Here is a 54697-nt window from a genome sequence, read left to right as displayed (position 1 = left end):
GATTCGAGACAGCGGTGATGGAGGCGAGTCTTTGCCGGTAGCGAGGCTGAGTGCTGTGCGACGGCCCCACTTCGTTGGACAGCAGGTTCGAATGTTCCAGATGTACCGACGCTCCGTAGATTGGATTAGGCCATCCTAAAAACCACAGATGTTTTATATTGTTAGGTAGCCCTAAAACACATGGCAGACGACGGTACTGAGTGCGGGGCACAAACGGGGGGAGACCCACGCAAGGAACGATGGCGGGACGCTTCGTATTGTCCAGACCCATCGACACCGTCTGCGTGGTGCCAACATATACTGCGAGCGATATCCCGAGGTCCCACCGACGAGCTGTTGCTCGCCCGCCCGTGCTCTGCCGGAACCATGGGGGGCGTCTGCCTAATGGGTGGCAATGGTGGTGGGGCTGGGGGGGAGCCAAACGATGAATGAACGCCCGCAACGGTCGCGCGCTCGACTGTGGGCATGGGCCTACGCGGTGGTCTTCGAGGCCGGTAAGCGGTCGACAGGGGAGCTGACGACCGATACGCCCACAGCAAACCACGGGGACGGAACGGATTCGTCGGAGCGATGAGCACGGCACCGGAGTACCTGTTGGCGATCTATATCGCACAGCACCGGAGCGAACCGCCTGTTTCGCCGGGGGAGTTGGGAGAGATGCTCGACCGGTCTCCGGCAGCGGTGACGGAGATGTGTCAGCGACTTTCGGAAGACGGTCTCGTGTCCTACAAGCCCTACGACGGGGTGACACTGACCGAACCGGGACGCGAGAAAGCTGCGGAGTTGCACGAGACGTACGTGACCGTCTCGTGGTTCTTTCGGGGTGTGCTGGACCTCGACGACCACGAGACAGAAGCGATGGAGCTGGCCGGTCTAGTCAGTCCGATAGTTGCCAAGCGGCTGGCGGCCACACTGCCCTGTGACGCCGGGGAAAGTACACGGGGGCTCGCCGATTCAAACACGACGGCCTCCGATAGAGACACTGTTTGAGGGGCTATATCGATCAAGACCTGTTTTAGGCGGTGCGAAAAAGTAATAGAAGAAGTATAGTAAAATTTCGCATAGCCAAAATTCGGGATTTGAAGGCCTAAAATTCGGTATTTTAGGCCCTCCAAAAACACTAGATTTATGATATGATGGTGCGTAGGTAGAACTGTCATGAGCGTAGAAGGACTCGAACGACAGACGCGTAACTACTTGAGCAATAACGTCCCGCAGATCCAGCAACACGGCGGCAACTTCGAGGTCCGCGAGGTCGACGAGAGCAAAGGCACGGCTACCGTCGCTATCGGCGGCGCGTGTTCGGGATGTGGCATCGCTCCGATGACGATGAAGGCAATCGAGCAGCGACTCCCCGAGAGTGTCGACGGGCTCGAAGATGTCGAAGTCGTCCGCTCCGGCGGGCCGCGCGCCGCGGTCATGCCCTCGAAGACCGACGATATGGAGGAGATGGACGAGTACGAAGATTACAGCCCGCCGTTCTGAGCGCCCGTTCGTATTTGGAGCGCAACTGCCCGCGCTTTCCCCGATACCGACCGGGACACAGTTTTATGCACGGCAAATAGCGTTCACTGGCAAGGAGATATCGGAGAACCGGTCGGAGGCCAGACACCGACACAGTCCAACCGGCGGTGAAAGTCGCCCGTGGAGTCTGCGTCGGTTCTATTGAGTGTGTCCCCAGACCGTCGCTCTCCGGTGGTGTCACCCGACTTCGGTAGCTTGAGGGCCGGTATGGTATAAGTGTGTGGGACGGCAACACAATACATAACTCTCGAGGTCAACGTGAATGCCTTATGACGCAGATACCGATACGAGTACAGTATCGCGACGGCGCGTCCTCAAGACGGCGGGCGCGTCGGCGGTGGTGGCGTTCGCCGGCTGCAACGCCGGAAGCGACGGAGCAGAGCAGGGTGAAAGCGGGGGCGAGCAGAGCCTCGACCCAGTTCGGGAACGGGCGGAGGTTGCCGTCGACGACATCCAAGAGGGCGGGACACTCAGGTTCGGCCTCGGAGCGGGTATCGACTCTTTCGACCCGTCTTACAGCACCAGTGCGCCGGCCGGGAACGTCCACGGACTCGTCTACGAGGGCCTCATCACACAGGACGCTGCGGGGACCGTGTACCCGTGGCTCGCGCGGACGTGGGAACGGGTAGAGGTCCAAGAGGTCGAAGACGGAGCCTACGAGCCGTACATGGTGTCGGCGGAGACGGACGACGAGGGGAACCTCGTCGCCGACGACCAGATCATCATCAGGAACCCTGACGCCGGCGAGGTGCTGACCGTCAACGAAGCGCCGGACGCGGTTGAAGACGGTACCTATGGGATTCAGTACCAGGCCGAACTCCACGAGGGCGTCACCTTCCACAACGGCGAGGAAATGACCGCAGAGCACGTCGCCCGCTCGTATGAGGTGCTTGAGAACTCCGCGATTTCGGCCCAGACCTTCGACTCGTTCCTCTACGCCGAGGCTGTCGATGACTACACCGTCAACATCTACGGGCAGGAGCCCGACGCCGAGGCCGACAGCCAGCTCCCGACGACGGTGTACCCGATGGAGCACATCGAGGACTACCCCGATACCGCCGCGGACCCGCGCAACGACCTGACGCCTATCGGGACCGGTCCCTTCGAGTTCGAGTCCTACGAGGCCGAACAGCGCGCCCAGTTCAGCACGTTCGACGACTACTGGCTGGACGACCTCGGCCTCGACGCGCTGGAGTGGTGGGACGGCCCAGAGGGGTTCCCGACGAGCCCAGTCGTCGACGATGTCACGGTCTCCATCGTTACCGACGACGCGACCCGTGCGGCCGCGCTCAACAACAACGAGATAGACCTCACCTATGGCCTCACGAGCGACACCTACAGCGAGTACCGGAGTTCGGAGGAGTACCGGCTCAGCGTGACCAACGCCGGGGCGTACAATTTCCTGCAGTACCCTGTCACGGTCTCGCCGTGGGACGACCCCCGCATCCGCCGGGGCGTCAATCAGTTGATTCCACGCGCCCAGATCGCCGAGAATATCTATAACGGGTACCGGAATCCGGCCTACACGCCACTGCCAGAGTTGGCCGCTGCGGAAGGGTCGGCTGACTACGACGCGCTGGTGGAGGAACTGCGCCCGGAGACCGAACAGAACACCGAGGCCGCGACCGAACTGCTAGGGGAGGCCGTCGACGACCTCGGCGTCGAGACACCAATCGAGGCGACCATCGAGACCAACACCTCCGACGACCGGGTGCGCGAGGCCGAACTCATCGCACAGGTGATGAGCAACACGGAGTTTTTCGACATCAGCGTCGAGACTTTCGAGTTCACGACGTTCGTCCAGCGCATCCTCGGCCCGGAGTACTACCAGCAGGGCAACATCGTCCTCATCGGCCTCTCGGGGACGTTCAACCCCGGGAGCTTCTACGACGCCGTCAACTCCATCGACAACTTCGGCCAGTGCTGTAACTTCCAGCGGGTCGATACGCCCGACCTCGACGAGATCGCAACGGAAGCGCGGTTCTCGGTCGAGGCCGTCGAGGACCCCGCGTTCCGCGGGGAACAGTACGACCAGGTGTGGCGCGGACTCATCGAGTAGGCCCCGAACAGCTACACCATCTTCGGAACGAACGTCTCGTCGCTGTCAACCGACTACGTCGGGCACAACACGTACACGTTCTCGGGCGGGATTCTCCCCTACGGACTGCACGACCCGACGGACCAGCAGGTCGCGTATCTGGACCGGGAGTGAGTTAGTACGATGAGCCTCAGACGATTCATCGCGGTTCGCGTGGCTGCGACGGTGCCGATACTGTTCGGCGTCTCGGTACTTACCTTCGCGCTGGTCCACCTGACGCCGGGGGACCCCATCGACCAGATGGTTGCACTGAACCCCCAGATTTCGGCGGCTGAGGAGGCAGCGATACGGGCCAGATACGGCCTCGACGGCCCTGTCTGGCAGCAGTATCTCACATGGATAGGCAACGTTCTGCAGGGCGACCTCGGCACGGTCATCAGCGTCGACCAGCCGGTCCTGCCCTACATCATGGCCCGGCTCCCCGAAACCATCGCGCTGGGGCTGTTCGGCTGGGCCATCGCGTTGCTGATCTCCATCCCGACCGGTATCTACGCTGCGGTGAACAAGGATACGCTGGGCGACGACCTCTCGCGGGTGTTCGCCCTTTCGGGCATCTCGCTGCCGAACTTCTGGCTCGGCCTGATGCTCATCCTCGTGTTCGCGCTCTGGCTCGACCTGTGGCCGGTGCTGGCTCCGGACAGGCCGCTACTCTCGCCTGAGATGCTGTGGTATCTCGTCCTCCCGGGCATCACCATCGGGACAGCGTCGTCGGCGACGCTGATGCGCGTGATGCGGTCGTCGATGGCCGAAGAAATGAACAAGCAGTACGTCACGGCAGCGCGGGCGAAGGGGCTTCCGGAGCGGACAGTCGTGTTGAAACACGTCCTGCGGAACTCGCTCATTTCCGTGACCACTATTGCCGCGTTCCTGACCGCGAGTATCTTCGCCGGTGCCGTCGTCGTCGAGCAGGTGTTCGCCTGGCCCGGCCTGGGCCGGGCCTTCGTCGGCGCTATCGTCGGCCGCGAAGTCGACCTCATTATGGCGATTACGCTGTTTACCGGTGTGACGATCATCCTGGCAAACTTGCTCGCAGACATTGCGTACGCGCTGTTAGACCCACGAATCCGCTATGACTGACCTATGAGTACTGACCGAGGACGCATCCGGATAACGGGGTTCGACGCCGACCGCGTCGAGTCCCGCGAACCACTATCCGACTGGACAGAGCAGCGAGGCACTGAAACCGAGAGCCGCTGGGGGCGCGCCTGGCGTGAGTTCCGTGACAACCGGAGCGCGATGCTCGGGCTCTATACTGTTGCCCTGATGAGCGTGTCATAGAAAGCGCCACATGCAAAGCAGCAGGGTGCGGAAAGTGTGTCCAACACAACCGCGACCCTGCAGGACGTAGGTTCGGTTAACGACTTCTTGAATGCGGCGGCTACCGAGACAGTACCGCTGTTCGAGCATCTTGAGTTCGAGTTTCTGCTGGAGTACGACGTGTTCGCCCCCTCGGGGCGGGGGCGAACACGAGTCCATGAGCCACCAGACCTCTTTCGCGGCTTTCTACACTGCTACTACAAGGATGTATACGGCACACGTCCAGTCACACGAGAACTCCAGCACAGCCTCGTCTGGTACTACTGCGGACTCGACAAACCACCATCCAGAGACACAGTTGACCGGTTTCTTACCGATCTCGAACACGTCATCGATGATGTCTTCAAGAGACTCGTCGAGCAGGCCGCCTGCCGGGGCCTGCTCGACTCGACGTACTCCATCGACTCAACCCACATCGAAGCGGTCCAGTACAACGACGCCGCCTCGTGGAACTACGACCCAACAGCTGAGGAACACTACTACGGCTTCGGCTGTACGATCGTCTCGACCGGTCCAAAGATTCCGATAGCAGCGGAGTTCACACAGAGCAAACAAGCGGATCAAGAGACGGCGATGCGCGTCACGTGTGACGCGCTCGCCGTCGATACACCCATCTGGATGCTTGGAGACAGCGCATACGATATCCTCGATTGGCACGACCACCTGCTGGCCGCAGGGGTCGTGCCAATTGCCCCGTACAACCCGCGAAATACCGACGATCCGCTCGATATCGAGTATAGGGTCGAAGATCGTATCACCGAACACAGTGAGGAAGTTCTGCTCAAACAGTCCATCTTGGACGAGACGTACAACCACCGGATAGGAGTCGAACGAACTAACGATGCCGTCAAGGACTGCGGCCTCGGGCACGTCCGCGCCCGAGGCCGCGTCCACGCTCGAACAGAAGTGTTCGTTGCGCTCTGCCTACGACTCGTCGTTGCAATCACCAACTACGAGCGAGGAAACGAGCCGGGCTGTGAGATGCTATGAGATGGATTCTATGACACGCTCCTGATGGGAATCCTGGCTCTATTCGCCCGCCCAGTCACCATTGCTGGCGTGACAGTCCAGCCCTTCTCGCTGGCCCCCTACGACCCGAGCGCGATTCTGTACGTACAGGGCCTCGATGTGAGTGCGTACGAGGCCCCGTCGCTGGCCCATCCCTTCGGAACCGACGGCTCCGCCCGGGACGTGTTCTCCCGCGTGCTGTACGGCGGTCGGTTCAGCCTCTCGATTGGCTTTATTGTGGTGTTCATCACCGCCGCCATCGGGCTGGTGTATGGTGCCATCGCGGGCTACTACGGCGGCCGGGTTGACGAGGTGATGATGCGAACGCTGGACCTGATATTCGCGTTCCCCGGCCTCCTGCTGGCGTTGATTATCGTCGCTGTGCTCGGCAAAGGGTACTGGGAGCTAGTGCTCGCGTTCACCGCATTCGGCTGGGCCGGCTACGCCCGGCTGATACGCGGGGAGATACTGAAAGTCAAGGAAAACGAGTACGTCATGGCCGCGAAGGCGCTGGGCGCGCGTGACCGGCGCGTCATCTTCAGACACGTCGTCCCCAACGCTGTCGCACCGCTTGTCGTCCAGGCCTCTCTCTCTATCGGGACGGTCGTCATCGGTGTGGCGGCACTTGGCTTCCTCGGGCTGGGCCTTCCGCCCGGGTCAGCCGAGTGGGGGACGATGCTGGATCAGACCCGCGAGACTATCGTTCAGGGCCCTGGTGGGACGATCCCCTGGTGGGTCACTGTGTTCCCCGGCGGCGCGATCTTCCTGTTCGTGATGTCGATGAACCTCATCGGCGACGGCATCAACGATGCCCTCGACGCCCAGGAGGGCGAAGACGTGGCCCGCGGGGGCGAGGTCTGATGGCGCTGCTCGAAGTCGAGAACCTCACGGTGAACTTCTACACCGAGGAGGGCGTTGTCACCGCCGTCGACGACCTCTCGTTTCGTATCAACCGCGGCGAGAAGTTCGGCGTCGTCGGCGAGAGCGGCGCGGGCAAGAGCGTCACCGCGCTGTCGGTAATGCGACTCATCGAAGAGCCCGGCCGTATCGAGAGCGGGACGATTCGTTTTGACGGCCAGGACCTCACCGAACTGTCCGACTCCGAGGTTCGAGATGTCCGGGGCAACGACGTTGCGATGATATTTCAGGACGCACAGACCGCACTCAACCCCGTCTACACCGTCGGCGAACAGATTTCAGAGGCTATCCGGCACCACCTCGACTACGACGACACAGCCGCTCGCGAACGCACGATTCGGCTGCTCGATGATGTCGGTATCCCGGAACCCGAAGCCAGATACGACGACTACCCACACGAATTCTCCGGCGGGATGCAACAGCGGGCCATCATCGCGATGGCGCTGTCCTGTGACCCCGAACTCCTCATCGCCGACGAGCCGACGACGGCGCTTGACGTGACCATCGAGGCGAAGATTCTGGACCGCCTCAACCGGCTCGCCGACGAGTACGACACGGCGATTCAGCTCATCACCCACGACCTCGGCGTCATCGCGGAGATGTGCGACCGGGTGATGGTGATGTACGCCGGCCGCGCTGTCGAGAAAGCTTCTGTCGAAGAACTGTACTACGACCCAAAACACCCCTACACCGTCGGGCTGATGAGTGCTATCCCGCGTATCGGCGACCGGCAGGACCGCCTCAAGACGATTCCGGGGACCATGCCGGACCTCGTCGAAGTGCCATCGGGCTGTAGCTTCCACCCACGCTGTCCCTTCGCCGAGGAGGTCTGTACGCGCAAACAACCACCGCTCGTCGACCCGGAGACCGGCGACGGCGTCGGCCTGTCTGACCGCGGAGCGGCCTGTTTGGCCTACACCGGCGACCTTGACGACGAACTGGATTACGAGGTCGAGGTACAGGGTCGCGACACGCCGCCCGACAACACACAGCCCGGCTCCCGCTCCGGACGGACGGACGCAGAGCCACTCCGGACAGACTCCGATCCGGTCGGCCTCGATACCGACCTGCTAGACCGGGACGGCAACGCGGACAACGATACGGGGGGCCAGCAGGATGGCTAAGACAGCCGACAGCCCCATTCTGGAGGTCGAAAACCTCACGAAGTACTACGAGTCCGGCGGGACCATCGTCGATACCCTGCTGGGTCGGAGTCAGGAAGTGAAAGCTCTAGATGGCGTCGATCTGGAGCTCTATCCCGGCGAGACACTGGGTATCGTCGGCGAGTCCGGCTGTGGCAAGACCACGCTCGCCCAGACGCTGCTTCGGCTCATCGAACCCACAGCCGGCTCAGTTCGCTACAAAGGCGAAGACCTGACAGGTGCCTCAAATGACCGTCTGCGGGCGCTTCGAAAGGATATCCAGTATATATTTCAGGACCCGTTCGCCAGCCTCAACCCGCGGCTGACGGTGGGCGACATCGTCGGCGAGCCGCTGGATATCCACGGGATCGCGGACGGCGAGGCGCGAACCGAGCGTGTCAACGACTTGCTGGAGACCGTCGGGCTAAGCCAGCGTCACACCCACCGCTATCCCCACGAGTTCTCCGGTGGCCAGCGCCAGCGAATCGGCATCGCCCGCGCACTCGCTGTCGACCCCGAGGTCATCGTCTGTGACGAACCCGTCTCGGCGCTGGACGTGAGCGTGCAGGCCCAGATTCTGAACCTGCTTACGGACCTGCAGTCGGAGTTCGGCCTCTCCTATATCGTCATCGCCCACGACCTCAGCGTCGTTGAGCATATCGCCGACCGCGTGGGTGTCCTGTATCTCGGGGAGTTCGCCGAAGTCGGGCCGACCGAGAACGTGTTTCAGCCACCGTATCACCCCTACGCCGAGGCGCTGCTGTCCGCCATTCCGGAACCAGACCCCGGCTGGGAGGGCGACCGGATTTTCCTCTCCGGCGATGTTCCATCGCCACTGAACCCCCCGTCGGGCTGTCGGTTCCACACCCGCTGTCCGAGGGGACTGACATGGCCCAGTCGGAGTGGCGGTCACTGATGGACCTGAAACAACGGCTCCGGAAGGCCGACTCACTGGAGGCCGTCACTGCCGTCAAAGACAGTGTCGAGGACGAGGACCTGCGTCAGCTCTCTCGGTCCGCTCTCGAAACACGGGTCCGAGCCGAATTTGGCCTCCCGGACACGGTCGGCGACCGGGAGGCCGAAGGAGTGCTGGCGACGGCGCTCGACCACCTGCACGACGAGGCTTTCGAAGCCGCCCGGACGGCGATGGACGACGCCTTCGAATCCCCCTGCGAGCGAACCGACCCCGCGCTGTTCGATGTCGGTGACGACCACCAAATCGCCTGCCTGCTGTACGATGACGACCATCCGGATACGTCTACACGGGCCAGTAGTCGCTGACAGGGTACCAGTACAGTGGCTCGCTGTGTGCCCACTCGACTACGCAAACTCGACGCCGGTAATCTCGAAGCGTGCGCCGCCGTCGGCGCTCTCTGCCACGTCGACTGCCCAGCCGTGGGCCTCTGCGATGCGGTCGACAATCGCCAGCCCGAACCCGGACCCGTTGTCGGCGGTCGAATATCCAGCCTCGAACAATGTCTCGCGCTCGTCTTCCGGAACGCCGGGACCGTCGTCGGCCACGTAGAAGCCCCCTTTGATGGCACCGACAGTGATGTTCACGCTTCCATCCCCGTCGGCGGCGTCCACAGACTTCGTCTGGCTGCCCGCTGTGCCGTGGTCTACGTTTGTGTGTGCCTGTGAACGCGGCTCCCCCGACTCGTGTTTCATACCGTTGTCGGCCCCCGTCGGACTGCGCGTAGCACCATGTTCCACACTGTTCCGGAGCAGGTTCTCAAGCAGTTGCAACAGGCGCGGCCGGTCGGCGGTAATCGTTACCTCCCGTTTGTCAGTGTCGGTGAAGGCGAGCGTCCCGTCTTCTGCGTCCTGAGACACCATCTCCCAGGCATCCGCGACCGCGTCATGGAGCGAGACCGGTGCTGTCTCCTGGATGTCCTGTCCCTGGCGAGCCAGGAGCAACACGTCATCGATGATGCGTTCCATCCGGTCGAGTGCAGTTTCGATGCCCTCCAGATGGCTCTCATCACCGGTTGTCCGGGCGAGTTGCAGCCGCCCCTGTGCGACGCTCAGCGGACTGCGAAGGTCGTGGCTAACGACGCTGGCGAACTCCGCAAGCCGGTCGCGCTCACGCTGTAGCTCCTGCTCTTGCTTTCGGATGTCGGTAATGTTGCTTGCGACGCCGAACACGGCAACCGGGGTATCCGGGTCAGACCGCTCACCCGTGTCGTATATTGGAACCTTCGTCGAGAGGAACTGGAGCGTCTCGCCGTCGATGATGAGTTGCTCCTCGGTCTCTATCGGTTGCCCGGTTTGCAGGACAGCACGGTCGTTTGCCCACGTCGTTTCAGCTGTCTCTTCGGGGAACAGCTCGAAGTCCGTACGGCCGACGATTTCCTCGTCAGCGAGCCCGGTAAGCTCCCGATAGCCGTGGTTGACGAAGAGGTACTGCCCTTCGTCGTCTTTCATAAACATCGGAGTCGTGGTGTTTTCCAGAATTGCCTCGAGCCGGCGCTCTATTACCCGCAGGTCGCGCTCACGTTCCTTGTGCTCGGTGATGTCGTGGTGGACGCCGACCATCAGTGTACTGTCGTCGTCTTCGATGGGTTGGCCCCGAACAGAGCCCCACTGTACGTTGTCGTCAGCGTCGATCATCCGGAACTCCCCGTCGTAGACGCTGTCTGTCTCGACTGCCCGCTCTATTTGTTCGCGGACTTCAGTGCGGTCCTCGGGGTGAATCAGTTCGAACACGGCCGACAGCGTCCCGCCGAACTCGCCGGGCTCGAAGCCCAAGAGTCGTTCGAGCGTATCGCTTAACACGACCTCGTCCGTCTCGTAGTCCCACTCCAAGACACCCGTTTCGCTGGCCTCCAGCGCCAATTGGAGTCGGCGCTCGGTTTCCTGTAAGTCGCGTTTCCGGTCTCGCTTGTCGGTGATATCCGTTAGGGTACAGACCACGCTTTCAACAGCCCCGTCGTCGTCGAACAGCGGTGCGCCGTTCACCGAGAGTACCTTCTCGGTACCGTCCGGCCAATGGATCGTGTGCCGGGCATCGGATAGGGGCTGGCCGGTTTCGAGCACCTGCCGAAACGGAAGCTCCGCGTCCGGTATCGGGTGACCGTCGAGATCACGTATTTCCCATTCCGGGTCATTGTACAGCCGGTCTTTCAATTCCGATTGTGACAGGCCGAGGACATCGATAGCGCGCTGGTTGGCGAAGACAAACTGGCCGTCGCGGTCAAGTTGCACAACACACGACGGCACAGTCTTGAGGATCTGTTCGAGACGGTGCCGCCGCCGCTCGGCCTCAGTCGCTGACTGTCTCGCTTCCACCGCGTTCTGGACCCGATTCGCCAGCAATGTGTACTGGTCTGTCCCGGCCTCCTTCTGCAGATAGTCGGTGACACCGGCCGAGATGGCGTCACTCGCGACCTCCTCGCTTCCCTTTCCGGTGAACAGGATGAGCGGGAGTTCAGGGTACTCCTCGCGGACGGCTTCGAGGAACTCGATGCCGCTGCGCCCGGGCATATCGTAATCCGACACGATACAGTCAAACGTCGACGATTCGAGCCGTTCCAGCGCGTTTTCCGCGTTTGACGCTGTTTCAACGCGGAGTCGGTCGTTCTCTTTTTCAAGGAACGCGGCGGCCGTCTCCGCGAAGTCCGGCTCGTCGTCGACGTGCAACAGCCGAATCGAGTCGCGTGTTGATGTCATCGGGAGCGGTAGCTTGCTGACATATCAGAGGGCCGGCCACTTAGCGTGTTTGGCTGTGTGTTACATGCATGGTCGGCATCCACGGGCAGGTGTGAGCGTTTTCTGCAATTTCCAGCGATGTGCCTGCGTCGGGGTATCGCTTTGGCCGAACCCGACGGGCCAGCCGAACTGGCCCGACGAACACTTTTGCGCATGCCAACCGATATGCTGACAATGCGTCGCATCTACGACTCGGGGGCGCTCCACCGTGACGACGAGGAGCCACAGGCACCCACTGAGCGCGGGGCGCAGCCACAGGCCGCACGCAGTATCGACGGCCAGACCTGGAGCGATCTGCTGATACCGACGTGGCTCCGCTATCGTGCGGTATCGGTCGATATCGAGGTCCCGCAGACGTCGTATCCGGCGGGAACCGAGGTGCCGTTCGTCGTGACGATGCAGAACGCGCTTCCGGTGCCGATAACGCTACCGACGGACTCGCCGCGGCCGTGGACGTGGTACGTTGATGGAGTGCCCGAGGCATCCCACGTCGATAGCGTGCCCAGTGAGGACGGCAGCCTCCGATTTGACCGCGGCGAACGAAAGCAGTTCAGGCGACGGTGGGACCGGATGTTCCGGGTCAGCGACGACGAATGGGAGCCTGCATCAGCCGGGGAGTATACCATCAGCGCCGGACTGAGTGTGGCCAACGCCGGCGAGCGTGGCCTGTACAGCGAGACGACGGTCAGTATCAGCGAACGGTAGCTCCGCAAACAAGGTTCGAGTGAGCGGGGTCAGGACCCGCTTGGGGTGGGGACTGGGGTCGGGGTCGGCTCCGGCGGTGTTTCGGCCGGAGTGGAAGCACTGTCACCAGTCCCGAATCCAGCACTTGGGGTCGCGCCACCGCCCGGGTCGGGTGCTTCGCCGTCGAGCAAGAACGAAAGCAGGTTCCCGATGAACACCTCGTTGTCGGCGTCGTATAGCTCGGAACTACTGATGAACGTCGAGTCAGTGACAAACACCATGTTGTCGTTGCGGACGACTGTCGCGTACGTTCCGGTACGCCGCGTCTCCAGCGTCCGGGTACCCTCGACAGCGGTGAACTTCGTCTCGGCGTCGCCGTTCACCACCGCGTAGCCGGCGGTGTCGAACGTAATCGTCTCGACACCGTCGGTCAGGTCACCATCGTCGCTCGGTGAGGCGTAGATGGCTTTGAAGTTGTTGTCGTTGGCGGCATCGTCGACATTGTACAGCTGTTCGGACCCCATCCGAACGCCGTAGCGCTCGGTGGCGTTGTTGGCCCCGAACGATACCGTCGTGGTCGACTGGGTGAAGCCGGTCGAAAGGCGGGTCTGTGTCGGTTCGGCGAGGACGACAACACGGCCGCCATCGTCGGTGTACTCCTGTAATGCTTCGCGTTCCGCTTCGGAGTAACTGCCGAGCGGCTGGACGATGAGTATGCCGTCGTACTGGCCCAGCGAATCGGCGAACGAGGCGGTGCCGGACGTGCCGTACTCGACAGTATGGCCCGCCTCGAACACTGCCTCAGTGATTGGTTCGAGTTCGGATTCGGACACCTGGTTGCCGTGGCTCGTATCGACGAGTATTCGCTTGTCACTTCCCTCAGAGTCGACCGAGATCGTCCCTTCTTCGGGGTCGACAGGGGCATTGACAGCGTCGGGCTGGTACTGTGACGGCGATTGACCGTCGATGGACTGGCCATCTGGCGGCCCCGATGAGCCCGGGTTAACGACTGCGAGAAGGAACGTGCCGCCCAGTATCACCACGAGGACGACGATAAACACGGCAAGTGGCTTAACGATACGACCCTCAGTCATTGCGGATCACCGTTGCATTGTTGTCTTCGGCGGGGATTCCCCAGACGGCGTAGTACTTCACCGGTTCCCGGAACGTCGTCTCACTGTTGTCGGGATGAACGAGATAGGTCACGTTATTCGCGCCCTGTACGGTTTCAGCGCCGGCAGGGACGATGATGACGTTGAATTCGGCACCGCCAGTGCCCTGATACACAACGTCGTACTGGTCGCCCTCGATGTCGTCTGAGAGTGCAGCGGCCCGCTCGATGGCCAGTCCGGTATCGCCGATCCGGTCGGCAAAGCCGTTCTCGGTCGCCTGTGCGCCGAGATACGTGCCTCCGTTGGCGACTTCCTCACGGGAGACCGTCAGTTGCTCGCCCCGATGGCGCATGACTGTCCCGACGAAGGACCGCTGGAGCACCTCGATATCCTCGCGGAGGCTGTCTTTGCTTATTTGGGCCTTGTCCGGCCCCGAGCGGACGAACGTCTCGCCCTGCTGTTCGACCTGCTCGATGAGACTCAGCGGGGCCTGGACGATGACGCCGATGCTGCCGACGTTCGAACTCGGCTTGACGACGATCTCGTCGGCCGGTGTGATGCCATAGTACCCACCCGAAGCGGCCGTCCCCTCGACGTAGGCGACAACGGGCATCTCACTGGCGGTCCGGTTCACGGCGAGGTAGAACTCCTCGCTTGAGTCGACCGGGCCGCCGGGGCTGTCGACCCGGAGGACGACCGCCTCGATTGATTCGTTCGTTCGCGCTTCGCGGAGGTCCTGTTTGACGGCGTTGACGTTCGCGTCGGTTGTGCCGCCCCGAAGGGTGATGACGGCGACGCTCGGGTCGTCGTCACCACCGCTTGGCACGCCGTTCCAGATGACCGGCGCGAATATCGCGGCGATGACGATGGCGAGCGTGACCGCGATCACGTACGACGCCGTCATCGCCGAGAACAGTTGATCTCTCCTAGACATCTATACATCCCGTTCGGACTGAGAGAGTAATAAACCCCGGTCGGCGTGCCCTGTCGCAGTCCGGCAGCCAGATTGGCTGTGACAGCAGCGACGAACGGTTATTGGTATCCGGAGCGTGCAACCGGGTATGGAGACCCGAGCACTGGGCGACACTGGACAGGAGAGCACGATGCTGACGTTCGGTTCGATCGCACTCAACTGGCTCGAACAGGAGGGCGCGAACCAGTTGGTCGAACTCGTGTTGGACCACGGCGTCAACCACTTCGACGTAGCACCGACCTACGGTGACGCAGAGCTGAAATTGGGGCCGAAGCTCCGGCAGTACCGCGAGGACATCTTCCTGGGCTGTAAGACCCAAGAGCGAGAGTACGAGGGGGCCGCCCGGAAAATCGACCGGTCGCTGAACCGCCTCGGCATCGACACTATCGACCTCTACCAGATCCACGGCCTGGAATACGAAGACGAACTGGACACGATCACCGCTGACGGCGGCGCACTCGATGCGATACGCGAGGCAAAGGCGGCAGGGAAGGTAGACCACATCGGGCTGACGAGCCACGGCAACCCCGGGCTCATCCTCGACGCCATCGACCGCATCGACGACCTTGAGACGGTGATGTTCCCGCTGAACCCCGTCGTCGCCGGCAAGGACGGTGACGAGTACGACTACGAGGCCGTGCTGGACCGCTGTGAGGCGGAGGGTATTGGCACGCTGGGCATCAAGGCGTTCGCGAAGGGGTCGTGGCCACCGACCGACGAACTGGCCGAGGCCGACCGCCCGTACGCGAACTGGTACGAGCCGGTCGACACACCAGAGGACATCCGCGAGCGGTTCGACTTCGCCGCCGCCCGAGGTCTCGATACCGTCGTCAGCCCCGGCGACCCGAAGCTCGTGAAGATGGTGCTCGATGCCGCCAGTCGCTCGGCGGGGATGGACGAGGCGCGCCAGCGCGCACTCATCGAGGAAGCGCGCCACGATGACAGTCCGGTGCCCGAGCAACTGCACCACTGATACTGTCGGCTATAAGCCATTGAAAACTGTCACCACCAGAGGGTGGTGAATATCTGCATAAAGTTACAGCTAACAGTATGAGCGTGAACGGGGACGTTCCGGAGACGGTGACAGCGGCACTCGCTGACCAGCGGGTCGAGGGACGGGTCTGTCTTGAGGCCGGAGCCGGCGTCGGGAACACGACGGCAGGACTGCTGGCCGCGGGCGCAAAACGCGTGTATGCGGTGACGAACGACGCAGACCACGCCGCGACGGTCCGGGACCGCATCGGCGACCGAAACGCCGACCGGCTGGCCGTGATCGAGGCTGACCTCCGGGCGACGCCGCTTGCGACCGACAGCGTCGACCTCGTCGCCGCCCACGGACTGTGTAACGTCCTGCCACCGGCCGAACTGGCCCCTATCGCGGCCGAACTGACGCGGGTCGCAAAACCCGACGGTTGCCTCGTCGTCGACGACTACGCGGTGCCGCCCGCCGACGCGGCTGTCAACCGACTGTTCGCGCTGGAAAACGCCGCCGCGCAGGTAGTCGACGGCCGGCCGGCGCTGACGTTCTACCCGCCCGCCGTGCTGGCTGCCGTCTTCGCCGCCAACGGCTGGAGTGTCGAACGACGGAAGACGCTGCTGAACCCGGTCCCCTGGACCGAGGCTCATCTAGATGCCCACGCAGAGGTGGTGCGGGAGTACGCCGCGGCGCTTCCGGATTCGCTCGGGGAGCCACTGATTGCGATGGCTGAAGATCTGGTCGCAGCTATCGGCTCCGAGCGAACCGGGACGATGTACAGTCTCGCGTTCCGGCGAGCAGATGGGTGAGCCGTGTTGGTCTCTCGTGAGGCGAGTCTGAACAGTGTATGCACCGATACAAACAGTCACGAATTTCTCAGCAGCCGAACGGCTAAGGACGCCCCGGCCCACGTGCCGGTATGTCACTCGATAGATTGGCAGCGTTCGACGCCGAACCGGAAGCAGGCGAAGTCATCGACGGAGAACTGGCAGTGACCGACGACGTGCTGGTAAAGGCGTTCGCGCTGGGGCCGGACGCGACAATCGACCCGCACGAGCACGACGGCGCGACGAACGTGTTCCACGTCGTCCGCGGCGAGGTGACGGTCCAGCAGGACGACACCCAGGAAGCAATCGCCGCGCCGGGCATCGTCCTGAACGAGCGCGGGCAGGCCCATGGCGCGCACAACCACACCGACGAGGTAGCTGTTTTGACTGCGAGCCTCTGTCCGCTGCCGGGACAGTAGAGAGTAACAGAGCGGGAGATACGACGGTTCAGGCGCTCGCGCCGGATTCAGTGCCGCTGGCCGCGTCGACGGCGCTGTCGTCGAGTTCCGACTCGGCTTCAAGCAGTTCGCGGTAGCGCTCGCGGATGGTCACGGTGCTGATGTCAGTAGCCTCACTGACGGTCTCCTGGGTCATCTCCTCGCCGAGTAGGAGGCCGGCGGCGTAGATGGCCGCAGCGGCGAGGCCGACGGGGCTCTTGCCGCTGTGGACGTTCGCTTCCTTCCCCGCTTCGATGAGGGCGCGGGCCTGGCGTTCGAGGGCGTCGTCTGCGTCGAGTTTGGAGACGAACTTGCTGAGGTAGGTTGCAGGGTCCGGCGGGCCGACCTGCAGGGAGAGTTCGCGGTTGAGATAGCGATAGGCCCGAGTGAACTCCATCTCGTCGACGCGGCTGACGACGGCCATGTCGTCAAGCGTCTGCGGAAGGTTCGCCTGCCTGACGGCAGCGTACAGCGCGGCGGTCGCCATCCCTTCGATGGAGCGACCGGGTAGCATCCCTTCATCGAGCGCGCGGCGGTAGATGACGCTGGCCGTCTCACGGGCGCTCTCGGGGACACCGAGGGCGCTCCCCATCCGGTCAATCTCGCCAAGCGCCTGCTTGAGGTTGCGCTCGGCGTGGTCGCGGGTGCGGAACCGCTCGTCCCAGGTCCGCAGGCGCTGCATCTTCTCGCGCTGGCGCGTCGACAGGGAGTTGCCGTAGGCGTCCTTGTCCTGCCAGCCGATGTTCGTCGAGAGGCCCTTGTCGTGTTTCATCTCGGTCGTCGGCGCGCCGACCCGGCGCTTGTTGTCGCGCTCCTGACTGTCGAAAGCGCGCCACTCCGGCCCGTGGTCGATCTCGTCCTCGTCGACGACGAGACCACACGACTCGCAGACGGTCTCGCCACGACTGTCGTCGGTGACGAGGCTTCCGCCACAGTCCGGGCAGGCGTGGCCAGTGCTCGCCTCGGACTCGGCCTGTTCGTCCGCACTTTCATCGCGTTCGTCGGGGGAATAGATGCTGCGTGTCGTCATAGATGTCCTCTGCGAGCGCGTGGGACGCCCGCGGTCGTACCTAATTATAGGGGTGCATCCCCCATGACGCCTCGTTTGGCATATGCCGAAGTTCGGAGAAGTAATATCTATGTGTCACGCTCGGCGCACCACGACGTACAACTCTCACTCCCGCTTTTACCCCGTTCTGAACTGCGACGCGGCAGTATACAGGTAGTGCAGTGCAGTTCGGTTCTGGTGCCAGACGCGATACTGTCGACTACACGCCCGAGCGACCGATACGGAGGCGTCCACCCTCGGCGACATCTTCGTCGGCCTGAACTGGCCCCATCGACCGCGTGACGAACGACCGGACGATCCACGCCTCCGCACGCTGGAGGCGGTACTGGAGCGTCGACCGTGACACGTCGAGCGTCTCTGCGAGGTCAGTGAGCGAGGTGTCCCGGGGCGTCCGGTAGTAGCCGTGTTCGACGGCAGCCTCGACAGCGGCCTGTTGTTCCGGCGGCAGCTCCGCCAGCGTCACGGCCTCGTCGACCCAGTACGAGGGGGAACTGAGCTGCCGGAATTCGACGGTGAGTCCCTCCCGGAGCTCGGATTTCATCTCCTCGAACAGGCCGTCGACGCCGGCGTCGCTACAGAGGAGGAGCCGCCACTCACACCGGCTGCCACGGCGCTCGGTCTCGACGAGGACGCCGCGGCCGACGTGGTCGATGGCTAACCGCGGAATCGAGTGACAGTCGCCGGCTTCCGACCGGTAGCTGTACACCGTCCGAGCGCCGGGGTCCGAGCCGATGACCTCGTACGTCCAGTCCGTCTTGCAGTTACGGGTTCCGATGCACTCGGTACACCGGACCGGGTCGTCGTACACGTCATCCAGTTGTTCAAGCGCAGTCTCCGGGCCGGCGACGCGCTCGAGCCGCCACATCCCGTCTCGTGTGACGTTGCACGCTATCGTCCGGGAATGGGTCTCCGGATAGTCGATGAACACGTCCATAACGGGGTCGACGTTCCGCTCGTAGTCGATAGTGAAGATGAACTCTCGCATGTACATCCCGTTGCGTGTCGAGTGGCTTATACGCACTGTCTCGTTCGGCGTATGCCAAACCAGCCGTCATTATCGAAGCACGCTTTCGAGGGAGTATGTCGTGTCCTGTCTCTCCATCTACTGGCGACTCGTCCAGCGGAGCGGTCACTGGCGACACACCGGACGACTCGCCGTCGCGCATTCGCGGATATGAACTACCGACGCACAACTGGCGACACACCGTCGTCTACGGGGCGGTGTTCTGGGCAATCGTGGCCGCTGCGTGGCTCGCCGTCCCGACCGGTCACCCGTTCCAGCTGGGGGTCACGCTGTCCGGACTGTTTGCGGCCCCGCTGTTGCCGGTCGCACTCTGGTGTGATTACCGCCAAGCGAGAGAGTTTGGCACCTGTGACCCCGGTGTTCAGGCGTACCTCTCGAACCTCATTCGGGATATCAAGACGGCAGGGACCGGCCAGAGCGCTCTCGGCGACCAGCGCCGGCATCCGTTCTAGGCTAAGGCTGAGTTAGCAGGAAAACCACCAGATGTTACCGGGATGAGAAACCGGTGGAAAGTGAATGAAACTACCACCGGATGAGGTAATCGAAGAGCGGTTGGTGAATACTTTTCCAAACAGCCGGCTGCGCGAGCTGGCTCGCGCAACCGGACTGGTGCAGCGCGACGGCGGGAAGTTGGAAGCTGACGCTCTGTTCTGGGCGCTTGCGCTCGGATTTCTCTCAGCCGGGCACAGAACAATCGAAGCGTTCCGCCAAACCTACATCGATACCTTTGGTGGCACGATCAGGTACTCATCCTTCTACGAGTGGTTCACGCCTGAACTGTGTACATTCCTTCGAGAGGTCCTCAAGGAGGCCCTTGAGGACCTCGATCACGAGAGCGACCGTCTCCAAGGACGGTTTGAGGAGTTCCGTGAAGTCTTCATCGTGGATATGACAGTCATTACGCTGTTCCAGGAGCTGTTTGATGAGTTCCCTGGCTTTGGTGACGACCACGCTGGAGCGAAGCTCCACGTGGTCGAATCAACCAGTACAGGCCTCCCTACCGAGTTTTCTATCACAGACGCTCGCACGCACGAGTCAACGCAGTTGTCGACTGGACCATGGCTGGAGAACGCACTGCTGCTGTACGATCAGGCGTACTTCGAGTACCGGACGATGGACTTGATCGACACTAACGGCGGCTGGTTCCTGACGCGGTTGAAGCCAAACGCACAACCGAAGATCGTCGACGAACTCAGGGAATGGCGTGGCAACGCCATTTCTCTGGAGGGAGAAAAAGTTCAGGATATTCTGGACGATCTGCATCGTGACGTGATTGATGCCAAGAGCGAGGTCGAGTTCAAGCGACGCGTCTACAACGGCACGCGCAGCCGTGCCGTTGAGACGTTTCGCGTCGTTGGTGTCTGGAACGAGGACCAACAGCAGTACCACCTCTACATCACGAATCTTCCAGCTGACGACTACGCTGCCTCAGATATCGCAAAGCTCTACCAAGCTAGATGGGAAGTAGAGCTTCTCTTCCGTGAACTCAAGACTACATACGCCCTTGACAAGATGGATACAACCAAACCAGAGGTCGTTGAAGCGCTCATTCTGATCAGCCTCATTTCACTCATTGTGAGCCGGACACTTCGAGAACTGTTCATCGAGATTCTCGAAGACAACTGCAGTGACGACGACATTGAGCCGTCGTCACTGCTGCCACGAGAGCGCTGGGCAAAGGCTGTGAGCCGCCGGAATGATCGGATACTCCGCCGAGTCGCTCGGCGACTCGGCTATGAGACGCCAAGTCTCGTCAAATCGCTGATGAACGACGGATTGAACCCGAACGCTCACCGTACCTTATTGCTTGAGGAGGTACAGTACAACTCGTTTGACGCCAAGCTCGCGTAATCCAGCGAGAACGCTGGATTCGCGTCGCTGGTTAGCTGCGCTACTCGGTCCAGATGGGCAATTCAGTGCTTCTTCCTCCTGAGAGAAGTTCAGGCTGTCACACACGAGCAGATCGAATCTTCAGCGCCAGTTATTCACCGTAGATGTATCACCAGCTCTGGCACAATCTCTGTCAGCCGAATCAAGTTAGACTAGAACGGATGCCAGCGCCGGGAATTCCTCAGGTGCTGAGGTCGGCCACGCCGCTCACGTGGTTGCGGTCGATTGCTGAGACCGGGGCTCTGCAAGCCAGTCCGGGTCTGGAACGTCAGTCGACCCGACGTCGGTGATCTCGTAGCGCCACTCGATTGAGACCGTTTCGCCGTTGTCAGTCTCGCCGGTCAGCGTCCACGCTGTCTGGCGTGCAAGTCCGTCCGAATCGACCAGAATCACGACAGTGAAATCGGTCACAGTCACGTTCCCGCCGGACCCGAACGCGCCGGCACCGAACTGCCGCCAGGTCGAGAGGTCCGAGTACTCGTAGCGGTCCACCGTGACGCCGTCGAAGGTTTCTGTCCCGACAAAGCGGGCGTCATCGACTGATTCGTAGCTGAGCGTCCCGCGGTCGACGGCGGACTGGAACGAGGTGTCGTCCTGTGGCCTGACCTGATAGAACGCTTCGCCGTCAGTCTCGTACCGCGTGTAGGCCGAGCCGTCGGCGACAAACGTCTCGAAATCAGTTCTGGCGTCCGGCCCGGACATCGTGAACGTCTCCAGCGAACGGTTCGCCTGCAGGTCCACCTGATAGGCGTTCGTTATCGTAGCCGTCTCGCCGGCCTCAGTCGTCGAGTACGACCACCTCGCGGTGAAACTGCCCGCGTCTCGCAGGAGGCGGTCCGTCGCCTCAACCGAAAGGTCGTCCCGGTCTGCCGGTGCGGCCCCGCCGTCGTCTGCATCAGTCCCGTCGCCCGCCGCCGGACCGCCGCCGAGACACCCGGCAAGGACGAGCAGTGACACCACCAGCACAGTAAGTAACCGCGTTGTCATGTCTGAGAGGAGGCTGCCACAGGAGATAAGCTAGTATGGTTGATACGACCGGCGGGGCCGGCGACGCGGCACTTGCACCTGCAAAGGCGCTACAGCCAGTCCGTGTCCGGGTCGATTCGGTTCGGCGGCGTCTCGCCGGCCAGCGCGGCTTCGACGTTCGCCGCGACGGCGGCATTGAGGTCGTCGCGAGCTTCCTCAGAGTACCAGGCCGCATGCGGCGTGACAATACAGTTGTCAAGGCCGACCAGCGGGTGGTCAGCCGTCGGCGGTTCCTCGGCGAGTACATCGAGACCCGCCGCTCCAATCATTCCGTCCTCCAGCGCCGTCCGGAGCGCCGCTTCGTCGACGAGGCCGCCACGGCCGGTGTTGACCAGAATTGCCTGCTCACGCATCGCTGCGAGCGCGTCGGCGTCTATCATCTCTGCCGTCTCCCCGGTCAGCGGCGCGTGGAGGGAAACGTAGTCAGCTCGCTCGTACAGCGTCTCCAGCGCGACCTTTTCGACATCGGCGTCGGCCATCTCCTCGGCATCGACGTAGGGGTCGTAGGCAATCACGTCGAGGTCAAAGCCACGCAGTTGGTCGCGCACCCGCCGCGCGATGGGGCCGAAAGAGACGAGGCCCAGCGTCTGGTCGCGGACGCGATGCACCGGCCGGGTTCGCTCCCAGCCCCAACCGCCGTCGCGAACGTCGCGGTCGTAGGCCGTAAGCGTCCGAACACAGTCAAGCAGTAGCGTCACCGTGTGGGTAGCGACCTCGTCGGTACAGTACTCGGGGACGTTCGTGACGGTCACGCCGTTGTCTGCCGCCGCAGACACGTCGATGTTGTCGATACCGACGCCCGCTCTCGCAACGATCTTGAGGTCGTCCAGCGCGTCAAGCACGCCGGCAGTGACCGGCGTGTTCACGTCCACGACGAGGCCCGCTGCCCCGGCAGCGGCGTCCCGGACCGCGTCCTCGTCGTCTGTCTCCGCGACGACGACATCAGCGTCGAGTTCCGCTCGCAGTCGGTCGACATCTATCATCGGGTCATCGCTTGCGACCACACGTTCCATGTTCGGAGTCAGGGCCTGAGACGGTAAAACGGGTCGAAGTCGTTCCCATCAGATAGGAATTCGAGGTCGATGATAGATTCAATACAACGAGTAAATCAGTTGATTGTTCGATCCACGTGGTTCGAGCGCTGTGATTTAAGCCACTCGACCGCCAATCCAGCGGTATGCAAATCGAGCTGCGGTTTTTTGCCAACTTCCGGGAAGCCGTCGGACAGAAAACGGTTCACCGCGAGTATGAAACGGACCTGCAGGCGGGCGATGTGCTCCGACAGCTCTCCGAGGAGTTCACAGAGATGGACCTATTTGAGGACGGCGAACTGCGAGAGTATCTGACAATCCTCCGGAACGGAAGAGACATTGCTCATCTCGATGGTCTAGAGACCCCACTGGAAGACGGAGACGAACTTAGCGTGTTCCCGCCAGTTGCCGGGGGGTAATTCCTGCGACAGTCAGTTGCCCGAGTCAGCAACAGAAGATGAACGGGTATAGCAACCCGATGCGGTCGCCGGTTTCCAGTTCCGTGTCCAGTCCGTCGAGATGTTCGTTGAACTCACCGTTGACCGCCACTCGCGCGTAGCATCTGGTCTGTTCGCCTTCGGGGTTTTTCGCCCAGTCGCCCGGCAGGTCCGCTATCTCCGGGGCCCAGCCCTCGGTGGTGGCGTCGGCTTCGGTTTCCGCGATGAGCATATCGCCCACGTCGTACTCCTGAAAGAACGCGTCGAGGAAGTCACGTAGCGTGTTCCCTTCGAACGCGTATGGCAGCGCCGGTTCGCCGACGACCCGGCGAACGTGGCCGGTGCACCTGACCTCGACAGTAGTCAGGTCCATTGCCGACGACTGTCGCTCTACTGTCTCACTGTTCATGTGTACGCTACACCCCGCCGATACAAGTCAGTAGAGACGAACATGTTCGCCCATCGCTGGGGTTTATTTGCGGCGAACTCTGTGTGGCGATATGGACAATATCGAACTGGGGATTCCGGCCGGAATTGTCGACTCGCTGCCGCCGGACAGCGAGGACACGAAACGCGACATGGAACAGGCCGTTGGTGGCTGGGAGCGGGAGCTCAACGCCGCGCTCAATACCGAAGAGCCGGCCAGCGCCGTCGTCGACCACATCGAGCAGTTCGAGAGCCGGTGGGAGGCCTACGACGAGTACGTCGTCGAACTTCGGGCCTGGGGTCAGTCACCCATCTACGCGATGGCCTGGCGCGACCTGCACGCCGCCGTCATTGCCCAGATTTACGACCACGCCGATCTGGATGAGCGCATCAACCGCGAGCGCAACGCCCGCATCGTCGACGACGGTATCCGGCCGGGGTAGACCCTCTCTGTCCGGCAGAGTGACACCTCGGGATAGCGCGGGTGTGGCAAACGAGCGCCGGACCGCCGATAAGTTTAGACGACCGCACCCGTAACGACCACACGATGGAGCGTGAACGGAGTTTTCGCGGCATCTCGGTTCGAGCCGCTATCGGGTATCTAGAGAACCTCGGCGGCGAGCAACGCGGCGAAGCAACCGTCGAAGGCGACGGCTGGGCGGCGACACTCTCAGAGGAGAAAGTCGCTATCGGCCCCAGCCTCCAACTCAACGAGGTAACAATCCAGTTCGACGGTGACCCGGAGACACTGGAGCCGCTTATCGAGAAGTTCGCACAGAAAGCAATGCGGGCGGGCGGCTGACCGGGGCGCGATGGCCGACCCGTCGTACCCAATCGAGGGGCAGATCGTCTTGCTGGCCGGCACGCAGGCCAGCGTCCCGCTCGACCGCCTCCCCGACCTGCTCGAACAGGTGCAAACGTATCTCCGGGCAAACCGGGAAACCTACGACAGAGAGTACGAACGCATCAGCGGCCCCAGAGAGGCCGATTACGTCTGCGCTGAGTCGGACCACTGGGACAGTATCGGCACAGAACTTGGACTGAGCAACCGTGAGCAGGACGCCGTTCAGCGGGCCCACGCCGCCCAGTTCGAGCGCGACGGGCGGCGGCTGGACAGAAGCGAGGAGTTCGAAACGACGCTGGAAATCAGGGCCGTACTGGCAGTCAGCTCTGAACCGTAATCGTCTCCAGCACGCGCTGGGAGAACGCCGTTTCGGAGAGGTCGCCGTTTTCGAGGTCGTCGATCCACTCGCTGTCGACTGACCATTCGCCGAGTTCGGTGTCCTCAAGATCCGTCACGGTCGCCTCGATGTCGACGCCGGACCAGTCATCAGCGTGGAGGTCCCGAAAGACGTTGATGACGCGGCCGATTTCCCGGTGGGGAATGACGGCCGCCTCGTCGGCCGAAATTGATTCATATGTGAGCCGGTACGTCTCGCCCTCGTCGGTGAAGTCGGTGACGTAAACGCCGTGGCTGGTCAGTCGGGACTCTACTTGAAATTCGAAGTCGTCGATATCTTCCTTGCGCATTAGAGAAGTGAAATGTGTTCGACGGCCGGCGCTATCTCAGTCGTCGCTCGGTGCCGCTGCGCCGCCGGAGCTGACGCCGGTTCCGGGGCCGATATCGATTCCCAGTTCGTCGAGTTTCTCGTCGGGAACGACGCCGTTCTCCCAGCCACGGACCTCGTAGTACTCGTCTTTCATCTTCGAGAGCTCCGCGAGTTCGCCTTCGGAGCCGCCCTGGGCTGGCATCGCGTGCTCGTCGCCCTCCACGAACCGGTTTGGCAGGTCGTCGTCGGACCCGTCGAAGCCTGCGAGGTTGTTGTAGTACCGTTCGAGGTTGTAGACGCGCTCGCCGGCCTCCATCAGTTCCTCCTCGCTCACGTCCAGCCCGGTCATGCCGTTGTACTGCAGGACGTACTCCTCGATACCTTCCGCGAAGGCGTTGAACTTGCAGATGTCGAAGGAGTCACTGATAGCGTGCAGGTCCTGGAAGGTAGCACACAGCTCGCCTTTGCCCTCCCACTCTCGCGGGTCAACCTTCTCCGGGATACCGAGAATTTCGGCTGCTGGGGTGTAGCCGCGCAGGTGACACGCCCCACGGTTTGAGGTCGCGTACCCGATTGCCATCCCCTTCATACAGCGCGGGTCGTAGGCGGCCATCGTCTGGCCTTTGACCGCGAGAGAGTTGGTGTGAGCGTCGAACTCCTCGGCGAGATGGTCCGGCCCCTCGGCGAGGTGGTCCGCGAGTTCCGTCTCGCGGTGGGCGATCATCTCGATCATGTCGATCATCGTCTCGGCGTCGCCCCAGTCCAGACCGTCGTCGAGTTCGTCGAGTTTGCCCTCCTCGGTCATCTCCATCGTCATCGCCATGGTGTTACCAACATCGATGGTGTCGACGCCGAGGTCGTTACACCGGTCGAGCATCACTGCAATCTTGTCGCGTTCGACGTGGCCGGAGTTCGGGCCGAGCGCCCACGCGGACTCGTACTCGTAGGATTCGGTGCGGACGTTCATCTCCTCGCCCTTGTGCATCGCCTGCACCTCGACTTCCTTCTTGCAGGCGACCGGACAGGAGTGACAGGTCGGCTCGTCAACAAGGATGTTCTCCCGGACGTTTTCGCCCGAGACGTTCTCTGAGTCGATGATACGCTCGCCGTCGCCCTCGGCGTCCGAGTACGCTCGCGTCGACGAGTACTTCCCGTTTTTCGTCGGGAGACCGTCCATCTCCTCGGTGGGATTCATCAGGACGTTGGTCCCGTACATCGAGAGTCCGCCTTCATTGGGCGCGGTCACGTCGGACTCCTGGATGACCTGCATCGCCTGCTTGTGGCCCTCCTGGAACGTCTCTTGGTCTTTTGGCTTCGGCATCCGAGTGCTGGACTTGACGACGACGGCTTTGAGGTTCTTGTTGCCCATCACGCAGCCGGTGCCACCGCGACCCGACGCGCGGTCGTCCTCGTTGACGATACAGGCGTATTTGACCTCGTTCTCACCGCCCTGGCCGATGGCCATTACGGAAAGGTTCTTGCCCAGCGAGCCGCCCTCGATTTCGTCTTCGAGGTCGTCGATAGTGTCGTGGACGCCTTGGCCCCAGAGGTGTGAGGCGTCGCGCAGTTCCACTTCGCCGTCTTCGACGAGCGCATACACTGGCTCGTCGGCCTGCCCTTCGAACAGCAGTCCGTCGAAGCCCGACCATTTCAGTCGCGCCCCGGACCAGCCGCCGTGGTGGGAATCAGTGACGGTCCCCGTCAGCGGCGACTTCGTACAGATGGCGATACGACCGCTCATCGTCACCTGTGTCCCCGTCAGCGGCCCGTTCATGAACGCCAGCAGGTTCTCCGGCCCAAGCGGGTCAACGTCCGGCCCCTGGTCGAAGACATACTTCACGCCGAGTCCGCGTGCACCGATATACTTTTTCGCGTCTTCCTCGTCAATACCTTCGTAGGCTACGTCCCCGTCTCCGAGGTCGATCCGTGCCACGTGGTCCTGAAAGCCACCAAGGTCTGTCATGGTAATACGTGACTCTCTGGCCGCGAGCAAGTTAACGGTTTGTGTTGCTAAAATACAGATATCTGACGGTTTCAGCGGTCACTTGCCCTGCGTGACCGGGTCTCATCCACAAGTCTGGTCCGAACCGTTTAAGAGTCCGAGCGGCAAACTCCGGGGTAACTCGCTGGACAACGGGCACCAGCGGGCACCTGCGTGTGCAGGTCGGGATGTGAGTCGCGCGCGCCGCGACTTGAACCACGCAACGCCCGTGGTGAATACATATGGCACGAAGCGCATATTCGTACATTCGAGATGCCTGGAAGAACCCAGGCGACGGACAGCTCGCAGAACTACAGTGGCAGCGCCAGCAGGAATGGCGCAACGAAGGGGCCGTCGAGCGCATCGAGCGCCCGACCCGCCTCGACAAGGCCCGCTCGCAGGGTTACAAGGCCAAGCAGGGCGTTATTGTCGCCCGCGTCTCCGTCCGCAAGGGCAGCGCACGCAAGCGCCGCCACAAGGCCGGCCGCCGCTCCAAGCGCCAGGGCGTCACGCGTATCACCCGCCGGAAGGACATCCAGCGCGTCGCCGAGGAACGCGCCTCCCGCACCTTCCCGAACCTGCGCGTACTCAACAGCTACTCCGTCGGTCAGGACGGCCGCCAGAAGTGGCATGAGGTCATCCTCATCGACCCGAACCACCCGGCCATCCAGAACGACGACGACCTGTCGTGGATCTGTGCTGACGACCAAGCCGACCGCGTCTTCCGCGGTCTGACCGGTGCCGGTCGCCGCAACCGCGGCCTCAGCGGCAAGGGCAAAGGGAGCGAGAAGACCCGCCCGTCGCTGCGCAGCAACGGCGGCAAGGGCAAGTAACCCACCTTTTTCCGCCTCGGGTACGCGAAGCGCACCACTCGGCGCAAAAACGTGGTCCTCGTGAGCGAAGCGAGCGAGGTGGTTCGAGACGGCATTGCCGTCTCGTCATGCCAGAAATCTTCGATTTCCGAGCAGCTCGAAAGACGAGCGAGCAACGCGAGTCTTTCGGTGGCGAAAAAGGCGAACGCTCGCTCCGCTCGCGTTCGGTGAACCGCGCTTGCTTCGCTCGCGCGGATGCCCACTGTGATTTTTGATTTCAGCTCGTATAGACATCCGGTCCTAGTGCCGTCTAGAGAGGGAGCCGACTACGCCCAGACGCCCTGTTCGCGGTCCATAATGCTGACCACAACGACGTGAGGCAGTGTGACGACAGCGATGAACACCAGATACAGCGCGACCCACTCCGGGACGGACCCCGGCGGATTTGGGACAAGGAAATATAGCCCGCCGAGGAGAGCGAGCGAGGCAGCGGTCAGCGGTGCGGCATCGCGAGCGAACCGCGCCAGTGCCGCCGATGGGTCGCGGTTCTGGAGTGCGGCAGTGGCGTCGTCGTCGACCAGCAGCAGGCGGGCGACGTGGCGCAGCGAGTGCCACAGACAGAAGTACACGCCAATAGCGAGTACCGGCGGGACGAGGGCGAAGTAGGCAAGCAGGCCCAGCGTCTCACCGGCGTCGAGCAGCCACAGCCGGCGGGCATCGGCGCGAGCGAACCCGACGGCCAGCGTCGCCACGACGAGCGCGCCGTAGGCGAGGGCGAGCGCGGTCCGCACGTCGGCCCGGAACGCCCAGCCGATAGCGGCCACGGCGTCGGGCGCGAACAGCGAGACGAGGTCCGTCGCGACGCGGCGGTACCACTCCGGGAACGCGAGCAGCGGGACTAGCATCGGCAGGCCGCCGCGGACGAGGACGGTTCCGATTCGCTGCGGGAGTGACCGGAGGTGGTCGGCGTCGGCCAGCGCGCGTAGCGCGTAGAGGTCGCCCTGCCCCCAGTGGAACCACGTCACCGCGATGAACAGGACGAAGGCCGCCGCGGGTGCGAGGAACCAGGTGACGGCGTAAGCCCCGCCAACGACGCCGTAGAGCGCGAACACGCGGGCGATAGCACGCCAGTCCGGACGCTCGCCACGGGTCCGTGCGACCGCGAGGTGGTCGACTGCGCCGTGGGGCAAGCCGAGCAGGACAGCGCTGACAACCAGCGGGGCGTACTGGAGCGCAGGTGGTATCGAGACCCCCGCGAGAAACGGAGCGACGACGGCGAGGCTAGCGACCCAGCCGGGAGCCAGTGCGACCCGGTAGCGAACCGACAGTTCGACGGCGCTGCGGTAGCTCACTCCCATCTGTCCATGAGCCAAGTATAGAGCACGACCCCCTGCACGACGAACAGCGTCGTCAGGAAGAAAAACACCGCTTCCTCAATCGGCAGGTCAAGCAGGGGAACCGTGTAGCCGGTCGTGTACTGTTTTGAAATCGTCCAGACGCCGAGTCGGATGGCGATGCTGTCGATACCACAGAGATAGGCCATTGGGACCAGTGTCGCGACGCTCACGGTCCGCCACTCGCCGACGAGGAAATGCCACCCAAACAGCCACTGAATGGCGAGAATCGGACCGCTCCAGACCAGCAGCGAGCCGAGATACAGCCCCGAATCGGAGCGCAGGAGTGCAAGGCCGGACAGCACGACGACGAGCGCAACGGCAAGCCCGACGAGTCGCGTTCGTGTTGGCGTGGCCAGCGGGCGCTCCGTGTCTACCCGAAACCGGGCCACCCACAGCCCCACCATCGCCGTCTGCAGGATGAAAAAGAGGTACTCGCCGAGGGGTATCGACCAGAACCGAAGCAGTACAGCGCCGTCGCCGTACCACCAGACGCCGCGCCGGATGAGCGCGCCGTCCCACGGCGTCGTGTAGACGAGCGCCAGACCGGTGAGGATAGCTGTTCCTGTGAGTACGTCCCGGCGGCTCCCGAGGCGGTAGGTAGCCGTCAACGCCAGGCCGGCCACGACTGGGACCACGAAGAGGGCGTGAAACTGGAGATACGTGAGGGTAGACAGCATGAGTTCAGATACAGCAGGTGGTCGAAAACGATGCCCGGCGCGTGGCTGTCATCCACGCCACGTGGGCTGCCCGTGGCTGTGAGTGTCTGTTGGCGTCTCACCGGGGCCACGCTCGGAGACAGCGCTCACGGTGTAGAACGTCGCTTCGGGGTCGCCGTTACGCCGCCAGTGCCACCACGTGCGGGCGAGGAGCCACAGCCGGCGGCGACGGGTGAGGTCCGGTGTCTCCGTCAGCACGTCGTACCCGCGGTCACGGATAAGCCGGTGGTGGTCAGCGTACAGGACCGCAGCCAGCAACACGCCAAACTGGCAGTCTTCCGGCAGGTACCGGATGCCGGCGACGCCCTCGCGGTAGAGTTCGTCGGTCCGGGCCAGTTCCTCCTGCATCACGGCGCGGAAGGCGTCGTCGACCTCGGCGTCGGCCAGTTGCTCCTCGGTGACGCCGTGGCGCTCGAGCGTCTCCTGTGGGAGATACACCCGGCCGTAGTCGTGAATGTCCTCACGAACGTCCCGCAGGAAGTTCGAAAGCTGGAACGCTTCGGCCAGTGCCGTCGCGTGGGGCAGGGCCTCCTCCTTCTGTGGCGGGTCCATTACCTCCGTCATCATGTGGCCGACGGCGACGGCAGAACCGCCCATGTACTCACGGAGGTCCTCAAACGTCTCATAGCGGGCCTGTGCGATGTCCATCTCCATCGCGTCGATGAAGACGTTAATCGTCTCCTCGGAGATGTCGTGACGGTCAGCCAGGTCCTGAAACGCCGCCATGACTGCCTCGTGGTCGGTTTCTTCCGGGTCGATGTTCCCGAGTGCGGCCTCGCGAATCACCTCCAGTTGCTCGTGCTGAACGGTCGGCGGCGGCCCGTCCGTCTGGTCGACGACCTCGTCCGCAACCCGGAAAAACGCGTACATGACGTACGTCGGGTGGCGGATACGCTCCGGAAGCAGACGCGTCGCAAGGTGGAACGTCCGTCCGGTTTCCTGCTGTATCGATTTGCTGGTTTGGATGTTATCGGAATGCATTGAAAGCTATCGGGCGGTCATTCGGCGGGCGATGCGTCGCGCGCTTGTCGGCAGGCTGTCCGTAATAGTCCGGTCGGTCCGTGAGTGCGCCGCTATCACGGGGGTCTGTGTCCCGTCGGTTCGCCGGTGACAAACAGGACACTGGTTCGGTATCACTACATGTATATACGGTTGTTATCGGTATAAGCAGACTACCAAACTGCTTCGGGAATCGCGTCAGGCGTCCGACACCGGTAAGGGGGTTCGGAATCACGAGTTACCAGTTTTCAAACACTTCTTCCAGTAGCTTTCGCTCACCCGCACGGAGGTGCTGGTGGAACGTCGACGGGCAGATATCCATCGACTCGGCCAGTTGCTCACCGGAGACATCACGTGGCCAGTCGAAAAAGCCGCCGAGGAACCCTTTCCGGAGCGCCGTTAGCTGGCGGTTCGTGAGACGTTCCTCGACGTTTGCAATGAATGCCTGCCGGGAAACGGGCGGTTCGTCCCGCTCTCGCACCGAAAGCAGTTCCGTCTCCGGATACTGGTTTCGGACCTGCTCGACCACGCTTCGGGTCTCCATCGACGCCGGAAGCGTGACGGTGACCGTCGCTTGTCGCGGTTCGACGAGAATGTCGCCCGTCTGGGCTCCGCGGTCGGCGACGACCGAGACGACCGGTGGGTCCGAGACGGTGAACTCGAACAGCGCCGCCGAGTCCGACGTCGAGACGTGCGAGACGCCCGACACCTGCGGGTGGTCGGCGGCAACGGCACAGACCGCCGAGGGGTCGTCCGTCTCGACGAGGAAGAACATCACCGTTTCCTCACCGTTGGGGACGCTCCCACCGTACTCCATCGAACAACCGAGTTCGCTTGCCACGTGAATATAAAAAACGTCGGGGTCGGTGACCTGCAGTTCGAGTTCCGTGACGTTGTCGGCGGTCAGCAGCCGGCTGGTCTCGCGAGCATCGATAGCCGCCGCGGTGGCCCGGCCGATGGTTCCCAGCACGGCCTGTTCTCGGGGATCAAACACGTCGTCGCTGTCGGCATAGACGGTGAGCACGCCGTATAACGATTCGCCGGAGACGAGCGGCACGGCCGCGACCGATGCCACGTCGGAGTCAGCAAGCCGGCTGTGTTGCTCGTCGATACCACCGGTCACGACCTGCATCTCCTCGGTACGAGCCGCCTCCGCGACCGGGTCGTCGGCGTCAAGTGGGATAGATAACGAGGTCGGTCGGTCGGCTGACAGGGCCGTCGACGACAGCGTCTCGTCTCGCAAGTCGAGTTCGGACACCCAGGCGAACTGGTAGGAGTCGACCGTGGCCAGCCGGTCACAGACGGTCTGCTCGATGGCCTCCCGCGAGTCGACGGTCAGTACGTCGCCCATCACCGCCTTCAGCAGCCCGTCGACCCGGTCGACGAGTTGCTTGAGGTTCTGGCGTTCGGCCTTCAGCTCTTCGCTCCGTCGTTCAGCCGCCAGTTCGGCGAGTTTCCGCTGGGTGATATCGATGTGTGCGACGACTGCGCTCCCGGCCTCATCCTCCGGAAGTGGTGCGACCCGCATCAGAAACCACTGTTTCTCCTCCGGAGAGTGACACGGGTACTCCATCGTGAACAGGTCTTGCTCACCGTCGATGACCGACTCGATGCCGCCGACTGCCTGTCCGGCGTATTCGTCGGCGTCGACATCGGTTGTCGTGAAGTAGTTCGTCCCCTCCATCTCCCCGTCCTCGTCGCCCGCGAACTCCCGCCAGGCGCGGTTCGTGAACAGGATCGTTCCCTCGTCGTCGAGGACAGCGATGTTGATGGGTAGCGTGTCCAACGTCGAGTGAGCGAGTGTCTCTGGTGGCTTCATTCAGTGTCCCTGGCTCCGAATAGCCGATACCCTGTGTAGTGGCGGCGGGTGAATAAACGTGTGGCCCGAAAACGGGGGACTGTTGCCTGTGCGAAAAGTTCTAAACGATGTCGCCCGCAACGCGTAGGTATGTTCGGGTCCCGGAGTTCCCGGGGGGAGTCAGTCACTTGCATCGCGTGTGGCGAGTCCATCCCACGGTCCGAGGCCCGCGAGTACGACAAACACGGCGACCGGTGGGACCGTCGAAACAAGACGTTCGAGCATCTCTGTAAAACCTGTTTTGCCGAGCTATGCCAGCAACCACGAGATGGGCTCGAGACGACACTTGACGCCGCCGGAGCCGGCGAGGCCGATCAGAAGACGTTCCTGAGACGGTTCCGGGAACTCTCCGAGGGCGACGCTCGCAGGGACTGAGACGCAGGGGTCACGGCCCAGTCCCACCCCGACAGCCCTAACTACGCCCTGTTCGTACCGGGTGACATGACTACAGAGGACGCACAGGCGGCCGCCGGGACCGCCGAGGGGCAAGGCCCCGTCGAGATCGACCCGGAGATGGCACGACATCTGGAGAACAAACGCGAGGAACTGTTCGAGAAGTTCGGCATCCCCGACGAGTTCCCGCCCGAGGTACTGGAAGAGGCCAAGGAGCGCACGAAGGGCGTTCAGGCGGAGATTGAAGACGAGGTCGACGAGCGGCAGGACCTCCGGGAGATGACCACCTGGACGACTGACCCCATCGACGCGCAGGACTTCGACGATGCCATCTCCATCGAGGAGCGCGAAGACGAGATCGTTCTCTGGGTCCACATCGCCGACGTGACCCACTACGTCAACCCCGACACGAAGATGTGGGAGCAGGCCGTCGAGCGCGGGAACACCGTCTACCTCCCGGCCTACACCGTCCACATGTTACCACCCGTCCTCGCCGAGACGGTGTGTTCGCTGGTCCCCAACGAGGACCGTCTGGCCCACACCGTCGAAATGCACCTCGACAAGGAGAACCTCGGCTACGAGGAGATCAATATCTACAAGTCCGTCATCCGCTCGGATGCCCGGCTGACCTACACCGAAGCCGAGCGCCTGCTGGATGAGCCAGAGACCGCAGAAGACGTGCTGGAAGACCAGAGCGTCGACCTCGCGGAGAAGACCGAGCGCGTCTGGGAACTGGCCGACCGGATGCACGAGCAGCGCAAAGAGGAGGGGTCACTCGTCCTCAATCCTGCCCGTGACCGCGCGCACACTATCATCGAGGAGTGTATGCTGAAGGCGAACAAGGCCGTCACGCACGAGCTGATGTGGAACCGCGGCGTCGAGGCGATGTACCGCGTCCACCCACAGCCGAGCCCCGACGAGTGGGACGAAGCGCTGGTCGAAATTCAGGAACTTGACGGCGTCTCTATCCCCGGCGACGCCTGGGACGACCCACGGAAAGCCGTCAACGCCACGCTCGAACAGGCCCCCGGTCGCCAGCTCGATAAGATCCAGTGGGCCGTGATGAAGGTGATGCCGCGCGCGAAGTACATGAACGACCCCTTCGGCGGCCACCACGCCCTGAACTTCGAGATCTACGGCCACTTCACCTCGCCGATTCGCCGCCTCTCGGACCTCATCAACCACTGGATCGTCTATAGTAACGACGTGCCCGAGGACCTCATTGCGCTGTGTGACCGCGCCAGCGACCGCCAGAAGGACGCCGAGCAGTGCGAGCGCGAGTACAAGAACTTCCTGCAGGAGGTTGGGCTCGATCCGTCGGCAGTCAACAACCGCGGTATCGAGGTCGTCGAAAATCCTGATGACGAAGACGAGGATGAAGACGCTGAAGCCGATGCCGCCGACGCAGCCGTTGAAGAGTAACGGCTAGCTAAAGTATCGGGTTCTGTTGTGCATGGTTCTGCAGCTACGGCCGTCGGGAGCCAGAAAGCCCCCACGCCATCGACTCCCGCGGCTCGCTGCGCGCGCTTCGCGTGCTTACGTCGCCGGGGTTCGTCGATGGCGCGGCCCCTTTCGGTCCCACCCAGCCTGGATTGGGCAACCGGCTACGGGTGGGACTGAAAGGGGCCTGTCGCTGGGCGTTCGAGACGACGCAAGCACCGCAACGAAGTGAGGAGCGCAGCGAGTCGCAGTAGCCCAGCGACAGGGGGCTTTCTGGCTGTTCAAACTCCAGCTCCAGGGCGAAACCGTACCAAACAACCATTCTAGAGAGTCGCGCATAGCAACAGCAAGACCTTTTCACAGTCGGTGCGGCACTGCCCGTATGTGCCCTCCAGCACCCGCAATCGTCGCCGAGGGGTTGACAAAGCGTTACAGCGGCGTCTCGGCAATAGAGTCCCTCGACCTGACGGTCCCTCGCGGAAGCGTCTTCGGCTTTCTCGGCCCGAACGGCGCGGGCAAGACCTCGACGATTCGAATCCTGACGACGTTGACGAACCCAACAAGCGGCACCGCACGGGTGGCGGGCGAGTCGGTCGCGGACCGCGCCGCGGTGGTCGAACACATCGGCTTCCTGCCCGAAGAACCCCCGCTGTACGACGAACTCACCGGCCGCGAGCAGCTGGAGTACGTCGCCGGCCTGCGCGGGCACGAGGACTGGGACCGCGTGGAGTCGCTGCTCGACCGATTCGACCTCGATACGGACGCCGACCGGCGCGTCGAGACGTACTCAAAGGGGATGAAACAGAAGCTCGGTCTCGTTCAGGCGCTGTTGCACGACCCTGATGTCCTCTTCCTCGATGAACCCACCTCGGGACTTGACCCGCGGGCGGCCCGGACGGTGCGTGATACCATCAGCGAAGTCGCGGCCGCTGACACGACGGTCTTTCTCTCGACGCACATCCTGCCCGTCGTCGAGGAGTTAGCGGATACCGTCGGCGTCCTGTATGACGGCGACCTCGTCGCGGAGGGGTCTCCTGAGGAACTGACCGGCAGCGTCGAGTCCGGGAGCACACTCGAAGACGTGTTCCTCGACGTGACCAGCGAGCACCCGGGTGAGCGATGAGGCGACCGAACGGACGGCGGATGCGACTGATCGCACAGACGGAACTGCGGCGCACCTGGCGCAAGCTCATGGGCACGGCGCGCGGGACGCTCATGTTACTTGGCGGAGGACTGGGCATCGTCATATACAGTCTCGCTATCGGCGTGATGGCGTTCTTTTTCGGCGGCGCCCTCACCGGCAGCGACACCCAGACGGTTAGACTCGCGACGACGGCGGGCATCGTCGGGCTGCTCGGACTCGTCGGCTTCTTCACACTCCAGCATACGGTGAAATCGGCCGGCGAACCGGACGCTGCCGACGGTCTACTGACGACGGTGCCCTACGAGGACGCGGCGGCCGGGCTGCTCGCCGCCGAGATCGGTCGAGTGTTGCTCGCGCTCACCATCCCGATTCTGGCGCTGGTGGGCGGACTTGCAGTCGGTGATGCTGGGGTACTCGTCGCTGTCGTGGCGCTGGTCGGGTCAGTCGCGGTCACCCTGCTCGGGACGGTCCTCGGATTCAGTCTAGGGCTAGTGATAAAACTGGTCGCGAACCGCTCGGCCTTCATCGCGCGGCATCGAGCGAGCGTCGGGGCTGCCGTCTCGCTCGTCCTGCCGCTTGGCTGGGTTGCGATGACGACTGTCCCGACGGTACAGTTTCGCGTGCTCCAGCTGGCGACCCAGTCCCCGCTCTCGTGGCCTGCTGACGTGGTCCTGCTCGTTCTGGGGGCCGGTGGCGATCCGGTCGCTGCCACCGTCGCTACGGTGGGGATTCTCAGCGCGCTCCCGGTCGGCGTGGTTGCGTGTCTGTGGCTGGCTGCGCGGGCTTGGTATGTCGATCCGGTCCAGCCTGACTACGAGTTCGACGCAGACAAGCAGACACTCTCGGACCGTCTGCTGAGAGGACGGGTCTCGACGGCGACCCGCGTGGTCGCCCAGAAGTCGTGGCTCCGTGCCAAGCGAGCGCCCATTTCCGTGCAGTTCGCGATCATGCCGTTTTTCTTCCTGGTGTATCATCTCCAGATCGTCATTCTGGAGCGAGTGGTCCCGCCAACGCTCCCCCTCAGCGCTGGCCTCGCCAGCGCGGCGGCGTTCGGGGCCGCGTTCTCGCTCAATCCGCTCGGCGGCGAGGAAGGAGTGCTGCCGCTGACACTGACCGCCAACGTCTCCGGCCGGGCGTTCGTCACCGGACTCGTCCTTGCGGGCGCACTCCCCGGTGTCGTGGTGACGACGCTACTGGTCGTCGGTCTCGGTGTCGCCGCCGGAACGCCACCGGTCACGCTCGCTGCCGGACTCACAGTCGCACTGGCCGCAACCCTCGCCGCACCGGCTATCGCCGTCGGAGCCGGCGTCGTGTTCCCGAAGTTCGAGTCGTCATCGGTGCAGGGCCACGAAGTAGTGGTTCCAAGCGGCTGGGCGTTCGGGCTGTACTTCCTCGTCCTCGGCGTGGCCGTCGCGCCGGGGAGCCTGACGTACCTGCTCGCCGTTCGTGACCTGTTCGCACTCTCATTCGACAAAACCTGGCTCCTCGGCGGGGGGCTGGTGGTGAGCATTGGAATCGCCAGCGCTGGCGCTGTCGCGGGGTTCCTCTATGCCGCTAACCGCGTTGCAACATACCGGCTGGATTAGCAGACCGGCTTCGGGTCCAGCCCCATCGCCTCCAGCGTCTCTGCGTAGTCGTCGTACGCCGCTCCAACGGCCTCCGTCGCGGCCGCCGCTGCCGTCTCGCGCTCGGATTCCGAGAGGTGTCCGAGGGCAGTTTCCCCGTCGTCGAGTGCCGATGCCTCGCGTCGAATCTCGCGGAACGTATCGGCCCGCTGTTCGTCAGCCTCGTTGATGAAGAAGCTCACTACCTGCAGATAGAACCGGTCGGCGACCAACGGGGCAGCGATGAGGCCGGCCCCGACGCGCCGTGCAGTCCCGCTAACGGTTTCGAGGTGGTCGATGAACCCATCGGGGTCACCGGCGTCTACGTCGATGCGGTCTGCCCGCTCGGCCGCGGCCTCGGCGGCTCCCTCAAACTGCGTCGCCACGTCGCTGTCCGCCTCGGCGGCCCACTGGCCGAGGGCATCTGCAAGCCCTGACTCGCGTGTCGCCGCTGTTGTGAGCACCACCTCCGTCTCCAGTGTCGCATCTGTTGCTGCGATAAGCACCTTGTCCGAGCCCAGTCTGTCTCGCTCCGTCTCAGTCTGGTCACGGACGGCGTTGATAGTAGCTCCAGCGTCCATACCTCCGCTGGGCGCGGCAGGGGCTTGAAATCCCCGCCCGATTTATCCACCGGGGAGCGCTACAGTCGGTATGGCCGAGGACTACCCTGACCCGCCGACGGACCCGCCGTCACTATCGGCAGCGACGTTGCAAGCGAAGCTGGACGCCGGTGAATCGGTCCGGCTGCTCGACGTTCGCGACCGTGGCGAGTACGAGGAGTGGCGACTCCGCGGCGAGTCGGTAACAGCAACACAGCTCCCCTTTACCAAATTTCTCCAGGCGAAGGTGACCGGCGAAGTGGACAGCCTCGTCGCCGAGGTGGCCGGCACCGGCCCGATAACGGTCGTCTGTGGCCGCGGCGAAGCCAGCGCCTTCGTCGCCGGCCTACTGACTGAACACGGTGTCGAGGCGCAGAACCTCAGCGACGGCATGGAGGGGTGGGCGCGGCTCTACGAAGCCCGCAAGATTTCCTGCGACGCCGCAACCGTCCTCCAGTATCGCCGTCCGTCATCTGGCTGTCTCGGCTACATGATCATCAGCGACGGGTCGGCCGCCGTTGTCGACCCGCTCCGGGCGTTCACCGACCGGTACAGCGCCGATGCCGCCGACCGCGACGCCTCGATCACCCACGCTATCGACACGCACGTCCACGCCGACCACATCAGCGGCGTCCGCCGCCTTGCCGTAGAGACCGGTGCCGAGCCGACCCTTTCCGAACGGGCGGTCGCCCGCGGTGTCGACGACGTGACCGCACTGGCCGCCGCCGAAACGCTACGCGTCGGCTCGGCCACACTGGAGCCTCGTCCCCTACCCGGGCATACGACCGGCATGACCGGCTTCACCGTCGGCGACGTGCTCCTAGCCGGCGACAGTGTCTTCCTCGACAGCGTCGCCCGCCCAGACCTCGAAGCCGGAGCGGACGGCGCTCGTGACCTCGCCCGCGACCTCCATCGCACGCTGACTGACCGGCTCGCAGCACTCCCCGATGAGACACTCGTTGCCCCGGGCCACTACAGCGAGTCGACGGTGCCGTCTGACGACGGTACGTTCACCGCTCCTCTGGGAGCTCTCCGCGACCAACTCCCGGGATTCACGATGGACCGCGAGGCATTTGTCGAGTACGTCTGTGACGACATCCCGCCGCGCCCCGCCAACTTCAAACGGGTTATCGCCATCAACCTCGGAACGGAGACTGCCGACGACGACACCGCGTTCGAACTCGAACTCGGCCCGAACAACTGCGCCGCTGCGCCGACGGACACAGTGTGACACCGCCACGAGAGAGTCGTAGCTACAGTGGGAGCCGCTTGCGAATCTGGTCGAGAATCGATTCGTCTTCGTCCGGCAGTGACTCCCCAACCACGCCCTCTCCTGGCAGAATAACGGTCCGTTCCCCGTTGTCCTCGACCTCGATGAGGTCGTCTGCCTTGAGAGCCGCGAGTGCATCCTCAATGCGGTCAATATTCTCTTCCGTCCGCGACCGAAGCTCGAAGACAGTCATCCCCTCATCGCGGCGGTCAGCGAGCGCATCGAGCACCGCAACCTCTGTGTCGTCCCGGTCGCGATACTCCGGCTTCGCTCTCATATCTCCCTCTAAAACCGGCTAGGTCTAATCTCTGTCCCTCGTGAATCTAATCTGGGAACTTGATCTGACGCGTTATAAACTGTTGAATTGGTAAGGCTGACCCCCGAGCGAAGCAGTCGTCAGCGACAAACTCGCTGTGACTTATCATTCCGAACCGAGTGATTCGCTACCGTCCCTTTTCATGGTAAGCTGGCCCCTCTTCAGTGGTAGAGCCGTACTTTGCCATGAAGACTCTGAGCGACCACTCGTCGGTATAGTACTTGTACGCCCAAATGTATTTGATGTGAGTCGTTTCAAACACTCCGCCGTCCTCCGTAGTGAACGTCACATTAACTGTATCGGGTATGTACGTGTGGTCCCGTTCTGGAAGGTGGCCATTGTTATAGTCTTCTACGATGGCGTAGTACTTCCAGAGCGGGTTTAGCCGGTCATTTCGGGTCTTAGTGAAGTTTGTAGTATCACGCATTTCAACTGTTATATGGTACGAGTCATTGTCAGGGAAAGCCTCCATCTCAGCAGAACGGTTCTCCTCGTCTGAATCGTATAGATACTGGATGTTCTCATCGAATTCCTCAAACTTCTCTGCCTTGCTGAGATCGCCTTCAGTAGTAGATTCGGTTTCCGTTTCAGTTCCTTCGGTAGCTACTAGCGTACTCTCGGTTTCCGTTGGCTCAGGCGTTTGGGTCTCAATAATCTCTGGCGTGGGTTCTGGCGTCTGCGTCGGCGAAACTGTCTTTTCCGCTGGTCCGCTGCCTCCCGCGAACGCAGAGCAGCCGGCAGAGATCATTAAGAGTGTAATGGCAACAGAGCCAACGATAGTTCTAGTCTCACTCATGGTTTTGATTCTCAATGTTGAGGTCTGTTTCCTTGTTTTTTTCAGAAGGTGAGATATTCAGAGTTTCAGTCAGGGTTGGCGTTGGTTCTGGTAACGTGCCAGTTGCTGATCCGTCGCCGTCCACTCCCGCAGATGGTGAATCATGTACAGTCTCGCCACCGGCGCTCAAAAATGCGATTCCGCGGACAAGGACGGTGAAGACAGCCACGTAGGCGAACGCGGTCAAGATGCTAACGTACTCCTCTCCGGACTGGATGCCGGGTATCGGTGTTTCCTTATTTGCATACCAATGGGCGTCCGTCCACACGATAAGCGGAGCGGTGACTGGGGGTAAGAGAGTGCCTGCAACCGTCGCTAACAGGCAGGCGACTACCCCTTGTGTCTTGTTCTTTGCATTCATTATATTTGGATTTTATTTATTTTAACCTATATATTTTAATTCCGAAGCCATATGTGAAAGCTGTTACCAAAAACTCCACCCTCCGCCACCGTCACCGCCACTGTCATCATCATCGTCGCTATCGCCTCCGAACCAACTCCCGCTGTCACCGTCGTCATCACCACCACTGTCGTCATCATCGTCGTCACCGCCACCGATTATGCCGTCAAGGAAACCCCCCTGATCATCGTTATCGCTGCCTCCACTATCATCATCGTTACCGTTGCTATCATCATCGTCACTACTACTGCCGTCATCGTATGACCAGTCATATCCACCGTTGTCATCATCGTCATCGTCTCCGCTATCTGGGTTCATTAGGTTATTTGGCACGCTGGATGCTGGACGAGTACTACGACTCTCATCGCTGGAGCCGCCATCATTGGAACTGCCGCCATCATCAACATCAATGAAATCGTCCTGATTCTCTTCGTGTTCCTTTATTTCTTCTTTTCGTTCATCGACAGTCTCCTCACTGAACGTACCGCCGTAACCGTCCTCAGAGTACTTGTTCATATTGTCTTCCGCGATGATCTTGGTGAGTTCATTCTCCACGTACACCCACAGACCGTCCCGGCCGTCAGTATCGACGATGGTATCCTCGATGGTCATGGCAGCACTCGTACAGCCCATGTTTTCACCGTCAACGTAGTAGTTCCCGCTACCGCCCGGACAGTTGTTGCCACCGGCGCTGCCACCGTTGCCAGACGAGTCGGCGACCTGAATCGTCCGATTGGCGACGCCACGCCGTCCGTCGGCATCGTAAGCGATCACACGGACGGATACAGAGCCGGAGTCGTTGAACGTGTGCGTAATGGTCGAGGTGGCGTTCTCACCGGCGAGTCGCGTCTGGTTTTGGGCGGTGCCGTTGACGACCCAGGCGAGCGTTCGGAGGTCGGCATCGCCGGCAGTTACGTTGGCAGTCAGATTCCGCCGGAGGCCAGCGGGTACCGCAGACGGGGCCGACATCGAGACTGACGGCCCACCAGCGGCCACCACGTCGACGTGGAGCGTGTCCGAGCGCGACGCTCCGTCGTCATCAGTGACGGTGACAGTAACGTTGTACTGGCCGGTGTCGGCCGGTGAAAACGTCGTCTGGACGCAGGTCGGGCAGTCGGGTGTGCGTGTTGTGCCGTCCGGCATTTCGATGGACCACTCGGTATCTTCGATTGTGCCGTCGGGGTCGCGCGAGCCGTTAGCGTCCAACTGGACCGTCGTTGCTCGCTCGACGGACTGGTCCAGTCCGGCGTCGGCAAGCGGTGGCTGGTTGCCGGTCGCCACCGCTGTCCCGCCGAGAAGTGCCGAGAGGGCGAGGGCCGACACCACGAGTGTCGCGGTCCGGTGCATTAGCGTAGCGTAACATCTGTATCAGTTATAAAATTTCACAAACTAGGCTGAAATTAATATAACGCCGTCGCGAAACAGGTAGTATCCTGTCAGGAATGGTCGAGCCAACGGGCAGGGTTTAAGTACGCCACGGTGGGAAGTTCTGGCAATGGGTCTCAAATGTTCCGTCCTCGGGCACAAGTACGGTGAGACCACCGTCGAGCGCGAGCGCGAAGAGCAGGGTAGCGAAGTCGTCATCACCATCCAGGAACGGGAGACCTGTGAGCGGTGTGGAAATACGCGCATTGTCTCGGAGAACAAGGAGGTAACGGCTATCGAGACGCCGTCGGATATCGCTAGCGACCTCGTCGAAGACGAGTCCGAATCCGAAACGGCGGAAACCGAGTCACCGCCGGAAGACGAGCCGGCTGACAGCGCGGCCGAACCCACTGACGAGGGAACGGAGCGCTCGGACGGCTGGGATAGCGTCGACGATCCGGTCAAAGCGCCGGGAGATTCGGGAGTCGGCGACAATGGCGGAGACGACGAGCCGGTTGATCCGTCGGCCGACGACGCCGAGATTATCGATGACAGCGACAGCGAGGGAAGCGGCGACGTGGAACTGGACGAGCCGACGACGACGGTCGACATCCCGGACGCCGAGAGCGAGGAGCCGGTAACCGAAGACGAGACTGATCCGGAGAAAGACGACGGGCTCATTCTCGGCGAGGAAGCGGAATCGGAGTCGACCGGCGACGACCGCCAGCCCGGTGAGTGGCCTGATGAGCCAGGAGACGACGGGGACGGCTGGTCGCCGGAGACGATGCCGGTCGATTCCGGAACGGACGACGATTCGGGTGTTGAGTCAACCAGCGACAGTGCCGTGACGGTTCCAGAGGGCGAGTTCGCCTGTCCGGAGTGTGGATTCACCACAGAGGTCGAATCGACATCGTTGCGCGCCGGGGACTTCTGTCCGGAGTGTCACAAGGGGTCACTTATCACCCGTGGCGAGGAGTGAACGCAAAGGGTAAGACAGCCCCTCGCAAAAACTCGCCCATGCGAGAGTACAAGATGCGACGGGGCGAGCATCTCGAAGACCGCGTCCCTGACATGGAAGCGTTCGTCGAGGAGTACTTCGGCGAAGTAACGGATACAGAAGACTACGAGGGCAACGACCTGCTAGTCGTCGACGACCCCGACAACCCCGTGTTCGACCGGGTCGTCGCGGGTCGCGTCGAGTACGGCTCGAAGAAGGACAAAATCGCGCTTCATATCGATGAGCGACCGGCGGAGGACGTCATCGCAGAGGGCAACGTCGATGCGGCCGAGGACGCTGTCGCCATCAAGAACGATTTCCTGGAGGAGGCGACCGACCGCGACGCAAAGGCACGACGTGATTCGCTCAAGCGCTCGGTCGAGGACGACGCCGACGCCCCGGACAACGTCTAACGACGGCCATCGGGCGCACGCAGTCCGTGAGTGCTGGCAGGCCGATACTGCGCTATCGTGTCCAGCCCGGCCCGCGTAGCTGTTCGGAAATTCTTCGATACCGTACACTGCCAGTATCACTCAGCGTCAGACGGGCGTCACATCTAAATACGCTTGTGGCATACATTCACATACGCCCCACCCGGAGGCGCACACAAGTATCCGGGACACGAGACACCACTCGTGATGCCACGGCAGCGGATTCCGGGGCAACCTGTCATAGTTTGTCCGCCCGCCGGAGCGGACCCAATCCGGCATTCGCGGCCAGGTCAGTTACCGAGCCGGCACTTCTGTTTTATTGGTGCGAGACCGGCGGCAGGGTTAGCTGATGGATGGAAAGCGGTGACGGACAGAACGGCGCTATTCGGCGAGTCCGTAGCCGCGCCTGAACAGCATGTAGTCGATTGACAGCACGACCACGGTCGTCCCAGTCAGGACGGCCAGCGACGTGTTCGGATCGATTTCGGTGACGCCGATCATGCCGTAACGGACGCCGTTGACCATGTATACCATCGGATTGAGAAGCGAGACGTTCCGCCAGAACGCCGGGAGGACTTCGAGCGAGTAGAACACCGCGCCGAAGAACACCAGCGGCCGGAGAATGAACTGGTTCATCACTGTCAGGTAGTCGAAGTCGCTCGCCCAGAGGCCGCCGATGACGCCGAGTCCGCCGAACAGCGTGGTAATCACCAGCAGGAACGAGACGAGATACACGGGGTTAGCGACCGGAACCGGAGTGAATATCAGTCCCACGCCGACGATCAGCAGCGACGTGACGACCCCCCGGAGCGCGCTGGCTGAGACATAGGCCGCCACCATACTTCGGTTCGACATCGGCGAGGTGAGGACGGCCTGAATGTAATCGTTCCAGCGTCCGTGGAAGATAGTGAAAGAGGCGTTCTCGAAGCTGTCAGAGATGGCTCCAAGCACGACCAGTCCGGGGAGGACAAACTGGAGGTAGCTCACGCCAGCGATTTCACCGATTCGGCTCCCCAGAATCACACCGAACACGGAGAAGTACAGCGCGTTCGTGATGATCGGCGGGAGGAAGGTGTTGTACGGGCGACGGACGAACCGGAGGATTTCCCGACGGACCAGCGTCAGGAACTGCGTCGTGTTCTGGTTCATGCGGACACCTCCGCGTACTCGCGGTCGTCGCGGGTCATGTCGACGAACACCTCTTCGAGCGACGCGCGGCGGATGTCCAGTGAGGTGACGGTGTGGCCCTGCGCTTCGAGTTCGCGCATGATGGCCGGCGCAGTCTGGCTCCCGCCCATTGCGGTGACGGCCAGCCCTTCGTCAGTCAGTTCGATGTCGGTGATGCCCTCAACGTCGAGTTTCGGGGCCGTCCGCGGCATCTTGGCTAGTTCGAGGACGATAGTGTCTGTGCCGCGGGCCATCAGGTCGTCGGGGGTCGCCACCTCGACTTTCCGCCCGTCGTCCATGATTGCAACCCGGTCACAGAGGCGTTCGGCCTCCTCGATGTAGTGGGTCGTCAGCAAAATCGTCGTCCCAGCGTCGTTCATCCGGTTGATGATATCCCAGAGGTCGTGGCGAAGCTGGACGTCGACCCCGGCCGTCGGCTCGTCGAGGATGAGCAGGTCCGGGTCGGAGACCAGCGCACGAGCGAGGACGAAGCGGCGTTTCATGCCGCCGGAGAGCCAGTCGAAGCGCGTGTCCCGCTTGTCCCAGATACCAACCGTCTTCAGCGCGTCTTCTGCGCGCTCGCGGGCCTCGGCCCGACCGATGCCGTGGTAGCCCGCCTTGTGTTCGAGCACCTCGATGATGGGGAAAAAACGGTCGACGTTGAACTCCTGTGGCGCGACACCGATGCGGTCGCGGGCCTCCCGGTAGTCGTCTTCCACATCGAAGCCGAACACCTCGGCGGTCCCGCGGTCCTTGTGGACGAGACCGACCAGCGTGTTGATAAACGTCGTCTTGCCGGCTCCGTTTGGCCCGAGCAACCCGAAGAACTCTCCTTGCTCAACTGTCAGTTCTAGGTCATCGAGCGCCTGCACATCGCCGTAGCGCTTCTGTAACCCACTGGCGCGTATCGCCGGTTCAGTCATTGCCGCCCTTAGCGTGGCGACACCGAAAAACGCATTGAAGCCCCCGAAAACCGGCAGTTAGAGTGATACAGGCTGACAAGATCGACCGAACAACAAGGTCGCGCCGACCGGACTGTCACACTCCTATCGGCCGAGTCGTTCCCGGGCGATGCCGACGCCGGCCGGGGTGATGATGAGCTGGTCGTCGTCCTTCTGGACGATGTCGCCACCGACCTCGTTGGCGACCTGCTTGAGTTCGTCGCTGATGTGTTCCATCGTACGGTCCTGCGTGGAGTGGCGCGTGATGTCCGCGACGACCACGTCACCGTCGTAGACGGCGTCTTTGATGTCGATGACGTCCTGCTTGTCGCTGATACGGGCGATCCGAACCTGGCGTTCGAGTTCCGTCCCGGTCATCTCGAATTCGTTCGCGTTCAGTTCGACGTAATCCTCGGTGTTCCGAGAGGATCCAGACTCCCCGAGGATCTTGCTCATCAGTCCCATGTCACTCACGGCGTGCGCTACCCGTTTCAACTTTTCGTCCATCGAACGTGTCGCCACAGCACCCCTGATCGGCCGTGGTGGCGAGCAGGAACAGCGAGTCCCACACAAAACGTTATTCAGCGGCGGAGCAAACACCGACAGCGATGCGCCCGCCCTCCATCAGAACGACTCCCCGCACCGTCGCAGCCGTCGGTGGCGTCGTCTATGCCATCGGGGTGCTGTCGTGGCTGTTTGCAAGCGGCGTCCATTTCTCGTCGCAGGACCCGACGACACTCGCGTTCGGGGCCGTCTACGCCGCCGTTGGGATGGTCCTCACAGGTGCCGTCCCGCTGTATCTCTGTAGCCGCCTCTCGCTTGTTACGCCAGTCCTCGTGACGCTCTGGCTGCTTGGCAACACGGTGTCGCAGTGGTTCTACGGGACGCATCTCCACCCGTTGTCGTCGTATCTCACCGTCTGGCCACTGCTGCTCGGGGTGGCCGTGAGCGCTGGCGTGGCCGAAGCGGTTGCTAGAATCGGCATAGACCGTACCCTCGACCGGTTCGGGCTTCGGCCGCTGGTGTGACTGGAGTGCGATACCAGTGGACTGCGCTACACCGAGAACTCGAAGAGGTCGTCGCCGACGTGGTGCAGCGACTTGACGACTTTCCCGCTGTCGCCGACCATGTCGTCGCCGTCGGTCTGTGCGCGGCCGACAGCGAGAAACTTCCCGTGGGACTCCTCGTTGATGACGACCAGGTCGTCCGCACTGATGTCGTCGTCGGCCTCGGTGATACCCGGCCGCATGATGTCAGCGCCGTCCGAGACAAAGGAGACGGCCCCGGCGTCCACAGTGACGATGTGTTTCTCCGGCGGGTACTGATTAGCTCCCTGAACGGTCAGGAACGGTTCGCCGTTCAGATAGAGGACGAGCGGGTCGCCGTCGACGAGGACGACATCCCAGTCGCTGTCGTCGAACTCGACCTTTTCGAAGCTGTCCGCGTCGAGTTCGACACCGAGGTTCTCCGACAGCGCCGTCGTGATGGTGTCGACCTCGTCCGAACGGAGGTGGTGTCGCGACTTGACTTCCATGCTCGCGTCTCGTCGGCGACAGAGGGTAAGCGTAACGAAGCGTGTGGGCGATGTGACGGACGCAGGTTTTTGTCCGCGCGGGCCAAGGTCAGAGTATGCGAGTCGTCACGCTCCTGCCCTCGGCGACGGAAATCGTCTACGCGCTCGGCGTCGAGCCGGTCGGTGTCTCACACGAGTGCGACCATCCGCCGGCGGCCCGCGAGAAGCCGTCAGTCAATCGCTCGCGTGTCGACCCGACGGCATCGAGTGGCGAGATCAACGAACAGGTCGCTGCTGCCGAGGAGAGCGACGGCGTCTACGCCATCGACCGCGAGACACTCGCGGAACTGGAGCCAGACCTCATTGTCACGCAGGGCGTCTGTGACGTGTGTGCCGTCGACCATGTGGTGGTCGCTGAGGCTGTCGAGGAACTGGGGCTGGACACCGACGTGCTAACGCTCGATGTCCACAGTCTCGACGGCCTGTTCGAGTCCATCCACCGGGTCGGCGCGGCGGTCGGGCGCGACGAGCGCGCTGCCGAACTCGTTGCGGACCTCCGGGAGCGCGTCGCAGCAGTGGAAACAACAGCGACACGAGGCGAGACGACGCCCCGCGTGGCGGTGCTCGACTGGCTCGACCCGGTGATGGCTGCCGGGCACTGGGTCCCGGAGATGATCGAGATGGCGGGCGGCACCTACGGGATGGAGGAAGACGGCGCTCACTCCCGGCCGCGCGAGTGGGAAGAAGTCGTCGAATACGACCCCGAAGTGCTGGTGGCTGCACCGTGTGGTTTCGACGTGGCACAGACCCGCGAGAACCTCACAGACCTGACCAGACGACCCGGGTTCGACGACCTGACTGCGGTTCGGGACGGCCGGGCGTACGTGATTGACGGCCACCACTACGTGAATCGGTCGGGGCCGCGACTCGTGGACACGCTTGAGTTTCTGGCGGCGCTTGTCCACCCAGACCTGTTCGAGACGCCACCGCGGGACGCCGTCGTCGAACTCGGGACGGTCCGGGCCTAGGCGGCGGCCGCAGCCAGACCGACGTAGGTGTTTCCGAGGACGACAACCGCGCCGAGGGCGACGACAGTCAGGAGCCAGGCCCGCCACAGCGGGACCCGCTCGACCACGTTGCGGCACTCCAGCAGGACGACGCCGACGTAGAGAACGACAGCCATCTTCAGGGCAATCACGAGCAGCGGTTCGTGGATAAGGAGGGTCCGTATCCAGGGGTTCGCTTCCAGTCCCGGTCCGGCAAACTGCGCGGCGAACAGCGTCGACAGCGCGTCGCCGAAGCCCCAGACGAGCACCAGCGAGAACACCAGTTCGACGTAGCTGGGCTTTTCAAGGCGAACGGAGAAGGGGTGGGATGCGTGATCGGACTGAGACATGTGAGTCGCTACCGGTACTCGCGGCTATCGGTGCATAAACCTCGGTTCCGCAGTATCATGTGTGAGAATTAGACGGGAGGACGGAGCGGTTCCAGTCAGTCCTCGGCGAGCGAACAGCGGCCCTCGTAGCTGGCGTCGGCGACGCTCGCGATGGCGGGGTCGTCGCCACACACCGGGCAGTCCGGCTTGGGCGCGATAGGGACCTCCTCGAAAGACATCTCGGCGGCGTCGTAGGCGACGAGCCGCCCCTCTAGTGTCTCGCCGTAGTCCATCGCAAGCTTGACGACTTCGGTTGCTTGCATACATCCGATAGTGCCCGGGAGCACACCGAGAACGCCCGCAGTCGCGCAGTCGGGGACGGTCCCCTCCGGGGGCGCTTCGGGGAACAGACAGCGGTAACACGGGCTGTCGCCCGAGAACGTCGTCACCTGTCCCTCGAACTGGAAGATCGCCCCGTGGGAAAAGGGCGTACCCGAGAGCGTACAGGCGTCGTTGACGAGAAAGCGCGTGGCGAAGTTGTCGGAGGCGTCGACAACGATGTCGTAGTCGGCCACTAGGTCGGTCGCGTTCTCCCGCGCCAGCCGCAGTTCGTGGCGGTCGACGGTCACGTCAGGGTTGAGGCCAGTGACGAACTCGGCGGCGCTGTCAACTTTTGACCGGCCAACGTCGTCGTCCTTGTGGATGACCTGCCGCTGGAGATTCGACCGTTCAACCACGTCGTCGTCGACGATTCCGAGCCGCCCGATGCCCGCAGCCGCGAGATACTGGAGGACTGGTGCGCCGAGGCCGCCGGCCCCGATGACCAGCACATCGGTGTCAAGCAGTGTGGCCTGCCCCTCCGGCCCAACGTCGTTCATGATGATGTGCCGGGAGTAGCGGTCAAGCTGTTCTGGGTCCAGATCCGGTCGCATAGTGGTCGTACGCCACCCGGAGGAATAAACGACTGGTTCGTCTCGGGCGTTTCGAGCTGTAGGGCTGATAAATCCAGACTGCTCAGTTGTTGCGCTGGAGGTCCGCGACAAGGTCGTCTATCGCCTGATTGATGTCGGTGAGAAGGTCTGTTTGCCCATCGGATTCGTCGGCGATGTCAGCCGTACTGTCGGCGATATCTTCGGCTGTATCCGTGGACTGGTCGATCATGCTCGCCACTTCCTCAGTCGAAGCAGCCTGCTGGTCCGTGGCCGTCGCGACCTCCTCGATACCGTTGTTGACCTCGCGGACGGTGTCGTCGATCTCTCCGAGAATCTGGGTCGATTCCTCGACGGTGTCGATACCCTCGTCGATCTCGTTGTTGCTCTCTTCGAGGCTCTCGACGGCGTTCTCGGTATCGTCCTGAATACCGTCGATCATCTGCTCAATGGTCGTCGCCTGCTCCTGTGACTCCTCGGCGAGGCTCTTGACCTCGTTTGCGACAACGGCGAATCCTTCGCCTGCCTCGCCAGCGCGAGCGGCCTCGATGGACGCGTTCAGCGCCAGCATGTTGGTCTGGTCAGCGATGTCGTTGATGACATCGACGATCTCGTCGATCTCCTGAACGCTCTGCTGTATCGTCTTGACGTCCTCGGCGACGCTGTCGGCTGCCTGCTGGATGTTCTCCATCGCCTCATGGACGTCGTCAGCGTTCCCCTGTCCGCGCTCGGCGAGTTCCTTCGCTTCGCGGGAGGCCGCAGAGACCTCTTCGGACGACGAGGCGATCTGCTCGACCGACGCAGAGAGGTTCGACACTTCGTTTGCGATGTCCGTCAGGCTCTCGTACTGCTCGGTGGCCTGTTCGCGGATGTCGGCGGTTTCCTCGGCGATACCGACCGACGACCCCTCCAGCTCGGCCAGCATCGTCTGAATCTCGCTTGCAGCGGTGTGGCTGTAGCCGGCCTCCGTGTCGATGTCCTCCGAGATATCGTCCTGAATATCCGCGTCGATATTGTCGTCGATTCCCGACCCTGTTTGGCTCGGTACATTTTCCGTCGGTCTCTCAGCCATAGTAGTCGTCACAATGAGCGGGGAATATAAAACGAGTTGCCCAATAATATCAGAGTCGATATCTGGAACGACGTTTGTCGACCGTCGTGTCAGCAGTCGTACAGCGCGCGGTACTTCTCGTCGGCGTAATCGAGGAAATGCTCGGCGGTGAAGGATTCACCCGTCGCCTCCTCGACGAGGTCGTCGGTCCGGTAGCGAGCGCCGTGCTGGTGGACGTGTTCGGTGAGCCAGTCGTGGATCGGGCCGAACTCACCGGCTCGGACGTGGTCGTCGAAGCCGTCAATGTCCTGCCGAGCGTGGTGGTCCAGTTGCGCGGCCAGCACCGACCCGAGCGTGTAGGTGGGGAAGTAGCCGAAGGCCCCGTTGGTCCAGTGGATGTCCTGCAGACAGCCCTCGGCGTCGGTGTCGGGGCGGATACCGAGATACTCTTCCATCTTGTCGTTCCAGACCTCTGGCACGTCTTCGACGTCGAGGTCCCCACGGATGAGGTCTCGCTCGATTTCGAAGCGAACGATGATGTGCATATGGTAGGTCAGTTCGTCCGCTTCGACCCGGATGAGGTTGTCGTCGTACACCTCGTTGGACGCTTCGTAGAACTGCTGGGCGGTGGCGTCGGTCCCGACATGGTCGTTGGCCGTCTCGGTGAAGAAATCCCAGAATGGACGCGAGCGACCGACGTGGTTCTCCCAGAAGCGCGACTGGGACTCGTGAACGGAGAGGTCGCGGTTGTCGCCCAGCGGCGTGCCATAGTCCTCCTGTGGCAGGCCGAGCGTGTAGGTGGCGTGGCCGAACTCGTGGATGGTCGAGCCCAGCGCGTCCAGCGGGTCCGCGGGGGTAAAGCGGGTGGTGACGCGGGCGTCGAACTGCGTCCCCATGGAGAACGGATGAGGGGCAGTGTCGAGGCGGCCGCGGTCCCAGTCGTAGCCAAGCACGTCGAGCGCCGTCTCGACGAGGTCGTGCTGCGTGTCGTCGTCGTACGTCCCTTCGAACGGGTCGGCCAGCGTCACGTCGCTGTCGCCGATATCGTCTATGAGCGGGACGAGCGCGTCTCGAAGGTCCGTCAGTACGTCCTCGGCGGTGTCAATGCCGAGGTACGGTTCGTACTCCTCGAACAGCACCTCGTAGGGGTCGCGGTCGGGGTCAATGGCCGCGGCGTACTCCCGGCGGAGTTCGACCAGTTCTTCGAGCGTGTCGGCGAAGGCGTCGAAGTCGTCCTCGGCCTTGGCCTCTTTCCAGACCGGCAGGGCGTTCGAAGACGCCTCGGAGATGCGTTCGACCAGATCGGCTGGAACTCTGGTGGCTCGCTCGTGGTCCCGCCGGACTTCTCGAACGACCGCTTCCTGTTCGGGGTCGAGTTCGGCGTCGTCGAGTTCGTCCAGCCAGTCAGCCAGAGCATCGTCGGTCAGCAGTTCGTGATGGAGCGTCGAGATGGCGGAGGTCTGCTTCGCCCGGGCCGGCGTCCCGGCGTCGGGCATCATCACCTGCTGGTCCCAGTTGAGGACGCCGCCGGCGTCCCCGACGTAATGGAGGCGGCGGACGTGATCCAGAAACTGCTCGTACGTGGACTCGCTGTCCTCGCTCGCTGTTGCCATACGGCGGGGTTAGGCCGGCGACGGTAAAGACCCGATGCCGCCGGTAAGGGGTGCACCGGTCAGCCCCGCCAGGCTGGACCGTGCTCGCTCAGAAGCTCTCCCCGAGCGTCTGCGGGTCGATTTCAAAGCCGTCGGTGAAGATACCCTTCGGGATTTTGCCGTGAATGCCTTTGTTGATATCGACTATCTGCGAGACGTTGAAATTCCCGGCAAGGCTCAATAGTCGATACGCCTCCGTCGGTGTCATATCCTTCTGGTGGACGAGCAGCGATATCGCTTCCCTGAGAGCCTGCTCCATCGCGTTGTCGAGGTCGTCGTTAATTCCCATAACGTAGACATCCTCGTCGGTCTCGGCAACGGGCCAGTCCATCTGCTGGGCGTCCTTGTGCAGCGTGAACCGGAACGTTGGCGTCAGCGACGTCTCCAGGGCAGTGAGGTCGACCTCGCCGTTGCCCTGAAGCGCGTGCCCGTCGCCGGTGAAAAACAGCGCGCCCGGGGCGAACACCGGGAAGTAGAGCGTCGTCCCGACGCCGGTGCCCTGAATGTCGATGTTGCCGCCGAACGGGCCCGGCGGGACCGAGTTCACTCTCCCCGTAGTCGCCGTCGGACCGACGGCCATGATTCCCTGGAACGGGTCCAGCGGGATTTCGGTCGTGTCGCTGAGTTCGGCCACCCCTCGGTCGAGGTCGAACTCGATTACCTCACTGTCGTTCCACGTGAACTCCGAGGGGAGGCCGCCCTTTCGCTGTCGCATCGTGTTCGCGCCGTAGGGAACGCGGAAGTCGATATCAAGCACTTCGACCTCCAGCACGTCGCCCGGTTCGGCGTCCTCAATGTACACCGGCCCGGTGACGACGTGCGGCCCGGCTCCATCGTGTGGGACCTCCTCGTAGACGCTGACCTGATCCTCTAGGATTTCCGACTCCGGAATTCCCGCATTCGTGAAGAACTCCTCCGGCCCCGGCTGGTCCTCTAAGATGCCCTCGTGGGATATCGTCTCGATTTGGACGACCGAGCCAGATTCGACACGTTCTATGGGCTCTTTCGTCGGGTCGATCGCGCCCCAGACCACGTTCTCGGTCGTCGATTCGACGACGGTATCGACTTCGTAGGAGTCGTCTCCCTCCTGTGTGTCTGTCCCGTCGTCGGCCTGTGCGGCCGCGATGTCGACGTTGTCCCCGAGAACCTGTGAGCCGGTCCCTGCTCCGAGGAGACCCAGCGCGCCTGCCGCTTTCATGAGTCGTCTTCGTTTCATCGCTCCACGTCGCGGGAAGTGTCTTTCATGTAAAAGGACAGACGAAATAACAATTATTTCGTCAACCAAACATCAATACACCAGATTACGAACGATAGTCGACCGTTCATCGTATTTTCTTCCGAATTACAAAACAGACATAGACAGTCGCGCTCGCTCCGGAGCGGAGCCCACTCGGTGATGGCTTAGCGGGACGGCCACGACGCAGCGACGCGCTCATATACGTCCTGACATCGCTCAACGACGGCCAGCGACACGCTCTCGTCGGCGGTGTGAGCCTCGCCGGGCTCAGCCGCGCCGACGATGACGCAGTCCGTTCCGGCCTGTGCGAGCCAGCCGGCGTCGGTCGCGTGCGGTTTGACGACGTGTTCGGGCGTCCCGTCCTGAGCGGTGGTAGCGGCGTCCAGCACTGCGTCCGCAAAGTCGGCGTCGCCACAGGCCATCGGCGGGAGGTCCTGGTCGACGCGCCAGGTCACGCCATCGATGGCTTCGACCCTGTCAAGCGGCGCGCGTTCGCCGGGGACCGTCCGCTCGTCTACTGTGGCCGCACACCGCTCGGGGATGACGTTCCAGGCCGAGCCCCCGTCAATCTCGGTGACCGCGACGCTCCCGCGCATTTCGTGCCCGAGGACGGTTGTCGACGGAAAGTCGAGATCCCGGACCACGTCGACGGCGTCGGTCACGCGGTAGATAGCGTTCGCGCCGGCCTCTGGTTCGCTGGCGTGGGCCGCTGCGCCGTTGGCGACGATGGTCGACCCCCGCCGGCCCTTGTGCGCGACGGCCACGTCCGTCGTTCCGGGTGCAGAGTAGCCGGTCGACCCCTCGCCGACGACGGCGTAGTCGGGCGCGAAACCGTCCTCGATAGCGGCCTGACAGCCGACGCCACCCTGTTCCTCGCCGACGAAAGAAGCGAAGACCAGTTCGCCGGCGGGGTTGGCGTCCCGGAAGGCAAGCATCGCCGCGGCGACACACCCTTTCATGTCCGCCGTGCCGCGGCCGTAGAGGCGGCCGTCGCGCTCCTCGACGACGTACTCGCCGTCGGCACCGACCTGCGACCCGTCCGGTGGGACCACATCGTGGTGGCCGACGAAGGCGAGCGAGTCGTCGCCCTGGCCCTTG

56 protein-coding genes and 2 pseudogenes (1 of these 58 running past the window's edge) are annotated in these 54697 nt (G+C 62.6%); 29 read left to right on the top strand and 29 right to left on the bottom strand.

The genetic code is table 11. From position 1 onward, the window contains the following. The first annotated feature begins 570 nt into the window (after positions 1–570). From BDK61_RS05225 to BDK61_RS05185, 9 genes and pseudogenes are all read left to right on the top strand, one after another. Complete coding sequence (locus BDK61_RS05225) at positions 571–990, top strand: metal-dependent transcriptional regulator (RefSeq protein ID WP_004958315.1); 420 nt, start codon at positions 571–573, stop codon at positions 988–990. A 168-nt stretch (positions 991–1158) separates the two neighbouring features. Next, positions 1159–1485 (top strand): NifU family protein, encoded by a 327-nt coding sequence (locus BDK61_RS05220; protein WP_004958317.1) that lies wholly within the window; start codon positions 1159–1161, stop codon positions 1483–1485. Positions 1486–1786: 301 nt separating this feature from the next. After that, on the top strand, positions 1787–3583 hold the full coding sequence (locus BDK61_RS05215; protein ID WP_244209696.1) for an ABC transporter substrate-binding protein: 1797 nt from the start codon (positions 1787–1789) through the stop codon (positions 3581–3583). A 162-nt stretch (positions 3584–3745) separates the two neighbouring features. Then, positions 3746–4699, top strand: a complete 954-nt coding sequence (locus tag BDK61_RS05210) for an ABC transporter permease (protein WP_121302490.1) — start codon at positions 3746–3748, stop codon at positions 4697–4699. Positions 4700–4702: 3 nt separating this feature from the next. After that, a pseudogene (locus BDK61_RS05205) lies at positions 4703–4894 on the top strand (ABC transporter permease); the annotation flags it as partial. 42 nt (positions 4895–4936) lie between these two features. After that, positions 4937–5929 (top strand): transposase, encoded by a 993-nt coding sequence (locus BDK61_RS05200; RefSeq protein WP_121302489.1) that lies wholly within the window; start codon positions 4937–4939, stop codon positions 5927–5929. 24 nt (positions 5930–5953) lie between these two features. Continuing rightward, entirely contained in the window at positions 5954–6808 is an 855-nt protein-coding gene (locus BDK61_RS05195; RefSeq protein ID WP_244209694.1) for an ABC transporter permease, read from the top strand. Next, a complete protein-coding gene (locus tag BDK61_RS05190) occupies positions 6808–7989 on the top strand; it encodes an ABC transporter ATP-binding protein (protein WP_121302488.1) in 1182 nt (393 codons plus the stop codon). The genes BDK61_RS05195 and BDK61_RS05190 overlap by 1 nt, the downstream gene beginning before the upstream one ends. Then, positions 7982–9288: pseudogene (locus BDK61_RS05185) on the top strand (ABC transporter ATP-binding protein). Before BDK61_RS05190 ends, BDK61_RS05185 begins: the two are co-directional and overlap by 8 nt. A gap of 39 nt (positions 9289–9327) precedes the next feature. Here BDK61_RS05185 and BDK61_RS05180 read toward each other — a convergent pair. Beyond that, on the bottom strand, positions 9328–11676 hold the full coding sequence (locus BDK61_RS05180) for a PAS domain S-box protein (protein ID WP_121302487.1): 2349 nt from the start codon (positions 11674–11676) through the stop codon (positions 9328–9330). Between the two features lie 213 nt (positions 11677–11889). On the opposite strand from BDK61_RS05180, the gene BDK61_RS05175 reads away from it, so the two are divergent. After that, the gene (locus BDK61_RS05175; RefSeq protein WP_167467357.1) at positions 11890–12420 is read left to right on the top strand and encodes a hypothetical protein; all 531 of its coding nucleotides are present in this window, start codon (positions 11890–11892) and stop codon (positions 12418–12420) included. A gap of 29 nt (positions 12421–12449) precedes the next feature. Here the strand turns inward: BDK61_RS05175 and BDK61_RS05170 are convergent, their stop codons facing one another. Both BDK61_RS05170 and BDK61_RS05165 read right to left on the bottom strand, forming a co-directional pair. Continuing rightward, positions 12450–13493 carry a DUF4350 domain-containing protein gene (locus tag BDK61_RS05170; RefSeq protein WP_121302485.1) on the bottom strand — a complete coding sequence of 348 codons (1044 nt, stop codon included), beginning with the start codon at positions 13491–13493 and terminating at the stop codon, positions 12450–12452. Further along, positions 13486–14445 (bottom strand): S49 family peptidase, encoded by a 960-nt coding sequence (locus BDK61_RS05165; protein ID WP_208644661.1) that lies wholly within the window; start codon positions 14443–14445, stop codon positions 13486–13488. The genes BDK61_RS05170 and BDK61_RS05165 overlap by 8 nt, the downstream gene beginning before the upstream one ends. Positions 14446–14572: 127 nt before the next feature. Here BDK61_RS05165 and BDK61_RS05160 point away from each other — a divergent pair, with 127 nt between their 5' ends. The 3 genes from BDK61_RS05160 to BDK61_RS05150 all read left to right on the top strand — a co-directional run bounded on the left by BDK61_RS05160 (position 14573) and on the right by BDK61_RS05150 (position 16706). Then, complete coding sequence (locus BDK61_RS05160) at positions 14573–15457, top strand: aldo/keto reductase (protein WP_121302483.1); 885 nt, start codon at positions 14573–14575, stop codon at positions 15455–15457. A 77-nt stretch (positions 15458–15534) separates the two neighbouring features. Beyond that, positions 15535–16269, top strand: coding sequence for a class I SAM-dependent methyltransferase (locus BDK61_RS05155; protein ID WP_121302482.1), 735 nt, complete (start codon positions 15535–15537; stop codon positions 16267–16269). 110 nt (positions 16270–16379) lie between these two features. Further along, entirely contained in the window at positions 16380–16706 is a 327-nt protein-coding gene (locus tag BDK61_RS05150; protein ID WP_121302481.1) for a cupin domain-containing protein, read from the top strand. 28 nt (positions 16707–16734) lie between these two features. On the opposite strand, the gene BDK61_RS05145 is transcribed toward BDK61_RS05150, so the two are convergent. Both BDK61_RS05145 and BDK61_RS05140 read right to left on the bottom strand, forming a co-directional pair. Then, complete coding sequence (locus BDK61_RS05145) at positions 16735–17754, bottom strand: transcription initiation factor IIB (protein ID WP_004958347.1); 1020 nt, start codon at positions 17752–17754, stop codon at positions 16735–16737. A 238-nt stretch (positions 17755–17992) separates the two neighbouring features. Then, positions 17993–18778 (bottom strand): helix-turn-helix domain-containing protein, encoded by a 786-nt coding sequence (locus BDK61_RS05140; RefSeq protein ID WP_121303898.1) that lies wholly within the window; start codon positions 18776–18778, stop codon positions 17993–17995. Positions 18779–18873: 95 nt separating this feature from the next. Between BDK61_RS05140 and BDK61_RS05135 the strand changes: the two genes are divergently transcribed. Together BDK61_RS05135 and BDK61_RS05130 are read left to right on the top strand one after the other, a co-directional pair. After that, positions 18874–19269, top strand: coding sequence for a hypothetical protein (locus BDK61_RS05135; protein ID WP_121302480.1), 396 nt, complete (start codon positions 18874–18876; stop codon positions 19267–19269). Positions 19270–19333: 64 nt separating this feature from the next. Continuing rightward, complete coding sequence (locus BDK61_RS05130) at positions 19334–20668, top strand: IS4 family transposase (RefSeq protein WP_244209691.1); 1335 nt, start codon at positions 19334–19336, stop codon at positions 20666–20668. A 246-nt stretch (positions 20669–20914) separates the two neighbouring features. Here BDK61_RS05130 and BDK61_RS05125 read toward each other — a convergent pair whose 3' ends face one another. Then, entirely contained in the window at positions 20915–21694 is a 780-nt protein-coding gene (locus BDK61_RS05125) for a DUF7537 family lipoprotein (protein ID WP_121302479.1), read from the bottom strand. Between the two features lie 89 nt (positions 21695–21783). Continuing rightward, a complete protein-coding gene (locus BDK61_RS05120) occupies positions 21784–22746 on the bottom strand; it encodes a C-terminal binding protein (RefSeq protein WP_004958355.1) in 963 nt (320 codons plus the stop codon). A gap of 164 nt (positions 22747–22910) precedes the next feature. On the opposite strand from BDK61_RS05120, the gene BDK61_RS05115 reads away from it, so the two are divergent. Further along, positions 22911–23183, top strand: a complete 273-nt coding sequence (locus BDK61_RS05115) for a ubiquitin-like small modifier protein 1 (protein WP_004958357.1) — start codon at positions 22911–22913, stop codon at positions 23181–23183. 25 nt (positions 23184–23208) lie between these two features. On the opposite strand, the gene BDK61_RS05110 is transcribed toward BDK61_RS05115, so the two are convergent. After that, a complete protein-coding gene (locus tag BDK61_RS05110; protein ID WP_121302478.1) occupies positions 23209–23610 on the bottom strand; it encodes a MoaD/ThiS family protein in 402 nt (133 codons plus the stop codon). Positions 23611–23701: 91 nt separating this feature from the next. Here BDK61_RS05110 and BDK61_RS05105 point away from each other — a divergent pair, with 91 nt between their 5' ends. From BDK61_RS05105 to BDK61_RS05095, 3 genes are all read left to right on the top strand, one after another. After that, positions 23702–24070, top strand: a complete 369-nt coding sequence (locus BDK61_RS05105; protein WP_004958360.1) for a hypothetical protein — start codon at positions 23702–23704, stop codon at positions 24068–24070. A 104-nt stretch (positions 24071–24174) separates the two neighbouring features. Further along, positions 24175–24429 (top strand): hypothetical protein, encoded by a 255-nt coding sequence (locus BDK61_RS05100; protein WP_004958362.1) that lies wholly within the window; start codon positions 24175–24177, stop codon positions 24427–24429. A 10-nt stretch (positions 24430–24439) separates the two neighbouring features. Further along, positions 24440–24808: a hypothetical protein gene (locus BDK61_RS05095; RefSeq protein ID WP_004958364.1), complete on the top strand. Its 369-nt coding sequence runs from the start codon at positions 24440–24442 to the stop codon at positions 24806–24808. Here BDK61_RS05095 and BDK61_RS05090 read toward each other — a convergent pair. Both BDK61_RS05090 and BDK61_RS05085 read right to left on the bottom strand, forming a co-directional pair. After that, on the bottom strand, positions 24792–25157 hold the full coding sequence (locus tag BDK61_RS05090) for a hypothetical protein (RefSeq protein ID WP_004958366.1): 366 nt from the start codon (positions 25155–25157) through the stop codon (positions 24792–24794). The two genes, BDK61_RS05095 and BDK61_RS05090, sit on opposite strands and share 17 nt — an antisense overlap. A gap of 36 nt (positions 25158–25193) precedes the next feature. Next, positions 25194–27140, bottom strand: a complete 1947-nt coding sequence (locus BDK61_RS05085) for an aldehyde ferredoxin oxidoreductase family protein (RefSeq protein ID WP_007188672.1) — start codon at positions 27138–27140, stop codon at positions 25194–25196. Between the two features lie 260 nt (positions 27141–27400). On the opposite strand from BDK61_RS05085, the gene BDK61_RS05080 reads away from it, so the two are divergent. Beyond that, entirely contained in the window at positions 27401–27991 is a 591-nt protein-coding gene (locus BDK61_RS05080) for a 50S ribosomal protein L15e (protein ID WP_004958369.1), read from the top strand. A 305-nt stretch (positions 27992–28296) separates the two neighbouring features. Here the strand turns inward: BDK61_RS05080 and BDK61_RS05075 are convergent, their stop codons facing one another. From BDK61_RS05075 to BDK61_RS05060, 4 genes are all read right to left on the bottom strand, one after another. Continuing rightward, a complete protein-coding gene (locus BDK61_RS05075; RefSeq protein ID WP_208644660.1) occupies positions 28297–29322 on the bottom strand; it encodes a Brp/Blh family beta-carotene 15,15'-dioxygenase in 1026 nt (341 codons plus the stop codon). Then, positions 29319–30044 (bottom strand): lycopene cyclase domain-containing protein, encoded by a 726-nt coding sequence (locus tag BDK61_RS05070; RefSeq protein WP_007188668.1) that lies wholly within the window; start codon positions 30042–30044, stop codon positions 29319–29321. Before BDK61_RS05070 ends, BDK61_RS05075 begins: the two co-directional genes overlap by 4 nt. Positions 30045–30092: 48 nt before the next feature. Further along, complete coding sequence (locus tag BDK61_RS05065; RefSeq protein ID WP_004958374.1) at positions 30093–31064, bottom strand: phytoene/squalene synthase family protein; 972 nt, start codon at positions 31062–31064, stop codon at positions 30093–30095. 256 nt (positions 31065–31320) lie between these two features. Continuing rightward, complete coding sequence (locus BDK61_RS05060) at positions 31321–32901, bottom strand: bacterio-opsin activator domain-containing protein (protein ID WP_004958376.1); 1581 nt, start codon at positions 32899–32901, stop codon at positions 31321–31323. Positions 32902–33030: 129 nt separating this feature from the next. Here BDK61_RS05060 and BDK61_RS05055 point away from each other — a divergent pair, with 129 nt between their 5' ends. From BDK61_RS05055 to BDK61_RS05040, 4 genes are all read left to right on the top strand, one after another. Beyond that, positions 33031–33315 (top strand): DUF7562 family protein, encoded by a 285-nt coding sequence (locus BDK61_RS05055; RefSeq protein WP_004958380.1) that lies wholly within the window; start codon positions 33031–33033, stop codon positions 33313–33315. A 66-nt stretch (positions 33316–33381) separates the two neighbouring features. After that, on the top strand, positions 33382–34755 hold the full coding sequence (locus BDK61_RS05050) for an RNB domain-containing ribonuclease (RefSeq protein ID WP_004958383.1): 1374 nt from the start codon (positions 33382–33384) through the stop codon (positions 34753–34755). A 400-nt stretch (positions 34756–35155) separates the two neighbouring features. Then, positions 35156–35896, top strand: a complete 741-nt coding sequence (locus BDK61_RS05045; protein WP_121302476.1) for an ABC transporter ATP-binding protein — start codon at positions 35156–35158, stop codon at positions 35894–35896. A gap of 20 nt (positions 35897–35916) precedes the next feature. Then, a complete protein-coding gene (locus tag BDK61_RS05040) occupies positions 35917–37503 on the top strand; it encodes a hypothetical protein (protein WP_208644659.1) in 1587 nt (528 codons plus the stop codon). Here BDK61_RS05040 and BDK61_RS05035 read toward each other — a convergent pair. Next, positions 37500–38102 carry a transcription antitermination protein gene (locus BDK61_RS05035; protein ID WP_121302475.1) on the bottom strand — a complete coding sequence of 201 codons (603 nt, stop codon included), beginning with the start codon at positions 38100–38102 and terminating at the stop codon, positions 37500–37502. The two genes, BDK61_RS05040 and BDK61_RS05035, sit on opposite strands and share 4 nt — an antisense overlap. A 70-nt stretch (positions 38103–38172) precedes the next feature. Here BDK61_RS05035 and BDK61_RS05030 point away from each other — a divergent pair, with 70 nt between their 5' ends. Next, positions 38173–39351, top strand: a complete 1179-nt coding sequence (locus BDK61_RS05030; protein WP_121302474.1) for an MBL fold metallo-hydrolase — start codon at positions 38173–38175, stop codon at positions 39349–39351. 22 nt (positions 39352–39373) lie between these two features. On the opposite strand, the gene BDK61_RS05025 is transcribed toward BDK61_RS05030, so the two are convergent. The 4 genes from BDK61_RS05025 to BDK61_RS05010 form a co-directional block, all read right to left on the bottom strand. Next, complete coding sequence (locus tag BDK61_RS05025) at positions 39374–39667, bottom strand: DUF6432 family protein (RefSeq protein ID WP_004958397.1); 294 nt, start codon at positions 39665–39667, stop codon at positions 39374–39376. A gap of 166 nt (positions 39668–39833) precedes the next feature. Next, on the bottom strand, positions 39834–40502 hold the full coding sequence (locus tag BDK61_RS05020; RefSeq protein WP_121302473.1) for a hypothetical protein: 669 nt from the start codon (positions 40500–40502) through the stop codon (positions 39834–39836). Continuing rightward, complete coding sequence (locus BDK61_RS05015) at positions 40495–40902, bottom strand: hypothetical protein (protein WP_121302472.1); 408 nt, start codon at positions 40900–40902, stop codon at positions 40495–40497. The genes BDK61_RS05020 and BDK61_RS05015 overlap by 8 nt, the downstream gene beginning before the upstream one ends. Positions 40903–40965: 63 nt before the next feature. Continuing rightward, complete coding sequence (locus BDK61_RS05010; RefSeq protein ID WP_121302471.1) at positions 40966–42288, bottom strand: PKD domain-containing protein; 1323 nt, start codon at positions 42286–42288, stop codon at positions 40966–40968. Between the two features lie 148 nt (positions 42289–42436). Between BDK61_RS05010 and BDK61_RS05005 the strand changes: the two genes are divergently transcribed. Further along, positions 42437–43285: a DUF7093 family protein gene (locus BDK61_RS05005; RefSeq protein WP_121302470.1), complete on the top strand. Its 849-nt coding sequence runs from the start codon at positions 42437–42439 to the stop codon at positions 43283–43285. A gap of 38 nt (positions 43286–43323) precedes the next feature. Further along, positions 43324–43716: a DUF5611 family protein gene (locus BDK61_RS05000; protein WP_004958411.1), complete on the top strand. Its 393-nt coding sequence runs from the start codon at positions 43324–43326 to the stop codon at positions 43714–43716. A gap of 399 nt (positions 43717–44115) precedes the next feature. On the opposite strand, the gene BDK61_RS04995 is transcribed toward BDK61_RS05000, so the two are convergent. The 3 genes from BDK61_RS04995 to BDK61_RS04985 all read right to left on the bottom strand — a co-directional run bounded on the left by BDK61_RS04995 (position 44116) and on the right by BDK61_RS04985 (position 46307). Continuing rightward, positions 44116–44883, bottom strand: a complete 768-nt coding sequence (locus BDK61_RS04995; RefSeq protein WP_004958413.1) for an ABC transporter permease — start codon at positions 44881–44883, stop codon at positions 44116–44118. Continuing rightward, on the bottom strand, positions 44880–45824 hold the full coding sequence (locus BDK61_RS04990) for an ABC transporter ATP-binding protein (protein ID WP_004958416.1): 945 nt from the start codon (positions 45822–45824) through the stop codon (positions 44880–44882). Before BDK61_RS04990 ends, BDK61_RS04995 begins: the two co-directional genes overlap by 4 nt. Before the next feature lie 123 nt (positions 45825–45947). Next, on the bottom strand, positions 45948–46307 hold the full coding sequence (locus tag BDK61_RS04985; protein ID WP_049939172.1) for a cell division protein SepF: 360 nt from the start codon (positions 46305–46307) through the stop codon (positions 45948–45950). A gap of 143 nt (positions 46308–46450) precedes the next feature. On the opposite strand from BDK61_RS04985, the gene BDK61_RS04980 reads away from it, so the two are divergent. Further along, positions 46451–46870 (top strand): hypothetical protein, encoded by a 420-nt coding sequence (locus BDK61_RS04980; protein WP_121302469.1) that lies wholly within the window; start codon positions 46451–46453, stop codon positions 46868–46870. A gap of 26 nt (positions 46871–46896) precedes the next feature. Here BDK61_RS04980 and BDK61_RS04975 read toward each other — a convergent pair whose 3' ends face one another. Further along, positions 46897–47376: an RNA-binding protein gene (locus BDK61_RS04975; protein ID WP_004958425.1), complete on the bottom strand. Its 480-nt coding sequence runs from the start codon at positions 47374–47376 to the stop codon at positions 46897–46899. A 95-nt stretch (positions 47377–47471) separates the two neighbouring features. Here BDK61_RS04975 and BDK61_RS04970 point away from each other — a divergent pair, with 95 nt between their 5' ends. Next, positions 47472–48383 (top strand): cobalamin-binding protein, encoded by a 912-nt coding sequence (locus tag BDK61_RS04970; RefSeq protein ID WP_121302468.1) that lies wholly within the window; start codon positions 47472–47474, stop codon positions 48381–48383. On the opposite strand, the gene BDK61_RS04965 is transcribed toward BDK61_RS04970, so the two are convergent. The 6 genes from BDK61_RS04965 to BDK61_RS04940 form a co-directional block, all read right to left on the bottom strand. Beyond that, positions 48380–48751 carry a DUF5658 family protein gene (locus tag BDK61_RS04965; protein WP_121302467.1) on the bottom strand — a complete coding sequence of 124 codons (372 nt, stop codon included), beginning with the start codon at positions 48749–48751 and terminating at the stop codon, positions 48380–48382. The two genes, BDK61_RS04970 and BDK61_RS04965, sit on opposite strands and share 4 nt — an antisense overlap. 95 nt (positions 48752–48846) lie before the next feature. Continuing rightward, positions 48847–49662, bottom strand: a complete 816-nt coding sequence (ubaA, locus tag BDK61_RS04960) for an SAMP-activating enzyme E1 (RefSeq protein WP_004958433.1) — start codon at positions 49660–49662, stop codon at positions 48847–48849. An 82-nt stretch (positions 49663–49744) separates the two neighbouring features. Continuing rightward, positions 49745–50731 (bottom strand): methyl-accepting chemotaxis protein, encoded by a 987-nt coding sequence (locus BDK61_RS04955; RefSeq protein ID WP_004958436.1) that lies wholly within the window; start codon positions 50729–50731, stop codon positions 49745–49747. Positions 50732–50820: 89 nt separating this feature from the next. Next, a complete protein-coding gene (locus BDK61_RS04950) occupies positions 50821–52323 on the bottom strand; it encodes a carboxypeptidase M32 (protein WP_121302466.1) in 1503 nt (500 codons plus the stop codon). A gap of 88 nt (positions 52324–52411) precedes the next feature. After that, positions 52412–53578, bottom strand: a complete 1167-nt coding sequence (locus BDK61_RS04945) for an acetamidase/formamidase family protein (protein ID WP_121302465.1) — start codon at positions 53576–53578, stop codon at positions 52412–52414. A 185-nt stretch (positions 53579–53763) separates the two neighbouring features. Continuing rightward, a protein-coding gene (locus BDK61_RS04940; RefSeq protein ID WP_121302464.1) for a M20 family metallopeptidase crosses the window boundary here: on the bottom strand, positions 53764–54697 show its 3' portion. 149 nt of this gene lie beyond the right edge of the window; the window shows 934 of its 1083 coding nt (coding positions 150–1083); its start codon lies beyond the right edge, outside the window; the stop codon is at positions 53764–53766.

It is taken from the genome of Haloarcula quadrata (assembly GCF_003634715.1).
Taxonomy (GTDB): domain Archaea; phylum Halobacteriota; class Halobacteria; order Halobacteriales; family Haloarculaceae; genus Haloarcula; species Haloarcula marismortui.
The sequence above is the reverse complement of the archived record's forward strand: the minus strand, read 5'-3'. Positions and strand labels throughout refer to the sequence as shown.

What these genes read in the sequence shown, in the direction of transcription:
- BDK61_RS05225 (WP_004958315.1), top strand. Translation starts at nt 571, where the DNA reads ATGAGCACGGCACCGGAGTACCTGTTGGCGATCTATATCGCACAGCAC.
- BDK61_RS05220 (WP_004958317.1), top strand. Translation starts at nt 1,159, where the DNA reads ATGAGCGTAGAAGGACTCGAACGACAGACGCGTAACTACTTGAGCAAT.
- BDK61_RS05215 (WP_244209696.1), top strand. Translation starts at nt 1,787, where the DNA reads ATGCCTTATGACGCAGATACCGATACGAGTACAGTATCGCGACGGCGC.
- BDK61_RS05210 (WP_121302490.1), top strand. Translation starts at nt 3,746, where the DNA reads ATGAGCCTCAGACGATTCATCGCGGTTCGCGTGGCTGCGACGGTGCCG.
- BDK61_RS05195 (WP_244209694.1), top strand. Translation starts at nt 5,954, where the DNA reads ATGGGAATCCTGGCTCTATTCGCCCGCCCAGTCACCATTGCTGGCGTG.
- BDK61_RS05190 (WP_121302488.1), top strand. Translation starts at nt 6,808, where the DNA reads ATGGCGCTGCTCGAAGTCGAGAACCTCACGGTGAACTTCTACACCGAG.
- BDK61_RS05180 (WP_121302487.1), bottom strand. Translation starts at nt 11,676, where the DNA reads ATGACATCAACACGCGACTCGATTCGGCTGTTGCACGTCGACGACGAG.
- BDK61_RS05175 (WP_167467357.1), top strand. Translation starts at nt 11,890, where the DNA reads ATGCGTCGCATCTACGACTCGGGGGCGCTCCACCGTGACGACGAGGAG.
- BDK61_RS05170 (WP_121302485.1), bottom strand. Translation starts at nt 13,493, where the DNA reads ATGACTGAGGGTCGTATCGTTAAGCCACTTGCCGTGTTTATCGTCGTC.
- BDK61_RS05165 (WP_208644661.1), bottom strand. Translation starts at nt 14,445, where the DNA reads ATGTCTAGGAGAGATCAACTGTTCTCGGCGATGACGGCGTCGTACGTG.
- BDK61_RS05160 (WP_121302483.1), top strand. Translation starts at nt 14,573, where the DNA reads ATGGAGACCCGAGCACTGGGCGACACTGGACAGGAGAGCACGATGCTG.
- BDK61_RS05155 (WP_121302482.1), top strand. Translation starts at nt 15,535, where the DNA reads ATGAGCGTGAACGGGGACGTTCCGGAGACGGTGACAGCGGCACTCGCT.
- BDK61_RS05150 (WP_121302481.1), top strand. Translation starts at nt 16,380, where the DNA reads ATGTCACTCGATAGATTGGCAGCGTTCGACGCCGAACCGGAAGCAGGC.
- BDK61_RS05145 (WP_004958347.1), bottom strand. Translation starts at nt 17,754, where the DNA reads ATGACGACACGCAGCATCTATTCCCCCGACGAACGCGATGAAAGTGCG.
- BDK61_RS05140 (WP_121303898.1), bottom strand. Translation starts at nt 18,778, where the DNA reads ATGCGAGAGTTCATCTTCACTATCGACTACGAGCGGAACGTCGACCCC.
- BDK61_RS05135 (WP_121302480.1), top strand. Translation starts at nt 18,874, where the DNA reads ATGTCGTGTCCTGTCTCTCCATCTACTGGCGACTCGTCCAGCGGAGCG.
- BDK61_RS05130 (WP_244209691.1), top strand. Translation starts at nt 19,334, where the DNA reads ATGAAACTACCACCGGATGAGGTAATCGAAGAGCGGTTGGTGAATACT.
- BDK61_RS05125 (WP_121302479.1), bottom strand. Translation starts at nt 21,694, where the DNA reads ATGACAACGCGGTTACTTACTGTGCTGGTGGTGTCACTGCTCGTCCTT.
- BDK61_RS05120 (WP_004958355.1), bottom strand. Translation starts at nt 22,746, where the DNA reads ATGGAACGTGTGGTCGCAAGCGATGACCCGATGATAGATGTCGACCGA.
- BDK61_RS05115 (WP_004958357.1), top strand. Translation starts at nt 22,911, where the DNA reads ATGCAAATCGAGCTGCGGTTTTTTGCCAACTTCCGGGAAGCCGTCGGA.
- BDK61_RS05110 (WP_121302478.1), bottom strand. Translation starts at nt 23,610, where the DNA reads ATGAACAGTGAGACAGTAGAGCGACAGTCGTCGGCAATGGACCTGACT.
- BDK61_RS05105 (WP_004958360.1), top strand. Translation starts at nt 23,702, where the DNA reads ATGGACAATATCGAACTGGGGATTCCGGCCGGAATTGTCGACTCGCTG.
- BDK61_RS05100 (WP_004958362.1), top strand. Translation starts at nt 24,175, where the DNA reads ATGGAGCGTGAACGGAGTTTTCGCGGCATCTCGGTTCGAGCCGCTATC.
- BDK61_RS05095 (WP_004958364.1), top strand. Translation starts at nt 24,440, where the DNA reads ATGGCCGACCCGTCGTACCCAATCGAGGGGCAGATCGTCTTGCTGGCC.
- BDK61_RS05090 (WP_004958366.1), bottom strand. Translation starts at nt 25,157, where the DNA reads ATGCGCAAGGAAGATATCGACGACTTCGAATTTCAAGTAGAGTCCCGA.
- BDK61_RS05085 (WP_007188672.1), bottom strand. Translation starts at nt 27,140, where the DNA reads ATGACAGACCTTGGTGGCTTTCAGGACCACGTGGCACGGATCGACCTC.
- BDK61_RS05080 (WP_004958369.1), top strand. Translation starts at nt 27,401, where the DNA reads ATGGCACGAAGCGCATATTCGTACATTCGAGATGCCTGGAAGAACCCA.
- BDK61_RS05070 (WP_007188668.1), bottom strand. Translation starts at nt 30,044, where the DNA reads ATGCTGTCTACCCTCACGTATCTCCAGTTTCACGCCCTCTTCGTGGTC.
- BDK61_RS05065 (WP_004958374.1), bottom strand. Translation starts at nt 31,064, where the DNA reads ATGCATTCCGATAACATCCAAACCAGCAAATCGATACAGCAGGAAACC.
- BDK61_RS05060 (WP_004958376.1), bottom strand. Translation starts at nt 32,901, where the DNA reads ATGAAGCCACCAGAGACACTCGCTCACTCGACGTTGGACACGCTACCC.
- BDK61_RS05055 (WP_004958380.1), top strand. Translation starts at nt 33,031, where the DNA reads ATGTTCGGGTCCCGGAGTTCCCGGGGGGAGTCAGTCACTTGCATCGCG.
- BDK61_RS05050 (WP_004958383.1), top strand. Translation starts at nt 33,382, where the DNA reads ATGACTACAGAGGACGCACAGGCGGCCGCCGGGACCGCCGAGGGGCAA.
- BDK61_RS05045 (WP_121302476.1), top strand. Translation starts at nt 35,156, where the DNA reads ATGTGCCCTCCAGCACCCGCAATCGTCGCCGAGGGGTTGACAAAGCGT.
- BDK61_RS05040 (WP_208644659.1), top strand. Translation starts at nt 35,917, where the DNA reads ATGCGACTGATCGCACAGACGGAACTGCGGCGCACCTGGCGCAAGCTC.
- BDK61_RS05035 (WP_121302475.1), bottom strand. Translation starts at nt 38,102, where the DNA reads ATGGACGCTGGAGCTACTATCAACGCCGTCCGTGACCAGACTGAGACG.
- BDK61_RS05030 (WP_121302474.1), top strand. Translation starts at nt 38,173, where the DNA reads ATGGCCGAGGACTACCCTGACCCGCCGACGGACCCGCCGTCACTATCG.
- BDK61_RS05025 (WP_004958397.1), bottom strand. Translation starts at nt 39,667, where the DNA reads ATGAGAGCGAAGCCGGAGTATCGCGACCGGGACGACACAGAGGTTGCG.
- BDK61_RS05020 (WP_121302473.1), bottom strand. Translation starts at nt 40,502, where the DNA reads ATGAGTGAGACTAGAACTATCGTTGGCTCTGTTGCCATTACACTCTTA.
- BDK61_RS05015 (WP_121302472.1), bottom strand. Translation starts at nt 40,902, where the DNA reads ATGAATGCAAAGAACAAGACACAAGGGGTAGTCGCCTGCCTGTTAGCG.
- BDK61_RS05010 (WP_121302471.1), bottom strand. Translation starts at nt 42,288, where the DNA reads ATGCACCGGACCGCGACACTCGTGGTGTCGGCCCTCGCCCTCTCGGCA.
- BDK61_RS05005 (WP_121302470.1), top strand. Translation starts at nt 42,437, where the DNA reads ATGGGTCTCAAATGTTCCGTCCTCGGGCACAAGTACGGTGAGACCACC.
- BDK61_RS05000 (WP_004958411.1), top strand. Translation starts at nt 43,324, where the DNA reads ATGCGAGAGTACAAGATGCGACGGGGCGAGCATCTCGAAGACCGCGTC.
- BDK61_RS04995 (WP_004958413.1), bottom strand. Translation starts at nt 44,883, where the DNA reads ATGAACCAGAACACGACGCAGTTCCTGACGCTGGTCCGTCGGGAAATC.
- BDK61_RS04990 (WP_004958416.1), bottom strand. Translation starts at nt 45,824, where the DNA reads ATGACTGAACCGGCGATACGCGCCAGTGGGTTACAGAAGCGCTACGGC.
- BDK61_RS04985 (WP_049939172.1), bottom strand. Translation starts at nt 46,307, where the DNA reads ATGGGACTGATGAGCAAGATCCTCGGGGAGTCTGGATCCTCTCGGAAC.
- BDK61_RS04980 (WP_121302469.1), top strand. Translation starts at nt 46,451, where the DNA reads ATGCGCCCGCCCTCCATCAGAACGACTCCCCGCACCGTCGCAGCCGTC.
- BDK61_RS04975 (WP_004958425.1), bottom strand. Translation starts at nt 47,376, where the DNA reads ATGGAAGTCAAGTCGCGACACCACCTCCGTTCGGACGAGGTCGACACC.
- BDK61_RS04970 (WP_121302468.1), top strand. Translation starts at nt 47,472, where the DNA reads ATGCGAGTCGTCACGCTCCTGCCCTCGGCGACGGAAATCGTCTACGCG.
- BDK61_RS04965 (WP_121302467.1), bottom strand. Translation starts at nt 48,751, where the DNA reads ATGTCTCAGTCCGATCACGCATCCCACCCCTTCTCCGTTCGCCTTGAA.
- ubaA (WP_004958433.1), bottom strand. Translation starts at nt 49,662, where the DNA reads ATGCGACCGGATCTGGACCCAGAACAGCTTGACCGCTACTCCCGGCAC.
- BDK61_RS04955 (WP_004958436.1), bottom strand. Translation starts at nt 50,731, where the DNA reads ATGGCTGAGAGACCGACGGAAAATGTACCGAGCCAAACAGGGTCGGGA.
- BDK61_RS04950 (WP_121302466.1), bottom strand. Translation starts at nt 52,323, where the DNA reads ATGGCAACAGCGAGCGAGGACAGCGAGTCCACGTACGAGCAGTTTCTG.
- BDK61_RS04945 (WP_121302465.1), bottom strand. Translation starts at nt 53,578, where the DNA reads ATGAAACGAAGACGACTCATGAAAGCGGCAGGCGCGCTGGGTCTCCTC.